47 protein-coding genes, 1 tRNA gene and 2 other RNA genes (1 of these 50 cut by a window edge) are annotated in these 57,217 nt (G+C 61.1%); 26 read left to right on the forward strand and 24 right to left on the reverse strand.

The window, feature by feature from the left end; genetic code table 11:
- Positions 1-33: 33 nt before the first annotated feature.
- From ENGE1_RS20000 to eptB, 4 genes are all read right to left on the reverse strand, one after another.
- Positions 34-166: non-coding RNA, RtT sRNA (locus ENGE1_RS20000), on the reverse strand.
- A gap of 35 nt (positions 167-201) precedes the next feature.
- Positions 202-334: non-coding RNA, RtT sRNA (locus ENGE1_RS20005), on the reverse strand.
- Between the two features lie 35 nt (positions 335-369).
- A tRNA-Pro gene (locus ENGE1_RS20010) sits at positions 370-446 on the reverse strand.
- 90 nt (positions 447-536) lie between these two features.
- Positions 537-2,219 carry a kdo(2)-lipid A phosphoethanolamine 7''-transferase gene (eptB, locus tag ENGE1_RS20015; protein WP_048254930.1) on the reverse strand — a complete coding sequence of 561 codons (1,683 nt, stop codon included), beginning with the start codon at positions 2,217-2,219 and terminating at the stop codon, positions 537-539.
- 404 nt (positions 2,220-2,623) lie between these two features.
- On the opposite strand from eptB, the gene ENGE1_RS20020 reads away from it, so the two are divergent.
- Positions 2,624-5,095 carry a membrane-bound PQQ-dependent dehydrogenase, glucose/quinate/shikimate family gene (locus tag ENGE1_RS20020; protein ID WP_225823450.1) on the forward strand — a complete coding sequence of 824 codons (2,472 nt, stop codon included), beginning with the start codon at positions 2,624-2,626 and terminating at the stop codon, positions 5,093-5,095.
- Positions 5,096-5,171: 76 nt separating this feature from the next.
- On the opposite strand, the gene ENGE1_RS20025 is transcribed toward ENGE1_RS20020, so the two are convergent.
- Positions 5,172-6,374, reverse strand: a complete 1,203-nt coding sequence (locus tag ENGE1_RS20025) for an L-lactate MFS transporter (protein WP_043081019.1) — start codon at positions 6,372-6,374, stop codon at positions 5,172-5,174.
- Between the two features lie 229 nt (positions 6,375-6,603).
- Complete coding sequence (locus ENGE1_RS20030) at positions 6,604-7,311, reverse strand: autotransporter domain-containing protein (RefSeq protein WP_043081020.1); 708 nt, start codon at positions 7,309-7,311, stop codon at positions 6,604-6,606.
- A 133-nt stretch (positions 7,312-7,444) separates the two neighbouring features.
- Here ENGE1_RS20030 and tag point away from each other — a divergent pair, with 133 nt between their 5' ends.
- Together tag and ENGE1_RS20040 are read left to right on the forward strand one after the other, a co-directional pair.
- Positions 7,445-8,026, forward strand: coding sequence for a DNA-3-methyladenine glycosylase I (gene tag / locus ENGE1_RS20035; RefSeq protein ID WP_048254933.1), 582 nt, complete (start codon positions 7,445-7,447; stop codon positions 8,024-8,026).
- The gene (locus ENGE1_RS20040; RefSeq protein WP_048273377.1) at positions 8,004-8,444 is read left to right on the forward strand and encodes an N-acetyltransferase; all 441 of its coding nucleotides are present in this window, start codon (positions 8,004-8,006) and stop codon (positions 8,442-8,444) included. Before tag ends, ENGE1_RS20040 begins: the two co-directional genes overlap by 23 nt.
- Here the strand turns inward: ENGE1_RS20040 and ENGE1_RS20045 are convergent.
- A complete protein-coding gene (locus tag ENGE1_RS20045) occupies positions 8,413-10,746 on the reverse strand; it encodes a molybdopterin guanine dinucleotide-containing S/N-oxide reductase (RefSeq protein ID WP_043081023.1) in 2,334 nt (777 codons plus the stop codon). The genes ENGE1_RS20040 and ENGE1_RS20045 overlap by 32 nt on opposite strands.
- Positions 10,747-10,905: 159 nt before the next feature.
- On the opposite strand from ENGE1_RS20045, the gene ENGE1_RS20050 reads away from it, so the two are divergent.
- The 6 genes from ENGE1_RS20050 (at position 10,906) to ghrB (ending at position 16,826) form a co-directional block, all read left to right on the forward strand.
- Complete coding sequence (locus ENGE1_RS20050) at positions 10,906-11,565, forward strand: OmpA family lipoprotein (protein ID WP_043081024.1); 660 nt, start codon at positions 10,906-10,908, stop codon at positions 11,563-11,565.
- A gap of 100 nt (positions 11,566-11,665) precedes the next feature.
- Positions 11,666-12,682: a LacI family DNA-binding transcriptional regulator gene (locus ENGE1_RS20055; RefSeq protein ID WP_043081025.1), complete on the forward strand. Its 1,017-nt coding sequence runs from the start codon at positions 11,666-11,668 to the stop codon at positions 12,680-12,682.
- A gap of 107 nt (positions 12,683-12,789) precedes the next feature.
- Complete coding sequence (locus ENGE1_RS20060) at positions 12,790-13,536, forward strand: sugar phosphate isomerase/epimerase family protein (protein ID WP_045289988.1); 747 nt, start codon at positions 12,790-12,792, stop codon at positions 13,534-13,536.
- 3 nt (positions 13,537-13,539) lie between these two features.
- Positions 13,540-14,481 (forward strand): sugar kinase, encoded by a 942-nt coding sequence (locus ENGE1_RS20065; RefSeq protein ID WP_048254939.1) that lies wholly within the window; start codon positions 13,540-13,542, stop codon positions 14,479-14,481.
- A 70-nt stretch (positions 14,482-14,551) separates the two neighbouring features.
- Positions 14,552-15,832, forward strand: a complete 1,281-nt coding sequence (locus tag ENGE1_RS20070) for an MFS transporter (protein WP_048254940.1) — start codon at positions 14,552-14,554, stop codon at positions 15,830-15,832.
- Between the two features lie 22 nt (positions 15,833-15,854).
- Entirely contained in the window at positions 15,855-16,826 is a 972-nt protein-coding gene (ghrB, locus tag ENGE1_RS20075) for a glyoxylate/hydroxypyruvate reductase GhrB (RefSeq protein WP_048254943.1), read from the forward strand.
- An 85-nt stretch (positions 16,827-16,911) separates the two neighbouring features.
- Here ghrB and ENGE1_RS20080 read toward each other — a convergent pair whose 3' ends face one another.
- Complete coding sequence (locus tag ENGE1_RS20080; protein ID WP_043081030.1) at positions 16,912-17,622, reverse strand: DUF3053 domain-containing protein; 711 nt, start codon at positions 17,620-17,622, stop codon at positions 16,912-16,914.
- A 376-nt stretch (positions 17,623-17,998) separates the two neighbouring features.
- Here ENGE1_RS20080 and ENGE1_RS20085 point away from each other — a divergent pair, with 376 nt between their 5' ends.
- Entirely contained in the window at positions 17,999-19,354 is a 1,356-nt protein-coding gene (locus tag ENGE1_RS20085; protein ID WP_048254944.1) for an MFS transporter, read from the forward strand.
- A 239-nt stretch (positions 19,355-19,593) separates the two neighbouring features.
- On the forward strand, positions 19,594-19,881 hold the full coding sequence (locus ENGE1_RS20090; protein ID WP_048254945.1) for an HTH-type transcriptional regulator: 288 nt from the start codon (positions 19,594-19,596) through the stop codon (positions 19,879-19,881).
- A gap of 67 nt (positions 19,882-19,948) precedes the next feature.
- Here the strand turns inward: ENGE1_RS20090 and glyS are convergent, their stop codons facing one another.
- From glyS to ENGE1_RS20105, 3 genes are all read right to left on the reverse strand, one after another.
- Entirely contained in the window at positions 19,949-22,018 is a 2,070-nt protein-coding gene (gene glyS / locus ENGE1_RS20095; RefSeq protein WP_048254946.1) for a glycine--tRNA ligase subunit beta, read from the reverse strand.
- Positions 22,019-22,027: 9 nt separating this feature from the next.
- A complete protein-coding gene (gene glyQ / locus ENGE1_RS20100; protein ID WP_043081035.1) occupies positions 22,028-22,939 on the reverse strand; it encodes a glycine--tRNA ligase subunit alpha in 912 nt (303 codons plus the stop codon).
- Between the two features lie 136 nt (positions 22,940-23,075).
- A complete protein-coding gene (locus ENGE1_RS20105; RefSeq protein ID WP_048254948.1) occupies positions 23,076-23,381 on the reverse strand; it encodes a YsaB family lipoprotein in 306 nt (101 codons plus the stop codon).
- Positions 23,382-23,547: 166 nt separating this feature from the next.
- Between ENGE1_RS20105 and ENGE1_RS20110 the strand changes: the two genes are divergently transcribed.
- A complete protein-coding gene (locus tag ENGE1_RS20110) occupies positions 23,548-24,543 on the forward strand; it encodes an acyltransferase (protein ID WP_048273380.1) in 996 nt (331 codons plus the stop codon).
- On the opposite strand, the gene ENGE1_RS20115 is transcribed toward ENGE1_RS20110, so the two are convergent.
- From ENGE1_RS20115 to xylA, 5 genes are all read right to left on the reverse strand, one after another.
- A complete protein-coding gene (locus ENGE1_RS20115) occupies positions 24,499-25,455 on the reverse strand; it encodes a GlxA family transcriptional regulator (protein ID WP_048273381.1) in 957 nt (318 codons plus the stop codon). The genes ENGE1_RS20110 and ENGE1_RS20115 overlap by 45 nt on opposite strands.
- Positions 25,452-25,991, reverse strand: a complete 540-nt coding sequence (locus ENGE1_RS20120; protein ID WP_043081038.1) for an isochorismatase family protein — start codon at positions 25,989-25,991, stop codon at positions 25,452-25,454. The genes ENGE1_RS20115 and ENGE1_RS20120 overlap by 4 nt, the downstream gene beginning before the upstream one ends.
- A gap of 308 nt (positions 25,992-26,299) precedes the next feature.
- Positions 26,300-26,437 carry a small membrane protein gene (locus ENGE1_RS29510; protein WP_139625857.1) on the reverse strand — a complete coding sequence of 46 codons (138 nt, stop codon included), beginning with the start codon at positions 26,435-26,437 and terminating at the stop codon, positions 26,300-26,302.
- 395 nt (positions 26,438-26,832) lie between these two features.
- Complete coding sequence (gene xylB / locus ENGE1_RS20125) at positions 26,833-28,287, reverse strand: xylulokinase (RefSeq protein ID WP_048254952.1); 1,455 nt, start codon at positions 28,285-28,287, stop codon at positions 26,833-26,835.
- Positions 28,288-28,355: 68 nt separating this feature from the next.
- Positions 28,356-29,678, reverse strand: a complete 1,323-nt coding sequence (xylA, locus tag ENGE1_RS20130; RefSeq protein ID WP_048254954.1) for a xylose isomerase — start codon at positions 29,676-29,678, stop codon at positions 28,356-28,358.
- A 322-nt stretch (positions 29,679-30,000) separates the two neighbouring features.
- On the opposite strand from xylA, the gene xylF reads away from it, so the two are divergent.
- The 4 genes from xylF to xylR are packed head-to-tail and all read left to right on the forward strand — an operon-like array spanning position 30,001 to position 34,955.
- Positions 30,001-30,993, forward strand: coding sequence for a D-xylose ABC transporter substrate-binding protein (gene xylF, locus ENGE1_RS20135; protein WP_048254956.1), 993 nt, complete (start codon positions 30,001-30,003; stop codon positions 30,991-30,993).
- Between the two features lie 47 nt (positions 30,994-31,040).
- Positions 31,041-32,582 carry a xylose ABC transporter ATP-binding protein gene (locus tag ENGE1_RS20140; RefSeq protein WP_064360676.1) on the forward strand — a complete coding sequence of 514 codons (1,542 nt, stop codon included), beginning with the start codon at positions 31,041-31,043 and terminating at the stop codon, positions 32,580-32,582.
- The gene (gene xylH, locus ENGE1_RS20145; RefSeq protein WP_045290009.1) at positions 32,560-33,741 is read left to right on the forward strand and encodes a xylose ABC transporter permease XylH; all 1,182 of its coding nucleotides are present in this window, start codon (positions 32,560-32,562) and stop codon (positions 33,739-33,741) included. The genes ENGE1_RS20140 and xylH overlap by 23 nt, the downstream gene beginning before the upstream one ends.
- A gap of 35 nt (positions 33,742-33,776) precedes the next feature.
- Positions 33,777-34,955 carry a D-xylose utilization transcriptional activator XylR gene (gene xylR, locus ENGE1_RS20150; protein ID WP_048254958.1) on the forward strand — a complete coding sequence of 393 codons (1,179 nt, stop codon included), beginning with the start codon at positions 33,777-33,779 and terminating at the stop codon, positions 34,953-34,955.
- 51 nt (positions 34,956-35,006) lie between these two features.
- Here xylR and ENGE1_RS20155 read toward each other — a convergent pair whose 3' ends face one another.
- Positions 35,007-35,834, reverse strand: a complete 828-nt coding sequence (locus ENGE1_RS20155; RefSeq protein ID WP_064360677.1) for a protein bax — start codon at positions 35,832-35,834, stop codon at positions 35,007-35,009.
- 326 nt (positions 35,835-36,160) lie between these two features.
- Here ENGE1_RS20155 and ENGE1_RS20160 point away from each other — a divergent pair, with 326 nt between their 5' ends.
- Together ENGE1_RS20160 and avtA are read left to right on the forward strand one after the other, a co-directional pair.
- Positions 36,161-38,188, forward strand: a complete 2,028-nt coding sequence (locus ENGE1_RS20160; RefSeq protein WP_048254959.1) for an alpha-amylase — start codon at positions 36,161-36,163, stop codon at positions 38,186-38,188.
- Between the two features lie 161 nt (positions 38,189-38,349).
- Positions 38,350-39,612 (forward strand): valine--pyruvate transaminase, encoded by a 1,263-nt coding sequence (gene avtA, locus ENGE1_RS20165; protein WP_043081047.1) that lies wholly within the window; start codon positions 38,350-38,352, stop codon positions 39,610-39,612.
- Between the two features lie 54 nt (positions 39,613-39,666).
- Here avtA and ENGE1_RS20170 read toward each other — a convergent pair whose 3' ends face one another.
- Complete coding sequence (locus ENGE1_RS20170) at positions 39,667-39,876, reverse strand: YdgH/BhsA/McbA-like domain containing protein (protein ID WP_045289961.1); 210 nt, start codon at positions 39,874-39,876, stop codon at positions 39,667-39,669.
- Positions 39,877-40,137: 261 nt separating this feature from the next.
- On the opposite strand from ENGE1_RS20170, the gene ENGE1_RS20175 reads away from it, so the two are divergent.
- From ENGE1_RS20175 to ENGE1_RS20185, 3 genes are read left to right on the forward strand one after another with little or no spacing between them, the layout of a single operon-like run.
- The gene (locus tag ENGE1_RS20175) at positions 40,138-40,623 is read left to right on the forward strand and encodes a MarR family transcriptional regulator (RefSeq protein ID WP_371320907.1); all 486 of its coding nucleotides are present in this window, start codon (positions 40,138-40,140) and stop codon (positions 40,621-40,623) included.
- The gene (locus ENGE1_RS20180) at positions 40,613-41,791 is read left to right on the forward strand and encodes an efflux RND transporter periplasmic adaptor subunit (protein WP_043081058.1); all 1,179 of its coding nucleotides are present in this window, start codon (positions 40,613-40,615) and stop codon (positions 41,789-41,791) included. The genes ENGE1_RS20175 and ENGE1_RS20180 overlap by 11 nt, the downstream gene beginning before the upstream one ends.
- 10 nt (positions 41,792-41,801) lie before the next feature.
- A complete protein-coding gene (locus tag ENGE1_RS20185) occupies positions 41,802-43,343 on the forward strand; it encodes a DHA2 family efflux MFS transporter permease subunit (protein WP_045289958.1) in 1,542 nt (513 codons plus the stop codon).
- Positions 43,344-43,361: 18 nt separating this feature from the next.
- Here the strand turns inward: ENGE1_RS20185 and yiaY are convergent, their stop codons facing one another.
- The 4 genes from yiaY to selA form a co-directional block, all read right to left on the reverse strand.
- Entirely contained in the window at positions 43,362-44,513 is a 1,152-nt protein-coding gene (gene yiaY / locus ENGE1_RS20190) for an L-threonine dehydrogenase (protein ID WP_043086311.1), read from the reverse strand.
- Between the two features lie 66 nt (positions 44,514-44,579).
- Complete coding sequence (exaC, locus tag ENGE1_RS20195; RefSeq protein ID WP_048254961.1) at positions 44,580-46,118, reverse strand: acetaldehyde dehydrogenase ExaC; 1,539 nt, start codon at positions 46,116-46,118, stop codon at positions 44,580-44,582.
- A gap of 94 nt (positions 46,119-46,212) precedes the next feature.
- Positions 46,213-48,069 (reverse strand): selenocysteine-specific translation elongation factor, encoded by a 1,857-nt coding sequence (gene selB, locus ENGE1_RS20200; protein ID WP_048254963.1) that lies wholly within the window; start codon positions 48,067-48,069, stop codon positions 46,213-46,215.
- Positions 48,066-49,448: an L-seryl-tRNA(Sec) selenium transferase gene (gene selA / locus ENGE1_RS20205; protein WP_043081063.1), complete on the reverse strand. Its 1,383-nt coding sequence runs from the start codon at positions 49,446-49,448 to the stop codon at positions 48,066-48,068. Before selA ends, selB begins: the two co-directional genes overlap by 4 nt.
- 227 nt (positions 49,449-49,675) lie before the next feature.
- Here selA and ENGE1_RS20210 point away from each other — a divergent pair, with 227 nt between their 5' ends.
- The gene (locus ENGE1_RS20210) at positions 49,676-50,581 is read left to right on the forward strand and encodes a LysR family transcriptional regulator (RefSeq protein ID WP_043081064.1); all 906 of its coding nucleotides are present in this window, start codon (positions 49,676-49,678) and stop codon (positions 50,579-50,581) included.
- On the opposite strand, the gene ENGE1_RS20215 is transcribed toward ENGE1_RS20210, so the two are convergent.
- Together ENGE1_RS20215 and ENGE1_RS20220 are read right to left on the reverse strand one after the other, a co-directional pair.
- A complete protein-coding gene (locus ENGE1_RS20215; protein ID WP_048254964.1) occupies positions 50,575-51,354 on the reverse strand; it encodes an L-threonylcarbamoyladenylate synthase in 780 nt (259 codons plus the stop codon). The two genes, ENGE1_RS20210 and ENGE1_RS20215, sit on opposite strands and share 7 nt — an antisense overlap.
- A 128-nt stretch (positions 51,355-51,482) precedes the next feature.
- On the reverse strand, positions 51,483-52,415 hold the full coding sequence (locus tag ENGE1_RS20220) for a LysR family transcriptional regulator (protein ID WP_048254966.1): 933 nt from the start codon (positions 52,413-52,415) through the stop codon (positions 51,483-51,485).
- Between the two features lie 134 nt (positions 52,416-52,549).
- On the opposite strand from ENGE1_RS20220, the gene ENGE1_RS20225 reads away from it, so the two are divergent.
- From ENGE1_RS20225 to mtlR, 4 genes are all read left to right on the forward strand, one after another.
- A complete protein-coding gene (locus tag ENGE1_RS20225; protein WP_048254968.1) occupies positions 52,550-53,437 on the forward strand; it encodes an MBL fold metallo-hydrolase in 888 nt (295 codons plus the stop codon).
- A 450-nt stretch (positions 53,438-53,887) separates the two neighbouring features.
- Positions 53,888-55,804, forward strand: coding sequence for a PTS mannitol transporter subunit IICBA (locus ENGE1_RS20230; protein WP_048254970.1), 1,917 nt, complete (start codon positions 53,888-53,890; stop codon positions 55,802-55,804).
- Between the two features lie 92 nt (positions 55,805-55,896).
- Complete coding sequence (gene mtlD / locus ENGE1_RS20235) at positions 55,897-57,045, forward strand: mannitol-1-phosphate 5-dehydrogenase (protein ID WP_048254988.1); 1,149 nt, start codon at positions 55,897-55,899, stop codon at positions 57,043-57,045.
- Positions 57,045-57,217: the start of a mannitol operon repressor MtlR gene (gene mtlR, locus ENGE1_RS20240; protein ID WP_086500370.1), read on the forward strand. The gene runs 424 nt beyond the window's last position; only the first 173 of its 597 coding nucleotides appear in the window; the start codon lies at positions 57,045-57,047; its stop codon lies beyond the right edge, outside the window. The genes mtlD and mtlR overlap by 1 nt, the downstream gene beginning before the upstream one ends.

The following is a 57,217-nucleotide window of genomic DNA, read 5'->3' on the forward strand; positions in this document are numbered from 1 at the left end:
AAAAGCCTGCTCGATGAGCAGGCTTTTTAAAATTGGTCGGTGATAGAGGATGACTCGCCGCTTCGCGACTCGCCCTGCGGGCCGTTGCTAAAGCAACGTTTTCTCGCTCCGCTCGAATCGAACCTCTGCCCTCGGAGGTTCAATTCCTCTCCTGCCGTAAATGCAAAAAAGCCTGCTCAACGAGCAGGCTTTTTTTTAATTTGGTCGGTGATAGAGGATGACTCGCCGCTGCGCGGCTCGCCCTGCGGGCCGTTGCTAAAGCAACGTTTTCTCGCTCCGCTCGAATCGAACCTCTGCCCCCGGAGGTTCGACTCCTCTCCTGCCGTAAACGCAAAAAAGCCTGCTCAATGAGCAGGCTTTTTTTTAATTTGGTCGGTGATAGAGGATTCGAACCTCCGACCCCTTCGTCCCGAACGAAGTGCGCTACCAGGCTGCGCCAATCACCGAATGCGGGGCGCATCTTACTGCTGTCCCCCTACCCCGTCAATCCCTTTTCTTCATAAAGAGATTCAACCGGCGATAAACTCGCCATCCGGCTATTTCTTCGCCGCCGGAAGGTGGCACCAGTTGTTGTTCTCATTGATGCCGCCGTCCGGGGAAGTATAGCCCAGACAGCCCAGCAGCGTGTCGTACAGCTCCTCATGGCGGTGCGGTGTATCGCCCTTCGCCTGCTGCTGCAGATGCGCCAGCGCCCGCGCGTGGGACGGCTCCTCCAGATACTTGTCGGACATCCACACCAGCATCGGCACCCGGAACTGCTCCGGCGGCGCCAGCTTGCGCGGCGTGCCGTGCAGGCGCTCGCGGTCGTTAATCGACTCGCCGTGGTCCGCCGCGTAAAAAACGATCGCTTTCTTATCGCGCACCTGATCCAGCACCCGGCTAATAAAAGCGTCCGTATAGAGCACCGAGTTATCGTAGGCGTTAATCAGCTCCGCTTTGCTGCAGCCGTTGTTCAGATGCTTACATTCCGGCGTCCACTTCGCGAAGTCGCGGGTGTAGCGCTGGTAGTAGCTGTAGTGGGAGCCTTTGGTGTGCAGCACAATCAGGTGTTTACCCTGCGGATGCTCCTGCAGCGACAGCGCCATTTCGTCAAGCAGCAGCATGTCGTCCACCCGCTTGCCGCGGTTGCGCGGCTCGGCGCCGATCTGCTCGCGGTAGGCAATGTTATCCGCCATGGTGTTGCTGTAAAACCACATCTCGCTCTGCATCGCGAACAGATCTGAGCTGAAGCCGAGCTGGCGGAGTACCGCAAACACGTTCTGCTCTTTCAGGGTACGCTGGGGATTATCCTCTGCCCCGCCCTCGCGCACGAACATGCAGCGCAGGGAGAGCTTGGTGGCCGTATCGCAGGATGTGCCGCGGAAAGCCGCCAGGTTCTTCTCCTGGGCGAGCTTCGGCGTGGTGTCCCGGTCGTAGCCGAGGATCCCCATATGGTCCCAGCGGGTGGTTTCGCCGATGATAAAGACCACGTAGGTATCATCCAGTGCACCGTCCGGCGCGACGTAGCTGAACTTTTTCGCCGGATTGATCAGCGACTGGCTGTCGGACGTCTCATCTACCTGCGCCCAGGCGTACAGCCCCAGCGCCGAGAGCCAGTTGGAGGGCAGATAAGAGTTGGCCACCACGCCGCCGTAGCTCGGCATATCGACCCCGGTCGCCCGCTCCATCTGCTTTTGCTGAATGTCCATCAGCCTTATCGGCGCCCAGACCAGCAGCCCGGCGGCAATCATTACCAGCGCGCTGCGCAGCCGCAGGCCGCGGGTACGCAGCTGATGCTGAAGCGTCACCTGCGAACGGTTGCTCCAGATAAAGAACAGCGGCGGCAGGCTCACCAACACGGTCCAGGCTATCTGCCAGACGCTTACCACCTCTTTAGAGAGATCGACATCCGTGGTCATCACCGAGGCGACAATGCCGTAGCCGATGATAACGTTGAGAAAAGTCATGTAGTAGCTGGCGGCCGCGGAGATCACCACGATAAGCGACGTCAGGATCTGCCACGTCCGGCGTCCGAACAGCGACAGCAGCCGCAGCAGAACAAACGTGGCGAGGATTGAACCGGACAGTTCAATAAAGGCCAATATACCGTTTTTAAAGGTAAAATTTGCAAAATAGCCTTCAAGCCGCCTGAACAGCACCGCGCCGTTCAGAAACAGTCCGATATACACAGCCAGAAACAGGCAAAGTTTCTGCTGCGTCAAAGCGTTAATGTATTTCATGCAAGCAAAACCCTGGTAAAGGGAATACAAAAAAAGCAGCCTACGCAACGTAGGAAACGCGGGCAGCCTAAGGTAAAGCGTCTGATACGGTAATAAGAAACGTCTACAAGCGCTTGAGAGTAGACCGCCGTGCGGGAGAAAAGTGTCACGTTCGGACAAGACTGGACAAAATTTTACACAAATTCGCGATGGCGGCAGCCCGCCATCGCCTTCCTGCTTTTAGCCCCTGTGCGCCGGGGCGTATCCCCAGGGGCACAATCTTCAGATAAATCTCCCTCTGCAGCGCCCCATCAGGCTAATGTCTAAAGTTAATTCAGCTCATGTGCTTTTTTGTCAATAAATTGTAAGTATTTTGTTATAGACATAGAAACCAGTCGAAAATTCATCCACACAAGGACACCATCTTGACGACGATACATCGAACGCCCGGACTGTCGGTCTGGAACAAAATATTTGCCGCCGTGCTGCTGATATTCGGTCTGGCAATGGCCGTTGGCGGCGGGTATCTCGCCGCCGTGGGCGGAAGCTGGTATTACCTGCTGGCGGGCGCGGGCTCCATCATCGCGGCGCTGCTGATTTTTGCCAGGAGGCGCAGCGCGGTGTACTGGTTCGCGCTGGTCTTTATCGGCACGCTGCTGTGGACGATATATGAGTCCGGTCTCGACTACTGGGGCTGGGTTCCCCGCTTTGACCTGATGCTGCTGCTGGGTATTGTCTTTGCCTTTCAGTTGCCGGGCCTGGCGCCCGGCGTCAGCCGCGCGTTCTCCCGCACGCTTGGTGTCATATTTATCGCCGGATTCGCCGCCGCCGCTATCATTCCCTTCACCGCGCTGAACGTAACGCCGGCCAGCGGCATGCCCGCCGCCGGTGATAATACCTTCGCGACCGATACCGGCAGCGGTAAAGCCTCCAGGCCCGATAGCGGCGACTGGTACACCTACGGTGGCTCTCTGGCTTCCCAGCGCTTTGTAAACAGCACCCAGATAACCCCGCAAAACGTTAAGGACCTGAAGCTCGCCTGGCAGTTCAGGACCGGCGATCTGCCGAAAACCCGCTGGGGCGCTGAGAATACCCCGATTAAAGTTGGCGATACACTCTACACCTGCTCAGCGCGTAACCGCGTATTCGCCCTGGATGCGGCGACAGGAAAAGAAAAGTGGCACTTCGACCCGAAAGTCGACGACAAATCAATCCCCTATACGGCCGCGTGCCGCGGCCTGACCTGGTTTGATGCCACCACCAACAGCCACGTCACCGCCAGCCAATCGGTCTCCGCGCCGGCGGCCTCAGGTGCAGGCCAGGGCGGCGAGTGCGACCAGCGTATTATTCTCGGCACGCTGGATGCGCGGATCATTGAACTGAATGCGAAAACCGGCGAGGTATGCCGCAGCTTCGGCAACAATGGCACCGTTAATCTGGCGGCGGATATGGGCGAAGTTTACGAAGGCTATGTGGCCATCAACTCGGCGCCGGTGGTCATTCGCGATACTCTGGTGGTGGCCCACCAGACCATTGACGGTCAGCGCGCCTTTGGCCCGCCGGGCGTGATTAAAGCCTATGACGTGCGCACCGGGGCGCTGAAGTGGGCCTGGGACGCCGCGGCGCCCGATACCGCAACGCCGAAATCCGGCCCGAATGCCTACAAGCGCGGCTCACCGGATGTCTGGACCTCGTTTACCGGCGACGATAAGCTGGGCCTCGTGTACCTGCCTGTCGCTAATGCCTCCGGCGATTACTGGAGCAGCACCCGCACGGCCGAGGAGCTGAAATATGCCGTGACGCTCACCGCCCTGGATATCAATACCGGCCTGCCGGTGTGGTCGTTCCAGAGCGCACACAAAGACGTCTGGGACTACGATCCCGGCTCGCAGCCAACGCTGTTTGACTATCCGGGCAAGAACGGCGAAAAAATTCCGGCCATTATCTATCCGACCAAGCAGGGCGAAATCTACGTTCTTGACCGCCGGAACGGGAAATCGCTGTTCGGCGTCGAAGAGCGCAAAGTGCCCGGCGGCGGCGCAGAGCCGGAGGCTCGCTCGCCCACGCAGCCCTACTCGCTGTTCCACCACCTCAGTAAGCCGGATCTGACGCCGAAAGATATGTGGGGGCTGACGCCGTTCGACCAGATGGTGTGCCGCATTCAGTTCCAGAAAGCCGCCTACAAAGGCCAGTACACCCCGCCAGAGTCCGTGCGCCACAGCATCGAGTATCCGGGCTATAACGGCGGATCCGACTGGGGCAGCGTCGCTTTCGATCCCAACCGCGGCATCATCATCGCCAACTATAACGATATGCCTAACTACAACATCCTGGTGCCGAGAGCGAAAGCCGATGCGCTGGGCTGGAAGCCGCGTGATGAGATGGATGCCAATCCTGACGACCACGGCCATGCGGAAGGCGCCGGCGATCCGCAAACCGGCGTGCCCTATGCGGTAAACGTCAACGCCGGCTGGCGCCTGCCGTTTACCGGGATGCTCTGTAAAGAACCGCCCTACGGCGGGATTCGCGCCATTGACGTACGCGATGGCCGCACGCTCTGGGATCGTCCGCTGGGCACCGCGCGCCGCAACGGCCCATTTGGCATTCCGTCCGGTCTGCCCATCAACATCGGTACGCCAAATAACGGCGGCTCGGTGGTCACCGCCAGCGGCCTGATCTTTATCGCCGCCGCCACGGACGACCTGATCCGCGCTATCGATATCAACACTGGCAAAACCGTCTGGAGCACGCCGCTGCCGGCGGGCGGCCAGGCGAACCCGATGATCTACACCCAGAATGGCCGGGAGTACCTGGTTATCGTTGCCGCCGGCCACCACTTTATGGAAACGCCGGTCGGCGACTATGTTCTCGCCTGGGCCCTGCCGGAGAAGCAGTAGCCGCGTTCTGGCACTCTAAAAGCAGAGGCCCGCGTAATAACGCGGGCCTCTTTCTTTAATGTCACGCCGGATGCTATCAGGCGTGCGCCTGGCGCAGCGATTCGCGCTGGGGCTGGCGGATAGTGGTCGACAGCGCCAGGGAGAGGATCAGCAGGGCGAAGATGACGCAGAAGGTGACGTAGAAGCCGCCGAACAGCGAAGCGATGATTGACCCGCAGATGCTGCCGATACCGAAGCCGAGGTAAATCACGCCGTAGTTTTTCGCCAGGTTGTTGATACCAAAGAAGTCGCTGACCAGTGAAGGGTAAACGGTGATGGTACCGCCGAAGTTAAAGGCGACGCAGGCGATAGCGGCAAAGAAGGTTACGGCATTCAGCGGTGCGAACAGCAGGGCCGCCATACCAACCAGAGAGATAATCTGACCGATGGTGATAACGCGGATGCGGGCAATTTTATCGGAGAGGATACCCAGCACCAGGCGGCCGCTCAGGTTAGCGATAGAGATAACGGTGACGGCGTTGGCGGCAGTCATCACGTCAAGGTGAACCATGCCCTGAGCAATATCTTTTGCCACGCCGATAACGTACAGGCCGCTCATGCAGGCGGTCAGGAACATCACCGCCAGCATCCAGTACTGCGGTTTACGCATCGACTGCGCCAGGGTGAAGTCGTTCTCGGTTACGCCGTTGACGGTTTTCACTTCCTGACGCGGAGCGTCTTTCATCAGCATCGCGCCGAAGACGATCATCACCAGAACGATAGCGCCCCAGATAGTAAAGGTTTTTTCCAGCCCGACCGATGCCAGCAGCTGGCTGTCGATGAATTTAAAACCGAGGCTGCCCAGACCGTAGGCGCCGATGGCGAAGGCCGAGATAAGGCCTTTACGTTCCGGGAAGAATTTCACGCAGTTGGAGAGCGTCAGCAGGTAGCCCGCACCGTCGGCGATACCCACCAGCACGCCGGCGCTCAGCCAGAGCATCATCAGGTTATTGGCATGGGCGGTAAGAATGAAGCCCAGGCCCAGTAGAATACCGGAGGCGATGGTCACGCGCTTCACGCCGAAGCGCTCCTGCAGCTTACCGGCCACCGAGGATGACAGCGCCAGGCCAAGGCTCAGCAGGCCAAATGAGAAGGCGACCTGGCTGACCGGCTGCCCGAGTTTGTCAGACAGCGGGGCGTTAAACAGGCTCCAGGTATACACCGAGCCGAGGGCAAACTGGGTAATGATGGTGCCGATAAGCGTCAGCCAGCGGGTAGAAGGTTTGATTGCAGCATTCATAGCAGGGTGCCTTATGAAGATTAACTGCTGCCTAAATTAGCGAAGTGCCGTTCGCGCGGGGTGAAAAAAGGCATGAACTGCCGCCAGCGCGGAATGAAATGCACTGCAGCAGGAATGAATGACATCGCCGGCGGCGCGTGAAGAATAAAGTGAGTGGTTACTAGCCTTGAGCGTACTGTCAAAGCTATGTTTTCATCGTAAACAACACTAATTAAAAGAAGCGAGAATGTTAAAACCTGGCGCTCATTCCCATCATATAGATGTAGTTGGTGCTTTCGGTTAAATTGTCGGCCTGAGAAAACGACGCGTAGGCCGAGAAGTTCGGATTCAGCAGCATGTCCGCCCCCAGCGTCACGTCCCGCCAGCTGCCGTCCTGCGTTGACGTCGGCGTACGGCTAAGGCCCGACTGCGACTTCCACTGGTTCTCACCAAACTGCTGGTTAAAACTTATCTGCGCCCAGGGGTGCACGCCCCACAGCGGCTGGCTATTAATGCGCCAACCCAGCGTGCTGACGCTGGCGTGCCACAGCGGATCGTTTTGCGCCGCCGTGCTGGCGCTGTCGCCAAACTCATTCCAGATAGACTGAGAGGTGCCGTCATAGCGCCAGCTGGCCACCGGCCCGGTGGTAAAATTGGCGCCAATCGGAATATTAAGCTGCATGCTGAGGGTGCGCGTGGCGTCCATTGGCAAACTTTCCGGCGGCGTGAAGGCCACGCCGGGCAGTGCCAGAGAGGCATTAATCCGCTCCGTCAGCACATCATTGTAACGCGGCGGGTGATCGCTATCCCACGTATAGCGCGCCGCACTGTCGCTTTGCGGCTCAGTAACGATATATTCCTGTTGCCAGGCGAACGCGGCGGTCGGGCAGGCCGCTCCGGCAAGAGCAAAAAACGGGCAAATAAGGCCCGGTAAGCCACTGCATCGCTTAATTATCATTATAACGACTCCGGGAGAGCCGAAACCGGCGCTACTATTATGATTTTTGTACCACTGTGTATTAATAAACTATTGCCAGTTTATTTCTTTCGTCAAGACTGGCTGAGAATAAAATAGAAGAGGACATTTGACTATGGAACGCTGCGGCTGGGCCACACAGGATCCGCTCTACATCAGCTACCACGACGGCGAGTGGGGCGTGCCCCAGCGCGACGGGCAAAAGCTGTTCGAAATGCTCTGCCTTGAGGGCCAGCAGGCGGGGCTGTCGTGGATAACCGTGCTCAGGAAACGCGAAAACTACCGCCGCGCCTTTCATGATTTCGACCCGCAAAAAGTGGCGGCAATGGATGAAGAGGACGTCGAGCGGCTGGTGCAGGATGCCGGCATCATTCGCCATCGCGGGAAAATTCAGGCCATTATCGCCAATGCCCGGGCGTTTCTGGCAATGGAGGCGGCCGGCGAGCCGTTCAGCGAGTTTGTCTGGTCCTTTGTCGAGGGACAGCCCCGGCTGAACCGCCCGGCAACGCTTGCGGAGATCCCGGCGACCACGCCGGCCTCAGATGCCCTCTCAAAAGCGCTCAAAAAGCGCGGCTTCAAGTTCATCGGGTCAACCATCTGCTACGCCTTTATGCAGGCCAGCGGCCTGGTTAATGACCACGTGGCCACCTGCTTCTGCTATCCCGGAGGTGACGATGATCCAGCCCTGGCAGAGTAGCGATCTGCGCCCGCTGCTGGCGGTGTGGCGGGAAAGCACCGAGTACGGGCATCCGTTTATTGACGCCGGCTACTGGCAGGAGAATGAGCGGCTGGTCCGGGAGGTCTACCTGCCCGCCTCCCGGACCTGGGTCTGGGAGGCGGACGCGCAGATAAAAGGCTTTATCAGCGTGATGGAGCCCTGCGTCGTCGGGGCGCTGTTTGTGGCGCCGCAGGCCATCGGCTGCGGCATTGGCCGGGCCCTGCTGGCCCACGTCTGTCAGCGCTACCCGGACCTGACCCTTGAGGTCTACCAGCAAAATACCCGGGCGGTACACTTCTACCACGCCCGGGGCTTTCGCATCGAGGACTGCGCCTGGCAGGATGATACCGGCCAGCCTACCTGGCTTATGCGCTGGCAGGCGGATCAAACGCCGTAACCGGCAGCGCCGGGCCGCTGTACTTCTCCAGCCACGCCAGCGCGGTGTTGCCCGCGCAGCCGTTGCCGAGCTTCGAGCTGGGCAGATCTTTGGTCAGCACGTTCACCGCGCCGTTTTTACAGATCCCGCCCGCCTCGCGGTCCAGATCCGGCCAGGCGCCCTCGTGCAGGCAGATAACGCCGGGACGAATGCCGTCGGAAACCACCGCGCCGGCCAGCACCTGTCCGCGGGCGTTCCACACCCGCACCAGATCGCCGTCATTAATACCGCGCGCCCGGGCGTCGTCCGGATGCAGCGTCAGCGGCTCGCGCCCCGCCACCGCATAGCGCTCGCGCAAAGCGGTGTGGTTCAGCTGGCTGTGCAGGCGGTGCGCCGGATGCGCAGAGAGCAGCTGCAGCTGGCCGGGCTCGGCATTGCCGTGCCACTCGTCCGGCGCCAGCCAGCTGGGGTGCCCCGGGCAGTCGGCATACTTAAACCCGGCGATGCGCGCCGAAGAGATCTCAATTTTGCCGCTGTCGGTTTTCAGCGGATTGGCCTGCGGATCGGCGCGGAAGGCGGCAAAACGCACGAAGCGCGCGTTCTCTTCGCTCTCCGGCATCTCGATCAGCGCATTCTCCTGCCAGAATTGGCTAAACGGCGGCAGCGTCACCTGCTGGCTGCCCCCGCGCTGCGCGGCGATGGCGTAGAAGCTTTCCAGCCACTGCAGATCGCTTTTCCCTTCGGTAAAGCGCGCCCGCCCGCCTGCTTCCCAGCGCTCGCTGAGATCGGCAAACACGTCAAAATCATCCCGGGCCTCATCGCGCGGGGCCACCACCCGCTTCATCGGCACCAGGTGCTGGTTGCTGTAGTCGCCGGTCATCGTCAGGTCGTTGCGCTCAAAGGAGGTGGTGGCGGGCAGCACGATATCCGCATGGCGGGCCGCCGCGGTCCAGAAGCATTCGGAAATCACCACCAGCTCCGGCTTCTGCCAGGCGCGGATCAGGCGATTAGTGTCCTGATGATGGGTGAAGTTAGCGCCGCCGGCCCACCAGATAAAGCGGATGTGCGGGAAGTGCCGATCCATGCCGTTGTGCTGATAGGGCGCGCCGGGATTTTCCAGCGCCTCAACGATGCGCGCCACCGGAATTTTATCCACCGCGTCGGTGCCGTCGGCCACCGACCCCTGCATCGAGCCGAGGACCGCCGCCCGCCGCGTCGGATTGCCGCCGTTAGCAAAATGGTAAGAGAGACCAAACCCGCCGCCCGGCGTGCCTATCTGTCCCAGCATCGCCGCCAGGGTCACCAGCATCCAGTGCTTCTGCTCGCCGAACTGCTGGCGCTGCATCCCCCAGCCGGCCATCAGCATCGTGGTATTTTCGTGGAAGAGTGCCGCCAGTTCGCGGATTTTCGCCGCATCAACACCGCAGATCGCCGCCGCCCACTCGGCGGTTTTTGCCACGCCGTCGCCCTCGCCGCTGAGATAGCGGGCGAAGACGTCGTAGCCGGTGGTGCAGCGCTGCAGGAAGTCCGCATCGTGCCAGCCGTTTTCCACCAGCGTATGGGCAATGCCGAGCATCAGCGCCACGTCGGTGCCCATGTGCGGGGCGATCCACTCCATACGTTCGCCGAAGAACTCCGCCGTCTCCGATCGCATCGGATCGATGCAGATCAGTTTTTTGCCGCTGCGGCGCAGGCGGTCAAACCACGGGATGCCCTGCTCATCGGAGGCGTTCCAGGCAATTTTCAGCGTATTGAGCGGATTGGCGCTCCACAGTACCACCACGTCGGTGTGCTCAAGGATCAGCGGCCAGCTGGTCTGCTGCTGGTAGACCTCGTTGCCGCCGACCACGTAGGGCATGATCGCCTGCGCCGCGCCGGTCGAATAATCGCCCAGGTGGCCGACGTAGCCGCCGGCGAGGCTCATATAGCGCTGCAGCAGCGTCGCCGCCTTGTGCAGCACGCCGTTAGAGCGCCAGCCGTAGGAGCCGGCGAAAATGGATTCAGGCCCGTAGCTGTCGCGGATCCGCCGGTGCTGACGGTCAATCAGGGTCAGCGCCTCATCCCAGCTGACCCGCACAAACTCATCGTCGCCGCGCGTGCCCTGCGGCCGCTCCGGCGAAGCGAGAAAGCCTTTGCGCACCATCGGCCAGCGCACCCTGGCCCGGCTGTGCACCTGATCGCGCACCGCGCTCTGCAGCGAGTTTTCAAAGGTGCCGGGCAGCGCCCCGCGCGAGGAGAGCACGCGCTCGCCGTCGGTCTCCACCAGCATCGGCCCCCAGTGGGCCGCCGTCAGAACTGTTTTTGTTGTCGATGAATTGGCCAAGTCTCACCTGCGCAGGCTGTTTTGCGACCGCTGTTTACCGCCGCTCGATATTGTTTACAAAATTGGGCAATCTGCCCGTCATCTTCTCCGGGTATGGACGTCATAATCACCCGCCACGCCTGAGGTGGTAAAGAATAAAAAAAGATCGAAGGAAACAGAATGAAAAAACGTGTACTTATCATTGCCGCTGCCGTCAGCGGCGCGCTGGTTATTTCGGGTTGCACCACTAACCCTTACACCAACGAAAGGCAGCCGGCAAAAGCCGGCGTTGGCGCCGGCATCGGCGCGCTGGCGGGCGCGGGCATCGGCGCCCTGGCCTCGAAAAAACACCGCGGGAAAGGCGCGCTGATTGGCGCCGCGGCGGGCGCCACCGTCGGCGGCGGCATCGGCTACTACATGGATGTCCAGGAGGCGAAGCTGCGCGAGAAAATGCGCGGCACCGGCGTCAGCGTCACCCGCAGCGGGGACAACATCATCCTCAATATGCCGAACAACGTGACCTTTGACAGCAGCAGCGCCAACCTGAAACCGGCGGGCGCCAACACGCTCACCGGCGTGGCGATGGTGCTGAAAGAGTATGAGAAAACCGCAGTGAACGTGGCGGGCTTTACCGACAGCACCGGCAGCAAAGAACTGAATATGCGTCTGTCCCAGCAGCGCGCCGATACCGTAGCCAGCTCGCTCATCACCCAGGGCGTGACCGCCAGCCGCATCCGCACCAGCGGCATGGGGCCGGCGAACCCGATCGCCAGCAATGCCACCGCCGAGGGTAAAGCGCAGAACCGCCGCGTCGAAATCACCCTCAGTCCCCTGCAGTAACCCCTCCGCCCGGCCTTTGCGCCGGGCACGCCTGCCATTCTGCTTGCCAGCAACGATTTTCGCGTTAAGGTGTTCACACATTCAGGCAGAGGAAGCAGTCATGGCAAACAAGGCGCGGGCCACCATCAGCGATGTGGCGAAAGCCGCAAAAACCGGCAAAACCAGCGTATCGCGCTATCTTAACGGCGAGAAGCATCTGCTTTCCGATGCGCTGCTGGCGCGTATTGAGCAGGCCATCGCCGAACTCGACTATCGCCCCAGCCTGATGGCGCGCGGGCTCAAGCGCGGGCGCACCCGCCTGATTGGGCTTATCATTGCCGACATCACCAACCCCTACTCTGTCCACGTCCTCAGCGGGATTGAAGCCGCCTGCCGCGAGCAGGGCTTCACGCCGCTGGTCTGTAACACCAACAACGAAGTCGATCAGGAACTGCACTATCTCGATCTGCTGCGCAGCTATCAGGTGGAGGGGATCGTGGTGAACGCCGTCGGGATGCGCGAAGAGGGCCTCAACCGGCTCCAGCAGTCGGCGCTGCCGATGGTGCTTATCGACCGCAAAATCCCGCAGTTTGCCTGCGACGTCGTCGGCCTGGATAACGTCCAGGCGGCCACCACCGCCACGGAGCATCTGATCCAGCAGGGCTTTGAGGCGCTGCTGTTTCTCAGCGAACCGCTCGGCACCGTCAATACCCGCCGGGAGCGGCTCGGCGCCTTTCAGACCACCCTTGCCCGCTACCCCGATATCAGCGCCAGCAACCGCGAGGTGTCCCTCAACGACGGCGCGCGGCTCGACGAGGTTCTGCGCCAGTTCCACTACGACAATCGCGGCAGGTGCAAAGCGGTGATCTGCGCCAACGGCGCGCTGACGCTGCAGGTCGCCCGCTCGCTCAGACGCCTGGGTCTCAACTGGGGCAGCGATATCGGCCTGCTCGGCTTTGACGAACTGGAGTGGGCGGAGCTGGCGGGCGTTGGCATCACCACCCTCAAGCAGCCGACCTGGCAGATAGGCTACGCGGCGGTTGAACAGGTGGTGCGGCGCATTAACGGCAGCCGGGAGCCGGTTCGCGACCAGCTGTTTTCCGGGGAACTGATCGTCCGGGGATCGACCGGCCGCTAATTCTCTTGTGATGGCGATCATAAATTGACCTTATGCCGCTTTTCTTTGGAACCGGTTCCATTTAGCGTATTAGTAAAGCTATTGTTAAAACGCTGTGGAGCCGTCAGATGGCCAGAAAGATTATTGTTGTCACCGCCGCTTACGGAAATGACCGCGTAGCCGCCATGGGAGGACAGCAGGCCCTGCTGCCCGTTATCGCCGCCGCCGGCGCAGACGGCGTGGAGATCCGCCGGGAACTGCTCGACGCGCAGGCGCTGGACGCCCTGCCCCAGCTGAGCGAAAACATCGAACGCCACGGGCTGCAGGCCTGCTACTCGGCGCCGGAAGCGCTGTTTGAGCCCGACGGCAGCCTGAACCCGCGTCTGCCCGCCCTGCTGCAGGAAGCCAACGTGCTTAACGCGATGTGGCTGAAGCTCTCGCTCGGCCACTTTACCCACAAAGCCGCCCTCGCGCCGCTGCGCGCCATTCTCGCCGACAGCGGCGTCGCCCTGACAATTGAAAACGATCAGACCGAAAACGGCCGCCTGGCACCAATGCAGCGCTTTAAAGCCGCGGTGAAGGTGCTCAGCCTGCCCGTCGCCCTCACCTTTGATATGGGCAACTGGCTGTGGGTGGACGAGTCGCCGGAAGAGGCGGCGCGCATGCTGGCCCCCGGCGTCGGCTATATTCATGTTAAGGCCGCCGCGCCGGGCCACCACCACTGGCGGGCAGTGCCGCCGGACAGCGATCCGCGCTGGGCCGCGCTGCTCAACCAACTTCCCGCCGACGCGCCGCGCGGGATCGAATTTCCGCTGGAAGGCCGCGACCTGACTGCCGTGACCCGCCACTACGTTAACCTGTTACGCGAGGACTGAATCATGACGCAGGCACTGGATGTCATCACCATCGGCGAGGCGATGGCGATGTTTGTGGCCCGGGAGCCGGGCGAACTCAGCGGCGTCGAGCACTTTTTTAAACGCATTGCCGGCGCCGAGCTGAACGTCGCCACCGGCCTTGCCCGACTGGGGCTGAAGGTGAGCTGGGTCAGCCGGGTCGGCGACGACAGCTTCGGCCACTTCGTGCTCGACTCGCTGAAAAAAGAGGGCATCGACGCTTCGGGCGTGACCCTCGACGCCCGCTATCCGACCGGCTTTCAGCTGAAATCGAAAGTTGAAAATGGAACCGATCCCACTGTGGAGTATTTCCGCAAAGGCTCCGCCGCCAGCCACCTCAGCAAAGAGGATTTCCGCGCCGGATGCTTCAGCATCGCCCGCCATCTGCACCTGAGCGGCGTGGCCGCGGCCCTGTCGCACACGTCCTATGAGCTGCTGGAGCACGCCGCGACCGCTATGAAGGCCGCGGGCAAAACCCTCTCCTTCGATCCCAACCTGCGCCCGTCGCTGTGGAAGAGCGAGGCCGAGATGGTGGAAAAGCTCAACCGTCTGGCCTTCCAGGCCGACTGGGTACTGCCGGGGCTGAAAGAGGGCGTAATTCTCACCGGCGAAAAGACGCCGGAAGGCATCGCCGATTTTTACCTGCGTCGCGGCGTGAAGGCGGTGGTGATTAAAACCGGCGCCGACGGCGCGTGGTTCCGCACCGCCGACGGTGAAGAAGGCGCGGTCGCGGCGGTGAAGGTGGATAACGTCGTCGATACCGTTGGCGCCGGCGACGGCTTTGCCGTCGGCGTGATCAGCGCCCTGCTGGAAGGGAAAACCCTGCCGCAGGCGGTGGCGCGCGGTAACAAAATTGGCTCTCTGGCCATTCAGGTCCAGGGAGACAGCGAAGGTCTGCCGACGCGCGAAGCGCTCGGCGAAGCATAGTTATATTAAAAATGCCGCTCTGTACCCTACAGGCAGAGGCGGCGCCTCCCTCAACAACAGAGGTCTGCTTATGAACCGCTCAACCAATGCTCTCAAACGCTGGTGGTACATCATGCCGGTGGTGTTTATCACCTACAGCCTGGCGTACCTCGACCGCGCTAACTTCAGCTTTGCCTCAGCCGCCGGCATCAATGACGACCTCGGCATTACCAAGGGGATCTCCTCCCTGCTGGGCGCCCTGTTCTTCCTCGGCTACTTCTTCTTCCAGATCCCCGGCGCCATTTACGCCGAGCGCCGCAGCGTGAAGAAGCTGATTTTCATCTGCCTGATCCTGTGGGGCGGCTGCGCCTCGCTGACCGGGATTGTCAGTAATATTCCGATGCTGGCCGCCATCCGCTTTATTCTCGGCGTGGTGGAAGCGGCGGTGATGCCCGCGATGCTTATCTATATCAGCAACTGGTTTACCCAGTCCGAGCGCTCCCGGGCCAACACCTTCCTGATCCTCGGCAACCCGGTGACGGTGCTGTGGATGTCGGTGGTGTCGGGCTACCTGATCCAGGCCTTCGGCTGGCGCGAGATGTTCATTTTTGAGGGCATTCCGGCGGTGATCTGGGCCTTCTGCTGGTGGTTTATCGCTAAAGATAAGCCGGCGCAGGCGGGCTGGCTCTCCGACAGCGAAAAGTCTGCCCTGCAGGCGCAGCTGGAGAGCGAGCAGAAAAACATTAAAGCGGTGCGCAACTACGGCGAAGCCTTCCGCTCGCGCAACGTTATCCTGCTGTGCATGCAGTATTTTGCCTGGAGCATCGGCGTCTACGGCTTCGTGCTGTGGCTGCCGTCCATTATCCGCAGCGGCGGCGAAAACTTCGGCATGGTGGAAGTGGGCTGGCTCTCTTCGGTGCCCTACCTGGCGGCAACCATCGCGATGATCGTGGTCTCCTGGGCCTCGGACAAACTGCACAACCGCAAGCTGTTCGTCTGGCCGCTGCTGCTGATCGGCGGGCTGGCCTTTATCGGCTCCTGGGCGGTCGGCGCCAACCACTTCTGGATCTCCTACACCCTGCTGGTCATCGCCGGTGCCGCGATGTACGCGCCGTACGGCCCGTTCTTCGCCATTATCCCGGAGATGCTGCCGCGCAACGTCGCCGGCGGCGCGATGGCGCTGATCAACAGCATGGGCGCCCTGGGCTCATTCTGCGGCTCCTGGTTTGTCGGCTACCTCAACGGTGCCACCGGCAGTCCGGCTGCCTCATACATTTTCATGGGGGTGGCGCTTTTCGCTTCAGTATGGCTAACTCTGATTGTTAAGCCTGCTAACAATCAGCAATTACCCGCTGGCGCACGCCACGCCTGAATTTTGCTTTCGGAGGAAAAAGATGAAGCCGTCCGTCATTCTGTACAAGAAGCTGCCTGACGATCTTGAACAGCGCCTTGATGCGCTCTTTACGGTGACCCGGGTCCCTAACCTGAGCGAGGAAACCGTGCAGCAGCACGCCGCCGAATTTGCACAAGCCGCGGGTCTGCTGGGCGCGGGCGGCAAAGTGGACGCCGCGCTGCTCGACAAGATGCCGGCCCTGCGCGTGGCCTCTACGGTCTCCGTGGGCTATGACAACTTCGACGTCGACGCCCTGACCGCCCGTAAGGTGGTGCTGATGCACACCCCGACGGTGCTGACCGAAACGGTGGCCGATACGCTGATGGCGCTGGTGCTGAGCACCGCCCGCCGGGTGGTGGAAGTCGCTGAGCGCGTCAAGGCGGGCGAGTGGCAGAAGAGCATCGGGCCGGACTGGTACGGCACTGACGTGCACCATAAAACCATCGGCATCGTCGGCATGGGGCGTATTGGCATGGCGCTGGCCCAGCGCGCCCACGCGGGCTTCGGGATGCCGGTACTGTATAACGCCCGCCGCCACCACACAGAGGCCGAGGAGCGCTTCGGCGCCCGCTACTGCGAGCTGGACGCCCTGCTGGAGGAAGCCGATTTCGTCTGTCTGATCCTGCCCCTGACCGACGAAACCCGCCACCTGTTCGGCGCGGAGCAGTTCAAAAAGATGAAGTCTTCCGCCATCTTTATCAACGCCGGGCGCGGTCCGGTGGTGGACGAAGAGGCGCTGATTGAAGCGCTGAAGAGCGGCGAGATCCACGCCGCCGGGCTGGACGTATTTGAGCAGGAGCCGCTGCCGCACGCGTCCGAGCTGCTGACCCTGCCGAACGTCGTCGCCCTGCCGCACATCGGTTCCGCCACCCACGAAACCCGCTACAACATGGCGGCAGACGCGGTGAACAACCTGATTAATGCGCTCGACGGGAAAGTAGAGAAGAACTGCGTGAATCCGCAGGTGAAATGATGATTCTCCTTCTCCCCTCCGGGGAGAAGGCCGGGATGAGGGGAAGCGTTCTGCGCCTCCCCTTTTTATTTACCGCGTCTTTTATTTACTTCGTTGCATTCACTGCCGCAGTCCAGGCCTGGTTAAACGCCTGGTGCTGCGCGGCCAGCGGGCCAATCAGCGAGTTGTACTGGCTCGCCTGCTGGGAGGTCGGGAACTGAATACCGCTGGCCACAAAGCTGACCTGGGTATCCTGCTGGGCAATAAAATCGCCCACCTGCACCAGCTGCTGGGTAAACACCTGCGCCGCCGGGATCAGCGGCTGCATGGCCGCTGCGGGCTGGGTCACCACCTTGTCATACGCCTTATCAAACACCGGCTTCAGCTCGTCGTTCTGCTTCAGCGCCGCGTGGGCGGCATCCGCCTGCATTTTGGCATTCTCCAGCTGCTGGCTCAGCACGCCGAGCGAACCGTTGGCCTGACGCAGCGGTTCGCGCTGGGTGAGGTAATCCTGCGGGACGCGGATCGCATTGACGCTGTCCACCACCGGGCGCAGGCCGGCGTCCATCGCCTGATTAACCTGCTGGGCGTAGCCGTAGAGCACGGCGTAATCAGAGACCAGCGGCCCGAACTGTTTTTTCTGATCGCTGGTCAGCGTCGGCAGACGTTCGCCGCTACGCATCACGGTATTCTGCAGAAAGTCGATAAACGCCTTGCGCTGATCGCCCTCTTTATCGAAGCACCCACTCAGGCTAACCACCATTAACAGCGCCGCAACAGGCGCAAACCAGCGAGAGCAGGACTTTCCTGTCGCCATTTTTCTTACTCCTTCAGCCATAAAAGCGCAAAACGGCACACGCGTGCCGGACGCCCACAAGGATAGTCCAGCTGAGGCTCGCAGGATAGCCCCTCAGGCCCTGGCGGAGACAAAAAAGCACCGACCACCATTGTTAACCATTTGTTATTTTCATCACAATTACTGACCATCGCGCGCCCGGGCGATGGACCATTAACGTAATGACGGGAAACGAGTTTTTTGCCGTATCCCGCCACCGCCCCGCCTCCGGGTACGATAATCGCACGCTTCCTGCCCGCGCCGCATTGTCGAACCTGGCGCCTGATGGTTAGCTTATATGAACGATTAACGAATTTACGTTCGGTAATCGCACAACATGACCTCCAGGAATCGCGCTATGACAAAGACAACAACCGATATCCAGGCCTTCATTAACGATCGTCCCTTTACCCGCTATCAGTGGATGATCCTTGTGCTGTGCTTTACTGCCGTCGCGATGGACGGCTTCGATACCGCTATTATCGGCTTCATTGCCTCCGATCTGGTGCAGGAGTGGGGCGTACAGAAATCGGATCTGGGTCCGGTGATGAGCGCGGCGCTGGTGGGGCTTGCCGTCGGCGCGCTGACCGCCGGCCCGATGGCCGACCGCATCGGCCGCAAGAAGGTACTGATCCTGTCGCTTCTGGTGTTTGGCGGCTTTAGCCTGCTGACCGCCGCAGCGACCAGCCTCAACCAGCTGGCGCTGCTGCGCTTCCTCACCGGCCTTGGCCTCGGCGCCGCCATGCCCAACGCCGCTACCCTGATGAGCGAATACGCGCCGGAGCGCCGCCGGGCGCTGATGGTCAACCTGATGTTCGTCGGCTTTCCGATGGGTTCATCCCTGGGCGGCTTTATTTCGGCGTGGATGATCCCCCACTACGGCTGGCAGAGCGTGCTGATCCTCGGCGGGATCATGCCGCTGGTGCTGGCGGTCGTCCTGCTGTTTTTACTGCCGGAGTCGGTGCGTTTTCTGGTGGTCAAACATCGCCCGCAGACGCAGATTGCGGCCATTCTGCGGCGCATCGCCCCCGTCGAGACGGGGACCCGCTTCGTCCTGGAAGAGCGCGGCCAGGTGGAGAAGAAATCTGCCATCGGCGTGATCTTTTCGCCGCGCTACGCCCTCGGGACCGTCATGCTCTGCTTTACCTACTTTATGGGGCTGCTGATTTTCTATCTGCTGACCAGCTGGCTGCCGCTGCTGATCCGCGAAACCGGCGCCACCATGAGCCAGGCCTCGATCATCACCGCCCTCTTCCCGCTCGGCGGCGGCATCGGCGTGCTGGTGCTCGGCGCGCTGATGGACAAGTTCAACGCCAACAAGGTCGTGGCGGCGGGCTGGCTGCTGACCGCGCTCTTCGTCTGCCTGGTGGGCTTCTCCACCCACAGCCTGCTGCTGATGGGCGTGATGGTGTTCATCGCCGGCAGCATCATGAACGGCGCCCAGTCGTCGATGCCCGCCCTGGCCGCCGGCTTCTATCCAACCCAGGGGCGCGCCACCGGCGTCGCCTGGATGCTGGGCATTGGCCGGTTCGGCGGCATTCTGGGCGCCTTCAGCGGCGCCTTTCTGATGCAGGCCCAGCTCTCTTTTGAAACTATCTTCACCCTGCTGGCCATTCCCGCCCTGCTGTCGGCGATTGCGCTGATGATCAAAGCGGCCGCTGGCCGCAGCGCGCCCGCCGCCTCTGCGCCGGTCAAGCGCCCGCAGAAGGCCTGATAATCGGGGCGAATGCGCATCGGCGTTCGCCCCGCTGCACAGCTTTACGCACGATTTACAAATGCCCGCGGCGGTCCAGTTTTCAGCACCTTAGTGGCGGTCCTGCGGCCGCTGAATCGTATAAAGCAATAAATAACTCGCGAATAATCACCTCCGTTATGATCACCTCTTTCCTTTACTGACTATGCTTAAAAGGCGCTGTATTCACGATCCCGCAGTGTGATTAAGAGGAGTTCTGAATGGAATATAAAGATCCGATGCATGAACTGCTCAGCAGCCTTGAGCAGATTGTTTTTAAAGATGATGTACAGGCAGTTACCCTGAACGTAAAACCCACTGCCTTCACCGAGTTTGACCAGCTGTTAGCGAACTCCGGCCTTAAGGCCGATGAATTTGCCCGCGCGATGGGAATAAGCGCCGCCACCGTGCGCGAGTGGCAGTCCCGGCGCGAAAAGCCGTCGGCGTCAGACTTAAAGCTGATGCGGCTGATTCAGACCAGCCCGGCCCCCGGCAAACGGATAGCGTAGCGATACTGCCTTCGCGGCAGTGAAAAGAAAACGGCCTCTGAACAGAGGCCGTTGTGCATTAAAGCGCTTACTGCAGCAGAGAGATATCGGCAACCTGCAGGAACAGCTCGCGCAGCTCGCTGAGCAGCGTCAGGCGGTTGATGCGCACCTCTTTATCTTCCACGTTGACCATCACGCTCTCGAAGAACTGGTCCACCGGCTCGCGCAGGGCGGCCAGCTCGCTCAGGGCTTCCTGGTAGCGGCCCTCTTCAAACACCGATTTCAGCTTGTCATGCAGCACCACCAGCTGGGTGGCCAGGCGAATTTCGGCATCTTCTTTCAGCACCGAGGCGCGGATGGCGTCGTTCAGGGTCTCGTCTGACTTGGCGAGAATATTCGATACGCGCTTGTTCGCGGCAGCCAGCGCAGCGGCCTCATCCAGCGTGCGGAAATGCGAGACCGCCTTCACGCGGGCGTCGAAATCAGCCGGACGGGTCGGGCGACGGGCCAGCACCGCCTGGATGGTATCCACGGCGTAGCCTTCGTCCTGATACCAGGCGCGGAAGCGGCCGAGCATAAAGTCGACGACCTCAGACACGACGTTAACGTTAGTCAGCTTCTCGCCATACAGGCGAACCGCTTCTTCCGTCAGGCTCTGCAGATCGAGGTTGAGGTTCTTCTCAACGATGATGCGCAGCACGCCCAGCGCGGCGCGGCGCAGGGCAAACGGGTCTTTATCGCCTTTCGGATGCTGGCCGATGCCGAAGATGCCCGCCAGGGTATCCATTTTGTCGGCGATCGCCACGGCGCAGGAGACCAGGCTCGACGGCAGAGCATCGCCGGCAAAGCGCGGCTGGTACTGCTCGTTGAGGGCAACGGCCACGTCTTCCGCTTCGCCGTCGTGGCGCGCGTAGTGCATGCCCATCACGCCCTGGGTATCGGTGAACTCGAAGACCATGTTGGTCATCAGGTCGCACTTGGAGAGCAGGCCCGCGCGGGTTGCGTGATTAACGTCGGCGCCAATCTGACCGGCAATCCAGCCCGCCAGAGATTCGATGCGATCGGTTTTATCGCGCAGGGTGCCCAGCTGCTGCTGGAACAGCACCGTATCCAGGCGCGGAAGGTACTCTTCCAGACGCTTTTTACGGTCGGTATTGAAGAAGAACTCGGCGTCGGCGAGACGCGGACGCACCACTTTCTCGTTACCGGCGATAATCTGCTGCGGATCTTTCGATTCGATGTTGGCCACAAAGATAAAGTTCGGCAGCAGCTTGCCGTCGGCGGAGTAAACCGGGAAGTACTTCTGGTCGCCCTTCATGGTGTAAACCAGCGCTTCGGACGGCACCGCGAGGAACTTCTCTTCGAATTTGGCGGTGAGCACCACCGGCCATTCGACCAGCGAGGTGACCTCTTCCAGCAGGCTTTCAATCATGTCCGCCTTGCCGCCAATTTTAGCCGCGGCCGCTTCGGCATCGGCCTTGATCATCGCCTTACGCGCTTCGTAGTCGGCAATAACCTTACCGCGCTCCCGCAGGATCTGCGGATACTGATCGGCGCTGTCGATGGTGAACTCCGGCTCGCCCATAAAGCGGTGGCCGCGGATCACGCGATCGGACGCAATGCCGAGAATAGTTGCCGGAATGAGCGTCTCGCCCAGCAGCAGCGTTACGGTATGCACCGGACGCACGAACTGCACGTCGGAGGCGCCCCAGCGCATCAGTTTCGGGATCGGCAGCTTCGACAGTGAGGTGGCGACCATATTCGCCAGCAGGGCTTCGGCGCTCTCGCCTTTGACGCTGGCGCGATACAGCAGCCATTCGCCCTTGTCGGTAACCATGCGCTCGGCCTGGTCAACGGTGATACCGCAGCCGCGCGCCCAGCCTTCAGCCGCTTTGGTCGGCTGGCCGCTGGCGTCAAAGGCCGCAGAGACCGCCGGGCCGCGTTTTTCGACTTCGCGATCCGGCTGGGAGGCCGCCAGATTCGCCACTTTCAGCGCCAGGCGGCGCGGGGCAGCAAACCACTCGACCTTGCCGTAGCCGAGGCCCGCGTTATCAAGCTCTGCGGTAAAGTTCGCAGCAAAGGATTCCGCCAGGCTGCGCAGGGCTTTTGGTGGCAGCTCTTCAGTGCCGATCTCCACCAGGAATGTTTTCTCAGACATGGCCGCCTCTTATTTCGTCTTGTTGCACATCGGGAAGCCGAGGGCTTCACGGGAAGCGTAGTAGGCTTCAGCTACCGCTTTGGTCAGGGTGCGGATGCGCAGGATGTAGCGCTGACGCTCGGTGACGGAGATGGCTTTACGCGCATCCAGCAGGTTGAAGCTGTGGGCGGCCTTCAAAATGCGCTCGTAGGCAGGCAGCGGCAGCGGGGTTTCCAGCGCCAGCAGCTGCTGAGCTTCTTTCTCATACTGCTCGAAGCAGGTGAACAGGAAGTCCACATCCGCATACTCGAAGTTGTAGGTGGACTGCTCCACTTCATTCTGGTGGAACACATCGCCGTAGGTGGTTTTGCCCAGCGGGCCGTCGCTCCAGACCAGATCGTAGACGCTGTCCACGCCCTGAATGTACATCGCCAGGCGCTCAAGACCGTAGGTGATCTCGCCGGTCACCGGCTTGCACTCCAGGCCGCCGACCTGCTGGAAGTAGGTGAACTGCGTCACTTCCATGCCGTTGAGCCACACTTCCCAGCCGAGTCCCCAGGCGCCCAGCGTCGGGTTTTCCCAGTTATCTTCAACGAAGCGGATATCGTGGATGGTCGGGTCCATACCCAGCTCTTTCAGCGAGCCGAGATACAGCTCCTGAATATTGTCCGGCGACGGCTTGATAACCACCTGGAACTGGTAGTAGTGCTGCAGACGGTTCGGGTTTTCACCGTAGCGGCCGTCGGTCGGGCGACGGGATGGCTGCACGTAGGCGGTCGCCATCGGCTCCGGGCCGAGGGCGCGCAGGCAGGTCATCGGATGGGAGGTGCCGGCGCCGACTTCCATGTCCAGTGGTTGAACGATGGTGCAGCCCTGACGAGCCCAGTAATCCTGTAAGGTCAGGATCAGGCCCTGGAAGGTCCTGGTATCAAACTTTTGCATATTGTTTCGTGCTGGATACGTGTGGATTTAAAGGAAGCGACCAGTATACCCGCTGGCTGCGAGATATACAGTATGAAAGGGAATTGTTTGGGGAAAATTGGGGAAAAGGCGCGATAGCGCGCCCGCTCGCCTCTGCTCAGCGCATCGACAGATGCAAAAACTGCCCGTCAGCGTCAAAAGCGCAGACGAAGCTCTCTTTTCGCGGCGTTGAGCCGCGCAGCTCATAGCTGCCCTGGAACTGCTCGAAGCTGGTCACATCTATCTTCTGCGCGCCGGTATTGTAGCGGTGCGCGGCCTGGTCTTTGCACAGGTGCTCCATACTCAGGGAGCGGGTTGGGTCAACTTTTGCCCGCTGGGCGTAGTGGGTGACGGGCTGCTCTGATGAAGAGCAGCCGGCCAGCAGAAGCGCTATCGAAGCGGGGAAAAGTATTTTTTTGATCATTATCGGTCACTGGCCTGTAAGCGGGCGTGGAATCGTCTCTCCGGGAGAATATTCTGCAAAACGACGCCCACTATAACAACTTACGCAGGCTATTCTCAGAATTATCCCCAATAATAGACGCTAAAATTGCCGGTCAGACTCTTTTTCATCCCCTGCTGAGGAACCGATGTCGGGAAAGATTAACTGGATCACTAATCTGCGGGGCATCGCCTGCCTGATGGTGGTGATGATTCATACCACCACCTGGTACATTACCCATCCCCACAGCATCAGCCTGTGGAACTGGGATGTCGCCAACGTGCTGAACTCCGCCTCACGGGTCAGCGTGCCGCTGTTCTTTATGATCTCCGGCTACCTGTTTTTCGGCGAGCGCAGCGCCCGGCCCCGCCACTTTCTGCGCATCGCGCTGTGCCTGCTGTTCTACAGCGCGATGGCCCTGGCCTATATCACCCTCTGTACCGATATCAGCCCCGCCGCGTCGCTGAAAAATCTGCTGCACAGGCCGGTGTTCTACCACCTGTGGTTCTTCTTCGCGATTTTCGTCATCTACCTGCTGTCGCCGCTGATTCAGGTGAAGCAGGTCAGCGGCTGGATGCTGCTGGCGCTGATGGCGGTGCTGGGGATTATTGCCAATCCGAACACCGTACCGCTCAGCGTCGGCGGCGCGACGCTGCTGCCGGTCAATCTCTATATTGACGGCGATACCTTCTACTACGTGCTGTACGGCCTGCTCGGGCGCGCCATCGGCACCATGAACACCGACAAAAAGTGGCTGACGCTGCTCTGCGCGGGGCTGTTTATCGGCGCGGCGTGGGGCATTTCTCGCGGTACGCTGCACGAGCTGAAATGGCGCGGCAACTTTGGCGATACCTGGTATCTGTACGCCGGGCCGCTGGTGTTTATCTGCGCGGCCGCGCTGCTGACGCTGGTGAAAAATACCCTCAACGGCCGCGAGCTGCCGCTGCTGAGCACCATTTCGCGGCACTCGCTGGGCATCTACGGTTTTCACGCGCTGATTATTCACGCCCTGCGCAGCGGCGATCTTACTCTGCAGCGCTGGCCGCTGGCGGATATCGCGTGGATCTTCTGCGCGACGCTGGCGGCCAGCCTGCTGCTGTCAATGCTGGTGCAGCGCCTCGACCGGCGGCGGCTGGTCAGCTAGGGCGCGGCGCCTGGCCCGGTGCAGCTGCCGGGCCGAGCTGAATCCGGCGCCGAGCGCCGCCTCCTCCATGCCGCTCCCCATCAGCAGCCGCTGCTCGGCCAGCGCCAGGCGCAGCTGCTCCAGATAGTCCCGGACGCTAATCCCCAGATGCTGTCTGAACAGTCGCGTCAAATGCCGCGACGTGACGTGGGCGCAGGCGGCGATCTCCGCCAGGGACCACGCCCGCTGCGGAGCGGCGGTCAGCGCGTCCTGGGCGCGGTGAATCGCCGGGTGCAGATGGTTGCGGTAGCGCAGCCACGGTGAAAGCTGCGGGTCATCGCCGGAGCGGCGAAACCACACCACCATCTCCCGGGCGACGGCGATTGCGCAGGCGGTCCCCTGCAGGCGGCCGATCAGATGCAGGGCGAGGTCGATGCCCGAGGTAATGCCCGCGCTGGTCCAGATGCCGCGATCCTCCACGAAAATCCGGTTCTCTTTGACGATTGCCCCCGGCGCGGCGGCCTTCAGCCGCGCGATGACGTGGTGATGAGTGGTGCACTTTACGCCGTGCAGCAGCCCGGCCTTCGCCGCCAGCAGCGATCCGGAGCAGACGCACATCAGGGTAAGCCTGCCGGCATGGAGCTGCGGCTGCAGGCGGGTAAGCCAGCGGCGCACCGCCTCCGCCTGCGGCGTTGCGAAGTAGCGCCCGGAATCACTGACGCCGGGCAGCACCAGCAGGCTACCGTCGGGTAGCGCGTCGGGAAGCGGGCGGATGCCGCCCATCGTCATGCCGATGGAGGTCGGGACCTCCGGGTCCGGTCCGATGTAGTGCAGACGAAAGGCATCGCCCGCCAGCACAAAGGTTTCCGCCGGGCCGCTCATATCGAGCGATAGCACGCCGGGCAGCATCACGAACCAGACATCGATAGTCATAGGGTTTCCAGCGTCTCCGCTACGGTTTTTACAGTGGCGAAACGCCCGGCCAGCACGGTCTCGGTGCGGTGGCGCAGGGTTTCAACGTCCAGCGTAATCCCTTTGTGGGTCATCGGAAAGGTCAGAGTCGCCTCGGTAACGAAAGTAACGCGATAGCCGAGATCGGAAGCGACCCTGGCGGTAGTTTCGCAGCACTGCTCGGTGCGCATCCCGCTGATGATCAGATGATGAATATCCCGGCCGCGCAGCCAGTAGTCGAGGCCGGTATCGGTAAAGGCGTTGTGGACGTGCTTAACGAAGACGGCATCGGGGCGGTGGCGCAGAAAGGACATCGGCTTCACGTAGCCGCTCTCCTGCGAGAAAGGCCCCTCCCCGTCCTCGTGAAAAATATCGATTACCGGCACGCCGCGCTGCTGGCAGCCGCTAATCAGCGCTAACATGGCCGATTTAAAAGCTGAAAAATCATTAAGCTGCCAGTAGTCGCGGTGCTCAAACGACTGCTGGGTATCGATGTTAATCAGGGCGGTGCGGGTCATGGTCAGTCTCCTTTAGCATCAGTGTATTACCAGTCTGACAGCGCGAGGAGACGCCGGTAAGGCCAAAAAAGGACAATCATCAGGCAGCAGCGGACATGCAGGGATATCCCGTTCGTGGAAATAATAAATAACGGGTAAAATACCGCTCAGAAATATATTCACTACTTAAATAGCGCATAATTAAAATATCACGCCAGCAAAGTCATCCGGGGTTAATGCATTACTAACGGGATATCTTAATTTTTCACCGACCAGCAAAAGTCCCAAAAAACACTAATCAAAATATTTCATTGACAAAGGATGCACTATTAAAAACCAGAGAAAGGATGTTTCCTGTTGCCTCTGACGTTAACCATAAAAAGCGCCTTTCTTTTCCTGATATCCTGCAGATAGGATAAGAAATTCCATACCGAGATGCATAAAAGCATAAGAGCAATAATGAACATAGTCACGGTTTCCCTCCGATAAAATCCCTTTTAAACAAAAAGATAATTCTCAGTCACGCATATGAAAGATAAGCAGAGTTTCACCAGGAATATTATGCGCCTGACTGGCACTGGAAAATACAATAAGCGGCGTGCTGCGCAATGCGGCTATCCGTTAGCGCCTGGAGCAGCAGAATAAATAGCATACAGTCCTGCTTTCTCACAAGGGAGTATCAGGCAATATGTTCGAAACTGGACTACTACCTGCGACGATGACCGCCGCCGAAAATAGCGGCGCGTGCGATGATGGAACGGTGACAGGGAGAAAAAATAAGGGATGCGCCCCGGGATCGACGATAACGGCCGGGGGTCGCTATTAAGGACATAGCGATACCCGGCGCGGGAAGCGTAGCGTTTCAGGCCATTAAAGGTTTAAGCCTGTTATACAGCTCGCGGAAGATTTCCCGCCGCGGCGCGCAGGCGGCGGTGCGGGCCGCATCAGGGCGATGAGTCTGCTCCAGCGCCAGCTGCGGCAGCAGCGTCGCCAGCGGCTTTTCCCGCTCAATGGCTATCTGCGCCAGCCGCGCCGCGCCCAGGGCCGGGCCGACGTCGCCGCCGGTACGATACTCGAGCGTCTGACCGCTGATATCGGCCAGCATCTGCCGCCAGAACGGACTGCGGGCGCCGCCGCCGATAAGCGTGATGCTCTGCGGCGTCACGCCGCAGGCGTGCACCGCGTCCATACCGTCGGCCAGCGCAAAGCCCACGCCCTCCAGCACCGCCAGCGCCAGCTCGGCAGGACCGTGCTGGTGCGCCAGGCCAAAAAAGACGCCTTTAGCATCCGGATTGTTGTGCGGCGTGCGTTCTCCGGAAAGATAGGGCAGGAACCACACCGGAGGCGCATCCCCGGCGGCCCTCTGCGCCGCCGCAATCAGGGCCGTCACGTCAGGCTGGCCGGTGAGCCTGGCCGCCCAGTCCAGGCAGGACGCCGCACTGAGCATCACCGACATCAGGTGCCACCGGTCCGGCAGGGCGTGACAGAAGCTGTGCACCGCGCTTTCCGGTCGGCTGAGGAAGCCGTCGCTGACGGCGAAATAGACCCCGGAGGTGCCGAGCGACAGCATCGCCTGCCCCGGCTCAGCCATCCCAACGCCGACTGCTCCCGCCGCATTATCGCCGCCGCCGGCCACTACCGGTACCGCCGGCATCTGCCAGGCGCGGGCAATCTCCGGGCGCAGCGCGCCGGTGACGTCACAGCCTTCATACAGCGCCGGCATGTTATCGCGGCTCAGGCCGCAGGCCTGCAGCATCGCATCGCTCCAGGCGCGCTTCGCCACGTTCATCCACATGGTTCCCGCCGCATCAGACATATCGCTGGCAAACTCGCCGGTCATCCGCAGGCGCAGGTAGTCCTTCGGCAGCAGTACCTTGTCAATCTGGCGGAAAATATCCGGCTCGTGCCGCTGCACCCACAGCAGCTTTGGGGCGGTGAAGCCCGGCATCATCAGATTGCCGGTTATCTCCCGGGCGTCGGGCACCGCCGCTTCCAGCAGTCGGCACTCCTCCCCGCAGCGCCCGTCGTTCCACAAAATCGCCGGGCGCAGCACCCGCTGCTGCTTATCGAGCAGCGTGGCGCCGTGCATCTGTCCGGCGATGCCGAGCGCCTTAACGCCCTGCAGGGTATGCTGCTGACCCAGGCCGCGCACCGCGCGGTCCGTCGCCTGCCACCACTGTTCCGGCTCCTGCTCTGACCACAGCGGGTGCGGGCGGGAAACGCTCAGCGCCTCCGTCTGCGTCGCCAGCACCTCGCCCCGCTCGCTGAGCAGGATAGCCTTTACGCCGGAGGTACCAAGATCGATTCCGATATACATCTCTCGCTCCTTATAAAAATGCCCGGCAGCGCGACGCGTACCGGGCCTCGGGCATCAGCTGCGGGGAGTTAGCGGTCAAACAGGTAGTGATTGACCAGATTCTCCAGCTGCTCCTGATGTCCGCTGCGGTGCTGCGGCGCCAGGTTATGCTGTTCAGCATACTTCGCCACGTCGGCCAGCGACATCTGTCCTTTAAGGATCTGCTGGCCCAGCTCGCCGTTCCAGCCCGCGTAGCGTTGGGCGACGCGCTTATCGAGCTCGCCGTCTTCAATCATCCGCGCCGCCACCTTCAGCGCCAGCGCCATCGTATCCATCGCGCCGATATGGCCGTAGAACAGATCGTACTTATCGGTGCTCTGGCGGCGGACCTTCGCGTCAAAGTTGAGGCCGCCGGTGGTGAAGCCGCCGGCTTTAATAATCTCATACATCACCAGGGCGTTCTCTTCGACGCTGTTCGGGAACTGATCGGTATCCCAGCCCAGCTGGGCGTCGCCGCGGTTGGCATCCACCGAGCCAAACAGGCCCAGGGCAATGGCGGTGGCTATCTCGTGGTGGAAGGAGTGCCCGGCGAGCGTGGCGTGGTTGGCTTCGATATTGAGCTTAATCTCTTTCTCCAGGCCGAACTGCCTGAGAAAACCGTATACGGTGGCGGCATCGTAGTCGTACTGGTGCTTGGTCGGCTCCTGCGGCTTCGGCTCAATCAGCAGAGTGCCGCGAAAGCCAATTTTATGCTTGTGCTCAACCACCATCTGCATAAAGCGGCCGATCTGCTCGCGCTCCTGGCGCAGGTCGGTATTGAGCAGGGTTTCGTAGCCTTCGCGTCCGCCCCACAGGACGTAGTTTTCGCCGCCGAGCCGGTGCGTGGCCTCCATCGCCGTGACCACCTGCGTCGCCGCCCAACTGAACACTTCCGGGTCCGGGCTGGTGGCCGCGCCTGCGCCGTAGCGCGGATGGGTAAAGCAGTTGGCGGTTCCCCACAGCAGCTTAACGCCGCTCTGCTGCTGCTTCTCTTCCAGAACCTCAGCCATGCGGGCGAAATTGTTGCGGTACTCTTTCAGCGAGGCGCCTTCCGGCGAGACGTCGACATCGTGAAAGCAGTAATAGGGGACGTTCAGCTTGTGGAAAAACTCAAAGGCGACGTCCGCCTTGCGCTTCGCCAGCGCCAGCGCGTCGCCCGGCTGCTGCCACGGGCGGTCAAAGGCGCCGACGCCGAACATGTCGGCGCCGTTCCAGCAGAAGGTGTGCCAGTAGCAGGCCGCGAAGCGCAGATGCTCTTCCATGCGCTTGCCGAGCACCCGCTCATCCGGGTTGTAGTGGCGAAACGCCAGCGGGTTCTGGCTCTTCGGGCCTTCATAGCGCACGCGATCAAGCTGGTCAAAATAGGCTTGCATAGGAAACTCCCTCAATCTGAATCTGGATGATGGTCAATAGCGGTAGTGGAATCATAGTGAGTGCAGTTTTTTCCTCGCTCAATTACGTTATTTCACACCCGTATTAAGAGAATCCACAAACGTGCGCCTGGTCGCAAATATCCCCGCTGGCCACCTGAGGAAGAATCCGATCGCGGTCATAAATTGACAAATAAACCAAATATCGTAATCGCAAGATAAAAATCTGTAATTGTCAGAAAAATCCTTCGTGCTAAAAGTTTTGCTGCATACCGTCACACATCACCCTTTTCGCCGTAATAACGCTAATAAAAGGCCAACCACGATGAAGATAAAAACTCTCTGCCTCACCCTCTGCGCCTCTCTGCTGCTGACCAGCATGGCAAGCAGCGCCAAAGAGGTAAAAATCGGCATGGCGATTGACGACCTGCGCCTGGAGCGCTGGCAAAAGGACCGCGATATATTTGTTAAAAAAGCCGAGTCGCTGGGTGCAAAAGTATTTGTGCAATCTGCCAACGGTAATGAAGAGACGCAGATGTCGCAGATCGAAAATATGATCAACCGCGGCGTCGATGTCCTGGTGATTATTCCTTACAACGGCCAGGTACTGAGCAACGTCATTAAAGAAGCAAAGCAGGAAGGTATTAAAGTGCTGGCCTATGACCGCATGATTAATAATGCCGATATCGATTTTTATATCTCTTTCGATAACGAAAAAGTGGGCGAGATGCAGGCGCAAAGCCTGGTGAATAAGGTGCCGGAGGGGAATTACTTTCTGATGGGCGGCTCGCCGGTGGATAACAACGCCAAGCTGTTCCGCGCCGGACAGATGAAAGTGCTCAAGCCGCTGATCGACAGCGGAAAAATTAAGGTCGTCGGCGACCAGTGGGTCGACGGCTGGCTGCCGGAAAATGCGCTGAAAATCATGGAAAATGCGCTTACCGCCAATAAAAACAAGATTGATGCCGTCGTCGCTTCTAACGACGCCACGGCGGGCGGCGCCATTCAGGCGCTGCAGGCTCAGGGCCTGGCGGGCAAGGTGGCTATCTCCGGACAGGATGCGGATTTAGCGGGTATCAAGCGCATTATTGCCGGCACGCAAACGATGACCGTGTATAAACCGATTACCCGGCTTGCCAATACGGCAGCCGAAATAGCCGTTGAGCTGGGCAACGGCCAGCAGCCCAAATCTGACGCCACTCTGAATAACGGTCTGAAAGAGGTCCCGGCGCGCCTGCTGTCGCCCATTGAAGTCAATAAGGACAATATTGACGCCACCGTGATTAAAGACGGCTTTCACAAGAAGAGCGACCTCTGATTCCGCGCCCCTCCTGCGAGGGGCCAGGCCCGTAAGGTAGCAACGCTATGTCTTATTTACTTGAAATGAAGAGCATCACGAAAGCGTTCGGCGCGGTGAAGGCGGTGGATAACGTCAGCCTGCGCATGCGCGCGGGCGAAGTGCTTTCGCTGTGCGGCGAAAACGGCTCGGGAAAATCGACGCTGATGAAGGTGCTGTGCGGGATCTATCCCCACGGCAGCTATGAGGGCGAGATCCGCTTCGCCGGCGAGCCGCTGCGGGCCGGGCACATTCGCGACACCGAGCGGCGCGGGATAGCGATCATTCACCAGGAGCTGGCGCTGGTCAAACATCTGACGGTACTGGAAAATATTTTCCTCGGCGCTGAAATCACCCGCGCAGGCGTACTCGACTACGACCGGATGACCCTGCGCTGCCGCACGCTGCTGGCGCAGGTCAGCCTGCACATATCGCCGGATACCCGCGTCGGCGATTTAGGCCTCGGCCAGCAGCAGCTGGTGGAGATCGCCAAGGCGCTCAACAAGCAGGTGCGCCTGCTTATTCTTGATGAACCTACCGCCTCGCTCACCGAACAGGAGACCGGGGTGCTGCTGGGTATCATCCGCGATCTGCAGCAGCACGATATCGCCTGTATCTACATCTCCCACAAGCTCAACGAGGTGAAGGCCATCTCCGACAAGGTTTGCGTGATCCGCGACGGCCAGCATATCGGCACCCGCGACGCCGCCGGCATGAGCGAGGACGACATCATCACCATGATGGTGGGCCGCGAGCTGACCTCCCTCTACCCCAGCGAACCGCATGAGATTGGCGATGAGATCCTGCGGGTGGAAAACCTCACCGCCTGGCACCCGGTTAACCGCCACATCAAGCGCGTCGATAACCTCTCATTTTCGCTGCGCCGGGGGGAGATCCTCGGCATTGCCGGACTGGTGGGCGCCGGGCGCACCGAAGCCGTTCAGTGCCTGTTCGGCGTCTGGCCGGGACGTCGCGAAGGTAACATCTTTATCGACGGCCAGCCGGTGCAGATAGCCCGCTGCCAGCAGGCTATCGCCCACGGCATTGCTATGGTGCCGGAGGATCGTAAGAAAGACGGCATTGTGCCGGTGATGGCGGTGGGAAAGAACATCACCCTCGCGGCGCTGGATCAGTTTACCGGCCCGCTCAGCAGCCTCGACGATGCCGGGGAACAGCGCTGCATTCTGGATGCCATCCAGCGCCTGAAGGTAAAAACCGCCTCGCCGGAGCTGGCCATCGGGCGCCTGAGCGGCGGCAATCAGCAGAAGGCGATCCTCGCCCGCTGCCTGCTGCTCAATCCGCGCATTCTGATCCTCGATGAGCCGACGCGCGGCATCGATATCGGCGCTAAGTATGAAATTTACAAACTTATCAATCAGCTGGTGCAGCAGGGCATCGCGGTCATCGTCATCTCTTCTGAACTGCCGGAAGTGCTTGGCCTCAGCGACCGGGTACTGGTGATGCACGAAGGCAAATTGAAAGCGGACCTGATCAATGAGGGGCTGACCCAGGAACAGGTGATGGAAGCAGCCCTGAGGAGTGAACATCGTGTCGAAAAATACCCCGTCTGAACTGCCGCTCGCGGCGAAGCTGCCCCTCGCCCCCGCCGGGCTGAAGAAACTTAATCTGCAGGTTTTTGTGATGATCGCGGCCATCGTCGCCATCATGCTGTTCTTTACCTGGACCACGGACGGCGCCTACCTCAGCGCCCGCAACGTCTCCAATCTGCTGCGCCAGACCGCCATCACCGGCATTCTGGCGGTGGGGATGGTGTTTGTGATCATTTCGGCGGAAATCGATCTCTCCGTCGGCTCGATGATGGGCCTGCTCGGCGGCGCGGCGGCGATTTTTGACGTCTGGCTGGGCTGGCCGCTGCCGCTGACCATCGTGGTCACCCTCGCGCTGGGCCTGCTGCTGGGGGCGTGGAACGGCTGGTGGGTCGCCTATCGCAAAGTGCCGTCATTTATCGTCACCCTGGCCGGGATGCTGGCCTTTCGCGGCATCCTGATAGGCATCACCAACGGCACTACCGTCTCGCCCACCAGCGCGGCGATGTCGCAGATTGGCCAGAGCTACCTGCCGGACGGCATCGGCTTCATTCTCGGCGTCGTCGGATTGATGGCCTTTATTGCCTGGCAGTGGCGCGGGCGGATGCGCCGCCGGGCGCTGGGGCTGGACAATGCGCCCGCGTCCGGCGCAGTTAGCCGCCAGGCGCTGACGGCGGTCATTGCCCTGGGCGCTATCTGGATGCTTAACGACTACCGCGGCGTGCCGACGCCGGTGCTGCTGCTGGCCCTGCTGCTGCTGGCGGGGATGTTTATGGCCACGCGCACCGCTTTTGGCCGCCGAATCTACGCCATTGGCGGCAACCTCGAGGCCGCCCGCCTCTCGGGGATCAACGTCGAGCGCAATAAGCTGGCGGTATTTGCTCTCAACGGCCTGATGGTGGCTATCGCCGGGCTTATTCTCAGCGCGCGGCTGGGCGCCGGGTCGCCCTCTGCCGGCAACATTGCCGAACTGGATGCCATCGCCGCCTGCGTGATCGGCGGCACCAGCCTTGCGGGCGGCGTCGGCAGCGTGGCCGGGGCGGTGATGGGGGCATTTATTATGTCTGCGCTGGATAATGGGATGAGCATGATGGACGTTGCGACCTTCTGGCAGTATATCGTTAAGGGCGCCATCCTGCTGCTGGCAGTGTGGATGGACTCCGCGACCAAGCGCCGGGCCTGAGCGCCCGCCAACGACACGATAACGGGAAACGAGCCATGTTTGAGAAACGCCATCGGGTAACGCTGCTGTTTAACGCCAATAAGGCCTACGACCGCCAGGTCGTGGAGGGCGTAGGAGAGTACCTGCAGGCGTCTCAGTCCGGGTGGGACATTTTCATTGAGGAGGATTTTCGCACCCGCATCGACAATATTCGCGAATGGCTCGGCGATGGCGTTATCGCCGACTACGACGATCCGCAGATAGAGGCGCTGCTGGCGGGCGTCAGGGTGCCGATTGTCGGCGTCGGCGGCTCCTATCATCGCCCGGAGGACTACCCGCCCGTTCACTACATCGCCACCGATAATGCCGCGCTGGTAGAGAGCGCGTTCCTGCACCTGAAGGAGAAAGGCGTGCATCGCTTCGCCTTCTACGGCCTGCCCGCCTCCAGCGGCAAGCGCTGGGCGGTCGAGCGGGAGTACGCCTTCTGTCAGCGGGTGGCAAAAGAGAAGTATCGCGGCGTGGTCTATCAGGGTCTGGAGACGGCGCCGGAAAACTGGCAGCACGCCCAGAACCGGCTGGCGGACTGGCTGCAGACCTTGCCGCCGCAGACCGGCATTATCGCCGTCACCGACGCCCGCGCCCGCCACGTGCTGCAGGTCTGCGAGCAGCTGCAGATCCCGGTCCCGGAAAAGCTGTGCGTGATCGGCATTGATAACGAAGAGCTGACCCGCTACCTCTCACGAGTGGCCCTCTCCTCGGTGGCGCAGGGCACGCGGCAGATGGGCTATCAGGCGGCAAAGCTGCTGCACCGTCTGATGGACGATGAGCCGCTGCCCCTGCAGCGCCTGCTGGTGCCGCCGGCGCGCGTTATCGAGCGCCGCTCCACCGACTACCGATCGCTCAAGGACCCGGCGGTGATCCAGGCGATGCACTACATCCGCAACAACGCCTGCAAAGGCATTAAGGTCGAGCAGGTGCTGGACGCGGTGGGCATCTCGCGCTCCAATCTGGAGAAGCGCTTCAAGGAGGACGTAGGCGAAACCATCCACGCCGTGATCCACAGCGAAAAGCTGGATAAGGCGCGCAGCCTGCTGGTCTCGACGTCGCTCTCCATCAACGAAATCTCACAGATGTGCGGCTACCCGTCGCTGCAGTACTTCTATTCAGTCTTCAGGAAGGAGTATGAAAGCACGCCGAAGGAGTACCGCGAGCGGTTTGGCGAAGCGCTGGTATAAAAAAAGCGCCTTCCGTCAGGGAGGCGCTTTTTCGTTTTCGTTAGCCGCGGATTACATATGTGCCGCAATCAGCCGCTGGTTATCCTGGTACATGCTGAGCAGGAAGTTGTTGTAGCTGGAACCGCGCGTTGAGTAGCCTTTCAGCTTGTGGATCATCGCCGTAGCGGTGAGTTCCTGATCCGCTTTACGCATCTGCGCGCGCGACTTGCGGAAAGACTTATAGGCCGGATGCGTATTCATGTTGGTGACGTACGCTTCGACAGACTCTTTCACTGAATCAAAGTGCGAGTAGCCGCGCACTTTGCCGCCGGAAGCCGGACACTTGCCGCTGCCGCACTTCATGCCGAACAGGTTGTTGTTCGACCGCGCCAGCTTCGAGGTGCCCCAGCCGCTTTCCGCGGCGGCCATTGTGGCGACCATGCTGCCCGGGATGATATCCACGCGCTCAAGCAGGGCGTTCCACGGCACGTGGCGAGTGTTGCCGGACCAGCTGATTTTATAGCGCTGGGTAATCTCTTTCAGGCGCGTGCGCTCTGAAGGGGACCAGCGGGCGTCATACTGCTTTGAGATCAGCCAGTTACGATCGGCTGAAATCTTAGCATTCTGACTGGTTATGTAAGGCATCACTGTCCGGAGAAACGCTCTTTTCCTTGGGGTTCCGGAAGGGTATTGTCGCAAATCAGGAAGTGAACTGCTCTTTGCACTATTGCGAGAATACTCTTGTTTACTGCTAACCTTGCTACTGCTTTTTGCTTTTATTATCGGGGCTTTGTGACTCGCTGTTGCTGTGTGCTTTTGTGCCAGCACCCCACCTGAAAATGCGCAGGTGAGTAACATGAGTATCGTGGCCCCATATCGTCGAATGGGAGTCGATATCATTAGGTCTCCAGGGCGGATGTAATCATTCCAACACCATGTATTGATGAAAGTTTGCTATAAATGGCCGCAAATCATACCAAAAATACCCGTCTGACGCATTCAAATTAATAGTCCAATTCCTAAACGTTGTCACCAGAGAATTGCGCCGTTTCGCTCCAGGTTGCCTCATACTCCTGAAAATTATCGCGTTATTGCGGCCGTTTTTTTCAGGTCAATGGGCCAGATGCTCCTCCCTGACCATCCTCCCCCGTAAATGCCCGTCGGGAGGAGCCGCCCATCGCCCGGCGCTGGCAAAATCAGCAAAAAACGGACAACAGGTGAACGCAATGAAACGTGCTGCACTGGCCTCACTGCTCTTTCCCGGACTGGCAACCGCCGCCTGGACTACCGCTGAGTTTCCCGCTTTCGTCCCCGACGACAGCGGAACGTTTGTCAGCCAGAAAATGCTGGCGAAGGGTACACGCCCCCTGACCCTCAATTTTGACAAACAGTGCTGGCAGCCCGCTTCTGAGATTAAACTGAATAAGATGCTCTCCCTGACGCCCTGCGAGGGCGACGCGCCCGCCTGGCGGATTTACCGCGACGGTCGCTATACGCTGACGGTGGATACCCGCTCCGGCACGCCCACGCTGATGCTGAGCGTTGAATCCGCCGCGGCGCCGGCGCAGGAAGCAGCCCGCCAGTGTCCGCGCGGCGGCGGACAGACGCTGACCGTCCCGGTGAGCCCGACCTTTGCCGAGGGTAGCCAGGTGCGGGACTTCTACAGCGGCCAGACGGCGGTGGTGAGGCAGGGCAAAGTGACCTTCCGGCCTGCCGCCGGCAGCAACGGCCTGCTGCTGCTGGAGAGCGCCGACGCGCGCATGCCCGCGGTCTTCAACTGGCACAACGCCACCGTCTACTTCGTCCTGACCGACCGCTTCGTGAACGGCAATCCCGACAATGACCACAGCTACGGACGCCGCAAGGATGGCCTGCAGGAGATAGGCACTTTTCACGGCGGCGATCTGCAGGGCCTCACCGGTAAACTCGACTATTTGCAGCAGCTGGGGGTCAACGTCCTGTGGATAAGCTCGCCCCTGGAGCAGATCCACGGCTGGGTCGGCGGTGGCAGCAAAGGTGATTTTCCCCACTACGCCTACCACGGCTACTATCCGATGGACTGGACCCGCCTTGATGCCAACATGGGCAGCGAAGCGGATCTGCGCAAGCTGGTGGATGAAGCCCACCGGCGCGGCATCCGCATCCTGTTTGATGTGGTGATGAACCACGCGGGCTACGCTACGCTTGCGGACATGCAGGAGTATCAGTTCGGCGCCCTCTACCTGAAGGGGGATGAACTGAAGAAGACGCTCGGCGAGCGCTGGACCGACTGGCAGCCGGGGCCGGGGCAGAGCTGGCACAGCTTCAATGACTACATCAACTTCGGCGATAACGCCGCGTGGGCGAAGTGGTGGGGCAAGCAGTGGGTGCGCACCGACATCGGCGATTACGACAGCCCCGGCTTTGACGATCTCACCATGTCGCTGGCCTTTCTGCCGGATCTGAAAACGGAATCAACAGAAGCATCGGGGCTGCCGACGTTCTATCAGCACAAGCCCGGCAGCGCCGCCCGGGCCATCGCCGGCTATACGCCGCGCGACTACCTGACCCACTGGCTCAGCCAGTGGGTGCGCGACTACGGCATCGACGGCTTTCGCATCGATACCGCGAAACACGTTGAGCCCGCCGCCTGGCAGCAGCTCAAAACGCAGAGCGCGCAGGCGCTGGCGGAGTGGAAAAAGGCCAATCCCGGCAAAGCGCCCGATGACGGTCCTTTCTGGATGACCGGCGAAGCCTGGGGCCACGGCGTCATGGAGAGCAGCTACTACCACCACGGCTTTGATGCGATGATCAACTTCGACTACCAGCAGCAGGCGGCAAAAGCCGCGGACTGCTTCGCCGACATCGAACCGGTGTGGCAGCAGATGGCGGAGAAGCTGCAGAGCTTCAACGTGCTGAGCTATCTCTCGTCCCACGATACGCGCCTGTTCCGCGAAGGCGGCAGCAGCGCCGCCGAACTGCTGCTGCTCGCCCCGGGGGCGGTGCAAATTTTCTACGGCGATGAGTCGGCGCGGCCTTTCGGCCCGACGGGCTCCGACCCGCTGCAGGGCACCCGCTCTGACATGAACTGGCAGGAGGTTGCCGGCAAGCGCGCATCGCTGGTTGCCCACTGGCGGACCCTCGGCCAGTTTCGCGCCCGCCACCCGGCCATCGGCGCGGGTAGCCACATGCCGCTGGCGCTGGACCAGGGTTACGGCTTTGTGCGCCAGCGTGGCGATGACAAAGTCATCGTGGTGTGGGCCGGCAGACCGTAGCACCTCACCGCAGGATCACTCCGCGCCTGCGGAGTGATCTGCTTTTATATAAATAACAATCAGCATAAAACACCACACTCATCGCAACTCACCCGTTTGCACCACGTCAGCGCAAGGGTTATCGTTAGCCACTTCCCGTAAGACCGACAGAGCACCTGCATATGACATTTTCACTTTTCGGCGATAAATTTACCCGTCACTCCGGCATAGCCCGCCTGATGGAAGACCTTAACGATGGACTGAGAACCCCTGGCGCTATCATGCTTGGCGGAGGAAACCCGGCGCAGATCCCGCAGATGAACGACTACTTTCATCAGCTGCTGGCGCAGATGCTGGAAAACGGCAAACTCGCTGAATCGCTGTGCAATTATGACGGCCCGCAGGGCAAATCAGAGCTGCTAACCCTGCTGGCGCAGATGCTGCAGGAGGAGCTGGGATGGGATATCGGACCACAGAATATTGCGCTAACAAACGGCAGTCAGAGCGCGTTTTTCTACTTATTTAACCTCTTTGCCGGTCGCCGGGCCGACGGCACGACCCGCAAGGTGCTGTTCCCGCTGACGCCGGAGTATATCGGCTATGCCGACGCCGGCCTCGAAGAGGACCTGTTTGTCTCCGCGCGCCCCAACATCGAGCTGCTGGCGGACGGCCAGTTTAAGTATCACGTCGATTTTGAACACCTGCGGGTTACCGAAGAGACCGGCATGATCTGCGTGTCGCGCCCGACCAACCCGACCGGCAACGTGATCACCGACGATGAGCTGATGAAGCTTGACGCCATCGCCAATCAGCACGGCATTCCGCTGGTTATCGATAACGCCTACGGCGTGCCCTTCCCCGGCATTATCTTCAGCGAAGCGCGCCCGCTGTGGAATCCCAATATCGTGCTGTGCATGAGCCTCTCCAAGCTCGGCCTGCCCGGCAGCCGCTGCGGCATCATCATCGCTAACGAACAGGTAATCAGCGCCATCAGCAATATGAACGGTATTATCAGCCTTGCGCCCGGCGGCGTGGGCCCGGCGCTGATGTGCGAAATGATTCGGCGTAAAGACCTGCTGCGCCTGTCGGAAACGGTGATCAGGCCGTTTTACGCCCAGCGCGTGCAGGAGACTATCGCGACTATTCGCCGCTATCTGCCGGAAGATCGCTGCCTGATCCACAAGCCCGAGGGCGCTATTTTCCTCTGGCTGTGGTTTAAGGATCTGCCGATTTCTACCGAGGTGCTTTATCAGCGGCTGAAGAAGCGCGGCGTGCTGATGGTGCCGGGCCACTTTTTCTTCCCCGGCCTCGACAAGCCGTGGCCGCACACGCATCAGTGTATGCGCATGAACTACGTGCCGGATCCGGACAAGATTGAGGCGGGCGTTAAGATTCTCGCCGAAGAAATTGAGGTTGCCTGGCAGGAGAGCGGCTGCCAGGCGTAATCCTCGCAGCGCGGTAAAGCGAAAAGCTGGCCACCTTTCGGTGGCCAGCTTTTTTTATTTGGTCAGTTCAGCCGTCATATGAACGCGGTTTTTATAGGTCGCGCTGGTGATTTTGTAAGACGCCCCCTGCTGCGCGGCCTGAGCGGCGATTTTCTCTTCCGCACGATCCAGCGTCGAGGCGGTGGCGCTGACGCTCTGAGCAAAGGCGCCGAAGGACATCAGAGAAAAAGCGGCAACTGCAACAAAAGTTTTGATGGTTTTCATGGTCGTATTCCTTAAGCTGGTTTATTCGAGAAGGGCTGTGTTGCCCTGATGTGATAAATGTTAGCCCAAGGTAATACTGATTAAAATAGAAACAATTTGCGGATGTTTTTCAAAAAAATAGAATTTAGTGAAAAACGAAATTTCCGCCTCCGGGGGATGTCTCCCTGTTATTTAGCAAAACGTGTCCTCACCCGCGGGGCCGATTGACATTTCACTGCCTGGTCAGCAATTATCGCCTCAATTACTGACCAGGCAGCAATCATGATGACCAATTTTCCCTCACAAAATCTGCACCTCAACCTCGCGCTACTTTTCCACCTCAGCAACCAGTTCAAGGACCAGCTGATTGGCCGCTATTTCGCCGATGCCGGGGTCACGGCGGCGCAGTTTAAAGTACTGATTAATGTCTATAAAGGCGTTGTCACGCCGGCGGTCATCTGTAAGCACCTGCTGATGGATACCGGCGCGATGAGCAGGATGATCGCGAGGATGGTTGATAGCGACCTGCTCCTTCGCCGCCCGGACCCGCAGGACAAGCGGCAGGTGCAGCTTGCCCTGACCGACAAAGCGAAACGGATTTGTCAGACCTTTGAACGGGAAGCGCTGGACACCATTATCACCGACCTGACCGCGCGCCTGACGCCGGATGAAGTCGATAGCCTGATGGCGCTGCTGCTCAAAATGCTGCCGGACGAGCTAACCGCCCGCCATCTCGAATATGCCGAGGCACTCTCTGATGACCGATAACACGACGCAGTCCCCGGTTCGTCCGGGTAGAAGGAAGCGTAACCTGCTGATCCTTCTGCTGGTTCTGCTGCTGATTGCCGCAGGTACGCTGGCCTGGTATCTGCTCTACGGCCGCTATTACGAGAGCACCGACGATGCTTACGTCAACGGCAATCTGGTGGCGCTGACGCCGCAGATTACCGGTACGGTGACCCAGGTGGCGGTTGACGACGGCGACTTCGTCCGCCAGGGGCAGCCGCTGGTGCTGCTCGATCCGAACGACACGCAGATCGCCCTTCAGCAGGCGGAGGCCGACCTTGCCAGCACCGTCCGCCAGGTGCGCGGCCTGTACAGCACCGCCGACAACTACCGCGCGCAGGTCGCCGCCAAACGCGTTGCCCTGAAAACGGCCGAGAGCGACTTTGCCCGCCGCAGCAAAATTTTCGCCTCGGGCGCCATTTCAGCCGAAGATCTGGCCCACTACCGCGATGCCGTTACCTCGGCGCAGAGCGACCTCGCCGCCGCCGAGCAGGCGCTGAAAACCAATCAGGCAATGGTGGACGATACGGTTATCGACAGCCACCCGGAGATCAAGACCGCCGTCGCCGCCCTGCGCCAGCGCTATCTGGATAATGCCCGCACCACCATTCTGGCCCCGGTGAGCGGCTACGTCGCTAAGCGCGCCGTGCAGCTCGGGATGCGGGTCACCTCCGGCACCACCCTGCTCTCCATCGTGCCGCTGAATCAGGTGTGGGTTGACGCCAACTTTAAAGAGAGTCAGATGCAGGCGATGCGTCTGGGGCAGAAAGTGACCCTCAGCGCCGATCTCTACGGCGATGACGTCACCTATCACGGGCGCATTCAGAGCCTGGGGATCGGCACCGGCAGCGCCTTCTCCCTGCTGCCCGCGCAGAACGCCAGCGGCAACTGGATCAAAATCGTTCAGCGTCTGCCGGTGCGCATCGCGCTCGATCCGCACGATATGCAGAAGCATCCGCTGCGCATTGGCCTGTCGATGGACGTCCGCGTGGATATCCGCGATACCGACGGTCATCTGCTGCCGCAAAAAACCGTCGACAGGCCGCGCTTCACCACCGACGTCTACGCTACGGCGATGGCCGGCGCGGACCCGCTGGTGGCGAAGATCCTGCATGAAAACAGCCTTGCCGTAGCCCCGGCTAAGCCGTAAGAGAGCCGCTATGTCAGAGCACAAGGCCGCCTACACGCCGCCCAGCCTGTTCCTCGCCACCCTGGCGCTGTCGCTGGCGACGTTTATGCAGGTGCTGGACTCGACCATCGCCAACGTCGCGCTGCCGACCATCTCCGGCAACCTGGGAGTCAGCGCCGACCAGGGCACCTGGGTCATTACCTCCTTTGCGGTGTGTAACGCCATTGCCCTGCCGCTGACCGGGTGGTTTACCCGCCGCTTCGGCCAGCTGCGGCTGTTTATCGGCTCGGTGATCTTTTTCACCCTCACCTCGTTCCTCTGCGGCTTCGCCCACAGCATGACCGAGCTGATTATCTTCCGCGCGCTGCAGGGCTTCTTCGCCGGTCCGATGTTCCCGATGTGTCAGACGCTGCTGCTGGTGATCTTCCCGCCGATGAAGCGCAGCATGGCGCTGGCGCTGCTGTCGATGGTGACGGTGGTCGCCCCCATCGTCGGGCCCATCACCGGCGGCTGGATCACCGACAACTACTCCTGGCCGTGGATTTTCTACATCAACGTGCCCATCGGCATCTTCGCCGCGCTGGTGGTCTGGGGCCAGCTGCGCGACCGGGAGGAGACGACACAGTCTTCGCCCATCGACTATGTGGGTATCGCCCTGCTGGTGCTGGGCGTCGGGCTGCTGCAGGTAGTGCTGGACAAGGGCAACGACGAGGACTGGTTCGCCTCCACGCCGATTATTGTGATGTCGATTGTCTCGGCCATCAGCCTGATAACCTTCGTTATCTGGGAGCTGGATGAGCGCCATCCGATCGTCAACCTGCGGCTGTTTAAGCACCGTAACTTCGCCATCGGTACTCTGGCGCTGATGCTCGGCTACGCCGCCTTTTTCGCCATCAATATCATTCTGCCCCAGTGGCTGCAGACGCAGATGGGCTATACCGCCACCTGGGCCGGGCTCGCCGCTGCGCCGATGGGCTTCCTGCCGCTGCTGCTGACGCCCATCGTCGGCAAGTACGCCACGCGGGTGGATATGCGTATTCTCGCCACCATCTCCTTTATGACCATCTCCGCCTCCTGCCTGCTGCGGGCGCAGTTTAATACCGACGTCGATTTCCGTACGATTGCGGGCGTACAGCTGTTTATGGGGATCGGGGTGGCGTTCTTCTTTATGCCGCTGACCACTATCGTGCTGTCGAACCTGAGCGGTGCGGAAGTGGCGGAGGGCTCCGGCCTGGCGACCTTTTTCCGCGTACTGGGCGGCTCCTTCGCCTCATCGCTGACCACCTGGATCTGGCAGCGGCGGGAAATTTTCCATCACGCCAACCTGACGGAGAGCGTCTCCCTCTACAATCCGTCGGCGGTGGACTATCTCAACAAGGTGGGAGGGCCGAGCCAGCAGCACTTCGCGGCCATCGACAGAACCATTGAGCAGCAGGCCTACATGATGTCGACCATCGACTACTTCTGGCTGCTCGGCTGGGGGTTTCTCGGGCTGATTGCGATTATCTGGTTTACCCGGCCGCCGTTCGTGAAGTCCGGCCCGCCGGGCGCGGCACCTGCGGGCGGACACTGAGCGCCCGCCCGCGGGTGATTACATGGCGGCGCGATAGATAGCCATAATCTGCTCGTGGGTCGCCTGAATCGGGTTGGTGGCCCCGCAGGCATCTTTCAGGGCGTTAGTGGCAAGAACGGGAATGTCCTCCTCTTTAACGTTAAGATCGCGCAGGCCCGCCGGAATATTGACCCGCCGGGCCAGCGTGCGGATCGCGGCAATGCAGGCTTTCGCCCCTTCGTCGTCGCTCATGCCGTCCACCTGCACGCCCATCGCCTGCGCGCAGTCGCGCAGGCGGCCTGCGGCAACGCTGCTGTTGAACGCCTGAACGTGGGGCAGCAGCACCGCGTTGCAGACGCCGTGCGGCAGGTCGTAAAAGCCGCCGAGCTGGTGCGCCATTGCATGCACATAGCCCAGCGAGGCGTTGTTAAAGGCCATGCCGGCGAGGAACTGGGCGTACGCCATCGCCTCACGCGCTGCGGCATCGCTGCCATTTTCCACGGCAACGGGCAGGTTCTGCGCAATCATAGTCATCGCCTTCAGCGCGCAGGCGTCGGTGATCGGCGTTGCGGCAATGGAAACGTAGGCTTCGATAGCATGGGTTAGCGCGTCCATCCCGGTCGCGGCGGTGAGCGACTTTGGCATCCCCATCATCAGCGAAGCATCGTTGACCGACATCAGCGGCGTCACGTGCTTATCGACGATCGCCATTTTAATGTGCCGCGCCTCATCGGTGATGATACAGAAGCGGGTCATCTCTGACGCGGTGCCCGCGGTGGTATTGATGGCGATCATCGGCAGCTGCGGCTTCGCGGAGCGGTCCAGCCCCTCGTAATCGCGAATATCGCCGCCGTTAGCCGCCAGCAGCGCAATGCCTTTCGCGCAATCGTGCGGAGAACCGCCGCCCAGCGAAATAACGCTGTCGCAGTCGTGCTCTTTCAGCAGCTCGAGGCCGGCGTTGACGTTGCCGGTGGTGGGATTCGGGTGCGTCCCGTCAAAGACAACGCTGAAGATATCGTGCGCCTGCAGCGCCTTTTGAACATCGGCGGCCATCCCTAATTTGGCCAGCATCGCATCCGTGACAATCAGCGTTCGGCGAAAGCCGTAGTCGGCCATGGTTTTTACGGCATCTTTCAGGCAATCGGCGCCGATAACGTTCACGGAAGGAATAAAAAATGTAGAAGTCGGCATGGTAACGTCCTTTTTATCGTAATAAGTGGTAGACATCAGAAAGGCGGCCCGCGGGCCGCCTGTGCGTCAGAAGAGGCCCTGCGGCTTTTCTGAGTAGCTGACCAGCAGGCACTTGGTCTGCTGGTAGTGCTCCAGCATCATCTTGTGGGTTTCACGGCCGATGCCCGACAGCTTGTAGCCGCCGAAAGCGGCGTGCGCCGGATAGGCGTGATAGCAGTTGGTCCATACGCGCCCGGCCTGAATGCCGCGCCCCATCTTATAGGCGATATTGCCGTTGCGGCTCCAGACGCCTGCGCCCAGGCCATACTGGGTGTCGTTGGCGATCGCCAGCGCCTCCTCCATGGTTTTGAAGGTGGTCACCGCCAGCACCGGGCCGAAGATCTCCTCCTGGAATACGCGCATACTGTTGTTGCCGAACAGGATGGTCGGCTCAAGGTAATAGCCGCCCTTCAGATCGCCTTCCAGCGCCCTGCGTCCGCCGCCGGTCAGCACCTTAGCGCCCTCTTTCTTGCCAATGTCGATGTAGTTAAGGATCGTCTCCAGCTGGCCCTGTGAGACCTGAGCGCCCATCTGCGTGGCGGCGTCGAGCGGGTTGCCGCTGCGGATGCCCGCCACCTTGCGCACCGCCCGCTCCATGAAGCGCTCAAAGATGGACTCGTGGACCAGCGCCCGGCTCGGGCAGGTGCAGACTTCGCCCTGATTGAAGGCGAACAGCGCAAAGCCCTCCAGCGCCTTCTCCAGATAGTCGTCGTCGCGGTCCATCACGTCGGGGAAGAAGATGTTCGGCGACTTGCCGCCCAGCTCAAGGGTGACCGGAATGATATTCTGCGTGGCGTATTCCATGATCTGCTGGCCCACTTCGGTGGAGCCGGTAAAGGCGACCTTCGCCACCCGCTTCGAGGTGGCAAGGTATTCGCCAATCTCGCCGCCCGCGCCGTTAACCACGTTAACTACGCCCGGCGGCAGCAGATCGCCGATGATTTCCATCATCAGCAGCACCGACAGCGGCGTCAGGCGCGCGGGCTTGAGCACCACGCAGTTGCCCGCGGCCAGCGCCGGGGCCAGCTTCCAGCACGCCATCAGCAGCGGGAAGTTCCAGGGGATTATCTGCGCCACCACGCCCAGCGGCTCGTGGAAGTGGTAGGCCACGGTATCGCTGTCGATGTCGCTGATGCCGCCCTCCTGGGCGCGGATGCAGGAGGCAAAGTAGCGGAAGTGGTCAATCGCCAGCGGGACGTCGGCATTCACGGTTTCGCGAATGGGCTTGCCGTTGTCCCAGGTCTCTGCCGCCGCCAGTAGTTCGAGATTCTGCTCCATGCGGTCGGCGATTTTCAGCAGAATAGCTGCGCGCTGCTGAACGGAGGTATGCGCCCATTGATCTTTGACCTTATGGGCCGCATCCAAAGCTAAGTCGATATCTTTTTTACCGGAAGAGGCCACTTCGCACAGCAGCTGGCCGGTTACCGGAGTCAGGTTTTTATAGTATTCGCCGCTGGCGGGCGCCGCCCAGCCGCCGCCAATGAAGTTGTCATAGCGAGTTTTTAGCTTGAGGGGAAATCCGTATGCGCCGGGCTGGACGCCAGAGGTGGACGAATTTATTGTCATTATTATCTCCTTACTTTTTGTGTGTGCTTAGTAAGGATACATCCAGCTGGCGAATTGTTCGCCAGCTATTGAATCGGATTTACGAGCAGGATCACTACTTAAACGAGTCAGCCTCGGGAAAGAGCAGCGCGTCGCGCAGCAGGTGATCGTTGCCCCGGCGGCGGGTAAAACCGATGCGGTCAAAGTACTCGAGGATCTGGATCGCCAGCTTGCGGCCGACGCCGAGGCTGTCGCGGAAATCCGCCGCGCAGGTCGATCCCCGCTCGCTGTCGAGACGGCGGATCAGCTGCGCGAACTGCACGATCCGTTCGTTGCGGTAGTAGCGATCTTTAACGATCGCCGCGATCGCCCCCTGCTGCGCGGCCTGCCGCAGCGCGGCGCGCATCAGCTGCTCATCGGTGGCGGTTTCCCGCGCCAGATCGCGCACCCACCACGCCTCATCGCCGAACAGCGGCTGCGCCTTCTGCCAGGCGGCGGCCTGCTCGTCGGTGAATCCGGCCTTATGCTCCGGCAGGTGCAGCCAGCCGTGGTGGCTGGCCACGCTTCCGCTGGCCCGCAGCTGCTCAATAAGCGCCAGCACCAGGCCTTCGTCCTCCATCGGCAGGGCAATGCGGCGCAGACGCTCACGGCCCGGCCCCGGCTCGTCGCGGTGCTGTTGGTGATAGGTTGCCAGCGCATTGAGCAGTTTCTGCTGCCAGCGGGCGGCAAGTTCAGCGCTGAGCAGGCTGTCGCCGGCGACGAGGGTTTCCGGCTCACGAATGAGCGCCGACAGGCCGGCGTCGCTCAGCTGTCGCGCCCAGCCGAAGGCGCGCCGGCTTACGGCGTCGCGCTGCAGATGCACCGCCAGCGCATCAGCGTCGGTAGCTGCCGCCGCCAGCCGCGCCAGCCAGGCCAGATACTCCGGCTTGCGCTTGCCGCGCCGGGGCGGATTAAGCGCCACGACCCGCGCGCCCGCCAAAGTTTCCCGGGCGGAGATATCGCGCAGCACCAGCCGGTCGTTATCCGCCAGGCGCAAGGGCGTATCCAGCACCAGCTCCGCCAGGTTGCCCTCCAGTAGCGACACGCGGCCGGTAATGTGGCTCGCGGCGTGGTAAATATGCAGCGGCTGCCACTGCCCCAGCGGCGCGTGGCAGGCAAGCTCGACGATCGCTCGCTCTGCGGCCTCGGGCGGCTGCTGCGACAGCAGCCAGTCGCCGCGGCTGAGGTCGGCTTTCTCCACGTCGCCGGTGATGTTCAGCGCAATGCGCTGCCCGGCGCAGGCCCGCTCCACCGGCTGGTTCTGGGCGTGCAGGCCGCGCACCCGCACCGGCCGGTCGACGCCGGTCAGCCAGAGAGTGTCGCCCACCTTCACGTCGCCGGAGAGCGCGGTGCCGGTCACCACCAGCCCGGCGCCCTTGACGCTGAAGGCGCGGTCCAGCGCCAGGCGGAAGCGCTGCTGCTCCGGGTGGCGGCGCGCCGGCAGGGCCAGCAGGTGCGCGCGCAGCGCCTCGATGCCGCGCATCTCGCTGGCGGCGGTTTCAAACAGCGCCGCCTCGCCGAAGCCGTACTCGCGCAGCGCGTCGAGCACCTGGCGGCGTACCTCATCAATGCGCCCGGCGTCCACGCGGTCGGCCTTGGTCAGCGCCACCGTCAGCGACGGATTGCCGGTCAGTTGGAGGATCGCCAGATGCTCGCGGGTCTGGGCCATCACCCCGTCATCGCAGGCGACCACCAGCAGGGCGTGGTCGATACCGCCCACGCCCGCCAGCATGTTGGCGAGAAACTTTTCGTGGCCGGGGACGTCGATAAAGCCCGGCACCCGACCGTCCGGCTGCGGCCAGTAGGCGTAGCCCAGGTCGATGGTCATCCCGCGCGCCTTCTCTTCCGGCAGGCGGTCGGCGTTGACGCCGGTTATGGCCTGCAGCAGGGTGGTTTTGCCGTGGTCAACGTGCCCGGCGGTGGCAATAATCATTTCAGCAGTATCTCCAGAAAGCGCGATTCATCGTCAAGGCAGCGCAGGTCGAGCCACAGGCGGCCGTCGCCGATGCGGCCAATCACCGGCACCTCGCCGCCGCGCAGGCGCTCCGCCAGCGCGGCCAGCCGGCTGCCGCGGCCGTCGGCGGGGGTAAAGGTCAGGGCCAGCGACGGCAGCCTGTCCACCGGCAGCGATCCGCTGCCGATCTGCGACAGGCACGGCTCCAGCCGGACGGTAAAGTCGGGAAAGGCGGGCGCCAGCGCCGCCAGCAGGCGCTCGCCCTGATCTTGCATCGCGTCCGGCGCGCGGGTCAGCAGGCGCAGGGTCGGCAGCGCCTGGCTCAGTTTTTCAGGGTGCAGGTAGAGGCGCAGGGTGGCCTCCAGCGCCGCAAGGGTCATTTTATCCGCCCGCAGGGCGCGCTTGAGCGGGTGCTTCTGCAGCTTCTCAATCAGCGCGCGGCGGCCGACGATAATCCCCGCCTGCGGGCCGCCGAGCAGCTTATCGCCGGAGAAGCTCACCAGGCTGACGCCGGCGGCGATCAGCGCCTGCGGCATCGGTTCGCGGGGCAGGCCGTACTGGCTTAAATCCACCAGCGATCCGCTGCCGAGATCGGCAATCACCGGCACATCGAGTTCGCGGCCAATGGCGGCAAGCTCCGCTTCGTCCACCGCTTTGGTAAAGCCCTCCACGCTGTAGTTGCTGGTGTGGACCTTCATCAGCAGGGCGGTGTTCTCGTTGACCGCGTCGCGGTAGTCGCGGGGATGGGTACGGTTGGTGGTGCCCACTTCACGCAGGGTACAGCCCGCCTGGCGCATCACGTCCGGAATGCGGAAGGCACCGCCGATCTCCACCAGTTCGCCGCGCGAGACCACCACCTCTTTACCGGCGGCGGTAGCCGCCAGCATCAGCAGCACCGCCGCGGCGTTATTGTTGACGATGCAGGCGTCCTCCGCCCCGGTGAGCCGGCACAGCAGGTCGGCAATGGCCCGATCCCGGTGGCCGCGCCCGGCGCCGTCCAGATCGTACTCCAGGGTTACCGGCGAACGCATCGCCTGGCTTACCGCTTCCACCGCCGCTTCGGCCTGCACGGCGCGCCCGAGGTTGGTATGCAGCACGGTGCCGGTGAGGTTAAACACCGGCCGCAGCGCGCTCTGCGCCGTCAGCCTCGCCCGCGCGGCCTGCGGCCAGTCGTCCGCCCACGCGGGCAGCGCGCCGCTGGCGCGGATCTCCGCCCGGGCCGCCTCCTGCAGCTGGCGCAGGGTATCGGTGAGCTGGGCGTGACCAAACTGCGCCAGCAGCGCAGAAAAGGCGGGATCGCGCAGCAGGCGGTCGGTGGCGGGAAGCTGGCTGAACGGCGACGGATTTTCGCGAGTCATGGATAAACCTGTAGTTTGCCTCCGCCCGGCGGGCGGGTGAATGTGGATAACCGTTTGATAAACAAAATCATAGCAGGCCGTGCGTGAAAGCGGGCGGCAACCTTAATGCCCAGGCCAGATACGGTAGCAGGAACCCTGCCCCGGCGGTTTGATCTTAACCGCCGCCGGCCCGGTTTTTATGGTATACAAAAACGCAGCGTAACATTAAACGGGAAATCAGCGGCAGGATGGAAAAGGTCGACAACTTAATTCCGATGGCGATTTTCGCCCAGGTAGTCGAGTGCCTGAGCTTTACCGATGCCGCCGCCGCACTGGGGATCTCGAAATCCTCCGTCAGCCGGGCGATTAGCCAGCTGGAGGAGACGGTCGGCGGACGGCTGCTGAAAAGAACCACCCGCCGGATTGAAATTACCGAACTGGGCATCGGCTATGCCCGCTACTGCGCCAGCATCGTCAGCGAGCTGCGGGCGTCCGAAACCTTTATCAAAGAGTATTACCAGCAGCCCGCCGGCACCCTGACCCTGCTGGCGCCGGTCACCTTCGGCACCCAGCACGTGGTGCCGGCCCTGAGCCAGTTTCTGAAAAACAATATCCACGCCCGCATCGATCTCGACCTCTCCGATAAGGAGATCGATATTAAGGAGAGCGACTACGACCTGGCGATCGAGGTCCTGCAGGGCACCCCGGCGCACGAGCACGCGCAGTTCCTCTGCACCATCGGCTGGGGACTGTACGCGACGCCGGACTATCTGCAGCGCATCGGGCCGATTAACGCACCGAAAGATTTACCCGGCCGCGACTATATTCTGTTTCGCGGCGTGGCCCGCACCGTCTCGCTGCCGTTTCGCCGGGAGAAGCAGAAGTTCGCCATTAACGTTGAGAGCCGCTTTCGCAGCAACAACAGCATTGCGCTGATTACCATGGCGCTCTCCGGCTGCGGCATTGCCTATCTGCCGACCTACGCCGCCCGCGCCAGCGTCGGGCGCGGAGAGCTGGTCAGGATCCTGCCCGGCTGGACGATGGACGAATATAAGATCTGGCTGCTGGCGAAGGAGAAAAACAGCGTCACCTCCGCCATTAAGCGCTTCTGCGACGAACTGCGGCAGCACGTGGCCGCCGCAGAGCATCAGTAGTAGTCGCCGTGGCGGTAGTCCCAGCTGTTGAAGCTTTCGGCCAGCCGGGCCATGATCTTGTCCACGTCCAGCCCCTTGCGGATCAGTACCGGGCAGGGCGTTACCTTGCGCTGGCCCTGCTGCTCCGGCACCAGTTTGCCTTCGCTATCCACCATCGAGACCATCACGCCCTGCTCGTAGCGCGATTCGGCGCTTTTGCCCGCCTGAATGGAGGCCACGTAGTCGTTGGCGCTGATGATTAAGTCCGCCCGCGATTCGATGCGCTCGCCGATGCCCTCAACCAGCCCGCGGTTGCCCTTGCCGGACGGGTTCGCCGAGCTGGCGAAGGCGAACTTGCGGTGCTTATCCCACAGCTCGGCGGCGAGCATTTCGCCGGGCTTGCCGAATTTGATAACGAAGCAGCTGGTCCGGCGGCCGTCCATCATCAGTTCCTTCAGGCCGTCGTCCGGCAGCCGGTCAAGGGCCTCTTTTTTCCACGGCAGGATACAGCCGAGCAGAATATCGGCGTCCCAGTGCGCCCGGTAAAAGGCCTCAATCTCCGGATTGAGCTGCGCCAGGGAGGTTAACTGTTCCATACTGCCGCACAGCACCACGCCGGGTTTGTTGCGGTTGCGCTGTTTGGCTTCAAACTTGCGCTCCAGGCCCTGCTTGTCCGAGGTCATGATGATGTAGCCGACCTTGGTCGGGCAGACGATCATCCCGCCCTCCGCGCTCAGTATTTCCAGGGCCTCGGGCTGTACGGCTCCGTTCCAGTTAATTTTTTTGTTGCTCATCGTTACGCTCGCGCATCAGGTTGGGTAGTAATGAGAATCATTAATCCTCATCACCTCCCGCGCAAAATATTGCTGCCAATCGGGCGTATTGTTCCGCTGCTGCAACAGTGGGCGTCTATCTCCCGCGGCTATTCCTCGCGCAGCATGCGGGTAAACAGTTCGACAAACGCGCTGACCTTCGCCGGGCGATAGCTGGTGGTCGGATAGACGATATAGATATCCGCCGCCGGCAGCCGCCAGTCGGGCAGCACCTCGAACAGGCGGCCCGCCTCAATATCACCGGCCACCACGTAATCCGGCAGCACGGCAACGCCGCCGCCCGCCAGGGCGGCGCGGTGAACCGCCAGCGTGGCGTTGAACTGCATACTGCTCCGCAGCGAAACCACCTGCGTCGCGCCGTCCGGGCGCGAGAAGCTGAACCGGGCCGGCTCCTTGAGCGCGGTATTGGCAATCAGCGGCGCGGCGTGCAGATCGGCGGGAACCTTGATGCCGGCGAGTCGCGGCGCCAGCCCGGTGGCGGCCACCAGCTTCTGGGCAAAGGTGCCGATTTTCCGTCCCTGCAGGTGGGACTCGGTCAGCCAGCCCATGCGTACCGAGAGATCGAACTGGCTGGCGTTGATATCCTGAATTGAATCGCTGAAGCTGACCTCCACGGTGCAGTCCTGATACTGGGCCGTAAAGCGGGCAAGGGCCGGAACGATAACCTCAATGCCGTAGTCATAGGGTGCCGTCAGGCGCAGCGCGCCGGAAGGTTTGCCCGACGATTCGGTCAGCTCGCCGAAGGCGTTTTCCGCCTCCTTGAGAATACGCACGCAGCGGCGATAGAAGGCTTCGCCCGCCTCGGTGAGCCGCACCCGCCGCGTGGTGCGGATCAGCAGAGCGATATTAAAATCGGCCTCCAGGCGGGCCACCTGCTGGCTGACGACCGCCTTAGTGATGCCCAGCCGCCCGGCGGCGGCGGTAAAGGAGCCGGCCTCGACCACCGCCGTAAAGTAGACGATGCGGTTGAGGCTGAAGCCTTCAAGGGCGGCGAAGCTGTCGACATTGTTTATATTTTCCATACTGTATGTTCGTATTGTATGCGTTTATCTGTCAATAGAGAGCTTCTATAGTCTCTGCACGCGATGCACATCATCGCCAATGAACAAGGTAAACCAGGATGAAACTCTCCCGATACGCGCTGCCCGCCTGCGTAATGACGCTGGCGGCGCTGGCGGCAGGCTGCCAGCATCACGATACCCGTCACGCTGCCGTACCCGCCGCGCAGGCGCAGCAGCAGGCGCTGACCGCGTCGGTCTTTAACCCCGGCGAAGCCGCAATCTTTGCGGTCTCTTCGGTGCTGGTTGAAGGCAGCCGCGACGCGGTGCTGATTGACGCCCAGTTCTCCGCCGCCGAGGCGCAGAAGCTGGTTAATAAAATTAAGGCCTCCGGCAAGCGCCTGACCGCGATTTATATCAGCCACGGCGATCCGGATTTCTACTTCGGGCTGGATACGCTGCACGCCGCCTTCCCGGAGGCGAAGATTGTCGCCACGCCGCAGACCATTGCCCATATTGAGGCGACCAAAGACGAGAAGCTGAAAATCTGGGGCCCGCAGCTGGGGGCCAATGCGCCGAAATCCATCATCGTGCCGCAGCCGCTGATCGGCGATACCCTGATGCTGGAAGGCCAAGCGCTAAAGGTTATCGGCCTCAACGGCCCGACGCCGGATCGCACCTTCGTCTGGATCCCGTCGATCAGAACGGTAGCCGGCGGCGTGCCGGTCGCCTGGGGCGAACACGTCTGGATGGCGGATACTCAGACGGCGCAGTCGCACATCAACTGGCTGGCGACCCTGGGCGAAATGCGCGCCCTGTCGCCGCGCGCCGTGATCCCGGGGCATTTCGTCGGAGCGATGCCGGCTGGGCTGAAGGCGGTTGATTTTACCGCCCAGTATATTCACGCCTTTGATGAAGAAGCCGCGAAAGCGAAAAACGCCGCAGCGCTGAGCAACGCCATGAAAAAACGCTACCCCAACTTAGGCGGCGAAAGCTCGCTTGAGCTGAGCGCCAAAGTGGCGAAAGGCGAGATGGCCTGGAAATAACCCTCTTTTGCTGATGCTGAATCGGCGCCAACACCAGCAGGAGGCCTCCCGACGGAGGCCTCTTTTTTTACATTTGCACCACAGGAGAAGTTTGCGCCCGGTCACATTCGTTATTGGCCGGTTAAAAATACTTTGTGATACAACTCACACTTTGAACATAAACCCTCTCAATACAAATGTGATACAAGTCACAACAATCAGCCTTTTCAGCCTGATGCCCGCTGAAAAATTAGCCGCCGCCGTGAAAAAATGTGATCTGAATCACTATAAATAGTCACTTCACACACACATAACCGTGATGTTCGTCACATAAAATCCCGCCATCTGGACAGCCTCTCCTTTCAGTGCCAGATTCCAGATCATTAACAACATCTGGCTTCCTCTGCCACCCATTAACAACAAACCTCGGGCCTCCGGCCTCGCGATAGCAAACATAAGAAGGGGTGTTTTATGTCATCCGATATCAAGATCAGAGTGCAAAGCTTTGGTCGCTTCCTCAGCAATATGGTGATGCCGAATATCGGCGCCTTTATCGCATGGGGGATTATCACTGCGCTGTTTATTCCGACCGGATGGTTGCCGAACGAGACGCTGGCGAAGCTGGTCGGGCCGATGATCACCTATCTGCTGCCGCTGCTGATCGGCTATACCGGCGGTAAGCTGGTGGGCGGCGAGCGCGGCGGCGTGGTCGGGGCCATCACCACCATGGGCGTGATCGTCGGCGCCGATATGCCGATGTTCCTCGGCTCAATGATCGCCGGCCCGCTGGGCGGCTACTGCATTAAGAAGTTTGACGCCGCCGTTGACGGTAAGATCAAATCCGGCTTCGAAATGCTGGTGAATAACTTCTCCGCCGGCATTATCGGCATGATCCTCGCCATTCTGGCGTTCCTCGGCATTGGTCCGGCGGTAGAGGTGCTGTCCCACATTCTGGCGTCGGGCGTTAACTTCATGGTCGCCCACGACATGCTGCCGCTGGCGTCTATCTTTGTTGAGCCGGCGAAAATCCTGTTCCTCAACAACGCCATCAACCACGGCATCTTCTCGCCGCTGGGCATTCAGCAGTCGCACGATCTCGGCAAGTCCATCTTCTTCCTGATTGAAGCTAACCCGGGTCCGGGCATGGGCGTTCTGCTGGCCTACATGTTCTTCGGCCGCGGCAGCGCTAAGCAGTCTGCGGGCGGCGCGGCGATCATCCACTTCCTCGGCGGTATTCACGAAATCTACTTCCCGTACGTGCTGATGAACCCGCGCCTGATCCTCGCGGTGATCCTCGGCGGCATGACCGGCGTGTTTACCCTGACCATCCTCAACGGCGGCCTGGTCTCTCCGGCTTCTCCGGGTTCCATCCTGGCGGTGCTGGCAATGACGCCGAAGGGCGCCTACTTCGCTAATATCACGGCTATCGTAGCGGCCACCGCCGTCTCCTTTATCGTCTCCGCCATTCTGCTGAAAACCAGCAAAGTGAAAGAAGAGGACGACATTGACGCCGCCACCCGCCGTATGCAGGACATGAAGGCGCAGTCCAAAGGCGCAGCGGCTCCGCAGGCTTCCGGCGACGTGACCGGCGACCTGAGCCACGTGCGCAAAATCATCGTCGCCTGCGATGCGGGCATGGGCTCCAGCGCAATGGGCGCGGGCGTGCTGCGCAAGAAGGTGCAGGACGCGGGCCTGAGTCATATTTCCGTGACCAACAGCGCCATCAACAACCTGCCGCCGGACGTGGACCTGGTGATCACTCACCGCGATCTGACCGAGCGCGCGATGCGCCAGGTGCCGCAGGCCCAGCACATCTCGCTGACTAACTTCCTCGATAGCGGTCTGTACACCGGCCTCACCGAACGCCTGGCAGCCGCCCAGCGCCACGGCGATAACGAAGTGAAGGTGCGCGAGAACCTGAAAGACAGCTTCGACGAAAGCAACACCCACCTGTTTACGCCGGGCCCGGAAAACATCTTCCTCGGCTGCAAGGCCTTCAGTAAGGAAGAGGCGATCCGCTTTGCCGGCGAGCAGCTGGTGAAGGGCGGCTACGTCGAGCCGGAGTACGTCGACGCCATGCTGGCGCGCGAACAGCTGACCTCCACCTACCTCGGTGAATCCATCGCAGTGCCGCACGGCACCATCGAGGCCAAGGACCGGGTGCTGAAGACCGGCATCGTCTTCTGCCAGTACCCGGACGGCGTGCGCTTCGGCGATGAGCCGGACGACATTGCCCGCCTGGTGATCGGCATCGCGGCGCGCAACAACGAGCACATCCACGTGATCGCGGCGCTGACCAACGCGCTGGACGACGAGTCGGTTATCGAGCGCCTGGCGACGACCCACAGCGTCACCGAAGTGCTGGATCTGATCGTCCCGAAACAGTAACACAACCCTCCCTCTCCCGCCGGGAGAGGGTTTGGGTGAGGGGAACGCCTCACCCCAGCCCTCTCGGGTCCCAACATTGAAAGGTAATGATGATGAAAGCTCTCCACTTTGGCGCAGGTAATATCGGACGCGGCTTTATTGGCAAACTGCTGGCCGACGCGGGCATCGCCCTGACGTTCGCCGACGTTAATCAGGTGGTGCTCGACGCCCTCAACCAGCGCGGCAGCTATCAGGTACACGTGGTAGGCGAAAACGAGCAGGTCGAAACCGTTTCCGGCGTGTCCGCCGTCAGCAGCATCGGCGAGGAGGTTATCGACCTGATTGCCAGCGTTGATCTGATCACCACCGCCGTCGGCCCGGTCGTGCTGGAGCGCATCGCCCCGGCGATCGCCAAAGGGCTGCACAAGCGCAGAGCCGCGGGCAACGATGCGCCGCTGAACATTATCGCCTGCGAGAACATGGTGCGCGGCACCACCCAGTTGAAGGATCACGTCACCGCCGCGCTGGCAGAAGAGGACAGAGCGTGGGTCGTCGAGCACGTGGGCTTCGTCGACTCCGCCGTTGACCGCATCGTGCCGCCATCGGCCTCCGCCAGCGGCGATCCGCTGGCGGTTACCGTCGAAACCTTCAGCGAGTGGATCGTCGATAAAACCCAGTTCAAAGGCCCGCTGCCGGCCATCCCGGGCATGGAGTTAACCGACAACCTGATGGCGTTTGTTGAGCGGAAACTCTTCACCCTGAACACCGGTCATGCTATAACCGCCTACCTCGGGAAACAGGCGGGCCTGCAAACCATTCGCGATGCCATCCTCAACGCGGAGATCCGCGCGGTGGTAAAAGGCGCGATGGAAGAGAGCGGCGCGGTGCTGATTAAGCGCTACGGTTTTGAGCCGGACAAGCACGCCGCCTACATCGAGAAGATCCTCGGCCGCTTTGAGAACCCGTTCCTGAAAGATGACGTTGAGCGCGTGGGCCGCCAGCCGCTGCGCAAGCTGAGCGCCGGCGACCGCCTGATCAAGCCGCTGCTCGGCACCCTGGAATACGGCCTGCCGCACGCCAACCTGATTAAGGGCATCGCCGCCGCCATGCACTATCGCAGCGCGGAAGATCCGCAGGCGCAGGAGCTGGAAGTGCTGATTAACGCCGAAGGGCCGCAGACGGCGCTGGCGCAGATCTCCGGGCTGGACGCCGCCAGCGAGCCGGTTATTGAAGCCGTAAACGTCTATAACGCAACGAAATGATGCTGGATCCGGTGCTGCTCCCGGAGCAGCATCTTAATAACAGATTGTCAGATATGCAGGCAATAATGGAACAAACCCAGGCCTTTGAAAATCGGGTGCTTGAGCGTCTGAATGCTGGCAAAAACGTCCGCAGCTTTTTGATTGCCGCCGTCGAACTGCTCACCGAGGCGGT

Origin of the sequence: Pluralibacter gergoviae ATCC 33028 = NBRC 105706 (genome assembly GCF_001598855.1) — a bacterium.
Taxonomy (GTDB): Bacteria; Pseudomonadota; Gammaproteobacteria; order Enterobacterales; family Enterobacteriaceae; genus Pluralibacter; species Pluralibacter gergoviae.

What these genes read in the sequence shown, in the direction of transcription:
- eptB (WP_048254930.1), bottom strand. Translation starts at nt 2,219, where the DNA reads ATGAAATACATTAACGCTTTGACGCAGCAGAAACTTTGCCTGTTTCTG.
- ENGE1_RS20025 (WP_043081019.1), bottom strand. Translation starts at nt 6,374, where the DNA reads ATGAATGCTGCAATCAAACCTTCTACCCGCTGGCTGACGCTTATCGGC.
- ENGE1_RS20030 (WP_043081020.1), bottom strand. Translation starts at nt 7,311, where the DNA reads ATGATAATTAAGCGATGCAGTGGCTTACCGGGCCTTATTTGCCCGTTT.
- tag (WP_048254933.1), top strand. Translation starts at nt 7,445, where the DNA reads ATGGAACGCTGCGGCTGGGCCACACAGGATCCGCTCTACATCAGCTAC.
- ENGE1_RS20040 (WP_048273377.1), top strand. Translation starts at nt 8,004, where the DNA reads ATGATCCAGCCCTGGCAGAGTAGCGATCTGCGCCCGCTGCTGGCGGTG.
- ENGE1_RS20050 (WP_043081024.1), top strand. Translation starts at nt 10,906, where the DNA reads ATGAAAAAACGTGTACTTATCATTGCCGCTGCCGTCAGCGGCGCGCTG.
- ENGE1_RS20055 (WP_043081025.1), top strand. Translation starts at nt 11,666, where the DNA reads ATGGCAAACAAGGCGCGGGCCACCATCAGCGATGTGGCGAAAGCCGCA.
- ENGE1_RS20060 (WP_045289988.1), top strand. Translation starts at nt 12,790, where the DNA reads ATGGCCAGAAAGATTATTGTTGTCACCGCCGCTTACGGAAATGACCGC.
- ENGE1_RS20065 (WP_048254939.1), top strand. Translation starts at nt 13,540, where the DNA reads ATGACGCAGGCACTGGATGTCATCACCATCGGCGAGGCGATGGCGATG.
- ENGE1_RS20070 (WP_048254940.1), top strand. Translation starts at nt 14,552, where the DNA reads ATGAACCGCTCAACCAATGCTCTCAAACGCTGGTGGTACATCATGCCG.
- ghrB (WP_048254943.1), top strand. Translation starts at nt 15,855, where the DNA reads ATGAAGCCGTCCGTCATTCTGTACAAGAAGCTGCCTGACGATCTTGAA.
- ENGE1_RS20080 (WP_043081030.1), bottom strand. Translation starts at nt 17,622, where the DNA reads ATGGCGACAGGAAAGTCCTGCTCTCGCTGGTTTGCGCCTGTTGCGGCG.
- ENGE1_RS20085 (WP_048254944.1), top strand. Translation starts at nt 17,999, where the DNA reads ATGACAAAGACAACAACCGATATCCAGGCCTTCATTAACGATCGTCCC.
- ENGE1_RS20090 (WP_048254945.1), top strand. Translation starts at nt 19,594, where the DNA reads ATGGAATATAAAGATCCGATGCATGAACTGCTCAGCAGCCTTGAGCAG.
- glyS (WP_048254946.1), bottom strand. Translation starts at nt 22,018, where the DNA reads ATGTCTGAGAAAACATTCCTGGTGGAGATCGGCACTGAAGAGCTGCCA.
- glyQ (WP_043081035.1), bottom strand. Translation starts at nt 22,939, where the DNA reads ATGCAAAAGTTTGATACCAGGACCTTCCAGGGCCTGATCCTGACCTTA.
- ENGE1_RS20105 (WP_048254948.1), bottom strand. Translation starts at nt 23,381, where the DNA reads ATGATCAAAAAAATACTTTTCCCCGCTTCGATAGCGCTTCTGCTGGCC.
- ENGE1_RS20110 (WP_048273380.1), top strand. Translation starts at nt 23,548, where the DNA reads ATGTCGGGAAAGATTAACTGGATCACTAATCTGCGGGGCATCGCCTGC.
- ENGE1_RS20115 (WP_048273381.1), bottom strand. Translation starts at nt 25,455, where the DNA reads ATGACTATCGATGTCTGGTTCGTGATGCTGCCCGGCGTGCTATCGCTC.
- ENGE1_RS20120 (WP_043081038.1), bottom strand. Translation starts at nt 25,991, where the DNA reads ATGACCCGCACCGCCCTGATTAACATCGATACCCAGCAGTCGTTTGAG.
- ENGE1_RS29510 (WP_139625857.1), bottom strand. Translation starts at nt 26,437, where the DNA reads ATGTTCATTATTGCTCTTATGCTTTTATGCATCTCGGTATGGAATTTC.
- xylB (WP_048254952.1), bottom strand. Translation starts at nt 28,287, where the DNA reads ATGTATATCGGAATCGATCTTGGTACCTCCGGCGTAAAGGCTATCCTG.
- xylA (WP_048254954.1), bottom strand. Translation starts at nt 29,678, where the DNA reads ATGCAAGCCTATTTTGACCAGCTTGATCGCGTGCGCTATGAAGGCCCG.
- xylF (WP_048254956.1), top strand. Translation starts at nt 30,001, where the DNA reads ATGAAGATAAAAACTCTCTGCCTCACCCTCTGCGCCTCTCTGCTGCTG.
- ENGE1_RS20140 (WP_064360676.1), top strand. Translation starts at nt 31,041, where the DNA reads ATGTCTTATTTACTTGAAATGAAGAGCATCACGAAAGCGTTCGGCGCG.
- xylR (WP_048254958.1), top strand. Translation starts at nt 33,777, where the DNA reads ATGTTTGAGAAACGCCATCGGGTAACGCTGCTGTTTAACGCCAATAAG.
- ENGE1_RS20155 (WP_064360677.1), bottom strand. Translation starts at nt 35,834, where the DNA reads ATGATATCGACTCCCATTCGACGATATGGGGCCACGATACTCATGTTA.
- ENGE1_RS20160 (WP_048254959.1), top strand. Translation starts at nt 36,161, where the DNA reads ATGAAACGTGCTGCACTGGCCTCACTGCTCTTTCCCGGACTGGCAACC.
- avtA (WP_043081047.1), top strand. Translation starts at nt 38,350, where the DNA reads ATGACATTTTCACTTTTCGGCGATAAATTTACCCGTCACTCCGGCATA.
- ENGE1_RS20170 (WP_045289961.1), bottom strand. Translation starts at nt 39,876, where the DNA reads ATGAAAACCATCAAAACTTTTGTTGCAGTTGCCGCTTTTTCTCTGATG.
- ENGE1_RS20175 (WP_371320907.1), top strand. Translation starts at nt 40,138, where the DNA reads ATGATGACCAATTTTCCCTCACAAAATCTGCACCTCAACCTCGCGCTA.
- ENGE1_RS20180 (WP_043081058.1), top strand. Translation starts at nt 40,613, where the DNA reads ATGACCGATAACACGACGCAGTCCCCGGTTCGTCCGGGTAGAAGGAAG.
- ENGE1_RS20185 (WP_045289958.1), top strand. Translation starts at nt 41,802, where the DNA reads ATGTCAGAGCACAAGGCCGCCTACACGCCGCCCAGCCTGTTCCTCGCC.
- yiaY (WP_043086311.1), bottom strand. Translation starts at nt 44,513, where the DNA reads ATGCCGACTTCTACATTTTTTATTCCTTCCGTGAACGTTATCGGCGCC.
- exaC (WP_048254961.1), bottom strand. Translation starts at nt 46,118, where the DNA reads ATGACAATAAATTCGTCCACCTCTGGCGTCCAGCCCGGCGCATACGGA.
- selB (WP_048254963.1), bottom strand. Translation starts at nt 48,069, where the DNA reads ATGATTATTGCCACCGCCGGGCACGTTGACCACGGCAAAACCACCCTG.
- selA (WP_043081063.1), bottom strand. Translation starts at nt 49,448, where the DNA reads ATGACTCGCGAAAATCCGTCGCCGTTCAGCCAGCTTCCCGCCACCGAC.
- ENGE1_RS20210 (WP_043081064.1), top strand. Translation starts at nt 49,676, where the DNA reads ATGGAAAAGGTCGACAACTTAATTCCGATGGCGATTTTCGCCCAGGTA.
- ENGE1_RS20215 (WP_048254964.1), bottom strand. Translation starts at nt 51,354, where the DNA reads ATGAGCAACAAAAAAATTAACTGGAACGGAGCCGTACAGCCCGAGGCC.
- ENGE1_RS20220 (WP_048254966.1), bottom strand. Translation starts at nt 52,415, where the DNA reads ATGGAAAATATAAACAATGTCGACAGCTTCGCCGCCCTTGAAGGCTTC.
- ENGE1_RS20225 (WP_048254968.1), top strand. Translation starts at nt 52,550, where the DNA reads ATGACGCTGGCGGCGCTGGCGGCAGGCTGCCAGCATCACGATACCCGT.
- ENGE1_RS20230 (WP_048254970.1), top strand. Translation starts at nt 53,888, where the DNA reads ATGTCATCCGATATCAAGATCAGAGTGCAAAGCTTTGGTCGCTTCCTC.
- mtlD (WP_048254988.1), top strand. Translation starts at nt 55,897, where the DNA reads ATGAAAGCTCTCCACTTTGGCGCAGGTAATATCGGACGCGGCTTTATT.